The organism is uncultured Leifsonia sp. (assembly GCF_945957465.1).
GTDB lineage: Bacteria > Actinomycetota > Actinomycetes > Actinomycetales > Microbacteriaceae > Leifsonia.
The window spans coordinates 1-52,974 of record NZ_CAMFLC010000027.1; the positions used below are offsets into that span (position 1 = coordinate 1).

Genomic DNA, 52,974 nt, shown 5'->3' on the forward strand with positions numbered 1-52,974 from the left:
ACGACCACGACCACGACCACGACCACGACCACGACCACGACCACGACCATCATCACCACCCGACGGGCTTCCTCGGTTTCCTCTACGGGCTCTTCGTCCCGCACTCGCACGACGCCGCCGACTCGATCGACGATGCCCTGGAGGCGAGCGTGGAGGGTGTCCGGGCGCTGAAGATCAGCCTGTTCGTGCTGCTCGGAACCACCGTGCTGCAAGCCGTCATCGTGGCCTTCAGCGGATCGGTCGCGCTGCTCGCCGACACGGTCCACAACTTCTCCGACGCCCTGACGGCGGTGCCGCTCTGGGTCGCCTTCGTGCTCGGCCGGCGCGCGGCCTCCCGTCGCTACACCTACGGCCTCGGCCGCGCGGAAGACCTGGCCGGTCTGTTCATCATCGCCGTCGTGGCCCTGTCGGCCGTCGTCGCCGCCTGGCAGTCGATCGACCGGTTCTTCCACCCGCACCCGCTGGAGAACCTCGGCTGGGTGGTCGTCGCCGGTCTCATCGGCTTCGCCGGCAACGAGGCGGTCGCGGTCTACCGCATCCGCGTCGGGCGGCGGATCGGCTCCGCTGCACTGGTCGCCGACGGCGTCCATGCCCGCATCGACGGCTTCACCTCGCTCGCGGTGGTGATCGGCGCGCTCGGCGTCATGCTCGGTTTCCCGCTCGCCGACCCGATCGTCGGCCTGCTCATCTCCGCCGCCATCATCGTGCTGCTGTGGGGCACCGTCCGCAGCATCGGACGCCGCCTCCTCGACGGCATCGAGCCGGAACTCGTGGAGCGGCTCGAGCACGCCCTGGAGGGGACTCCCGGGGTGACGGCGGCGCCGCGCGTGCAGCTGCGCTGGGTCGGCCACCGGCTGCACGGCAGCGCGCGGCTGGAGGTCGCCGCGGAATCCCTGGCCGACGCGCAGCGCATCGCGGCGACCGCTCGTGCGCACGCGACCGCGCACGTGCGCAACCTGGACGAGCTGCAGCTCGAACTCGCCCCGGCCGACAGCCGCGCACCACGATGACCGCCGTTCCCGCAGGCGCGGCGGAGCAGCGCCGGCTGATCCGGTTCGGCATCGGCCTGGAGGCGGTCACGCTCGGCTGGAACGTGGCCGGAGTCGTCGTGCTCGCGGTGCTCGCCTACACGAGCGCCTCGGTCGCTCTGCTCGGCTTCGGTCTCGACAGCCTCATCGAGATCGGCGCGAGCACCGTCGTGATCTGGGAGCTGACCGGAACGGGCGAGCAGCGGCAGCGGATCGCCCTGCGCCTGATCGGCGTGGCGTTCGTGCTGCTCGCCGGCTACCTGCTCGTGCAGGCGGCCGTCGTGCTGCTCGCCGGCCATCGCGCCACGCCGACGCCCGGCGGCGCGGGCTGGACCGCAGCGACGGCGGTCGTGATGTTCGCGCTGGCGTTCGGGAAGGCGCGCACGGGTCGCCGCCTCGGCAACCCGGTGTTGATCACCGAAGGGCGTGTGACGCTCGTCGACGGCATCCTGGCCACCGCGGTGCTCGCCGGCATCGTCCTCGACGGCCTGCTGGGCTGGTGGTGGGCGGATCCGCTCGCCGGGCTGGTGATCGTGGGATACGCCGTGCGCGAGGCCGCTCAGATCTTCCGAGGCGGCCTCCCGCTCGCGTGATCCGAGCGAGGCCGCACGACATCGGCGGCGAGGCCACGGCCTCGCCGCCCGGGGGACCAAAGACCTGGGCCCCCGGCCGGCACCCCGCTTAGCATCGGGCCAGCGCAGCGGGTCGGCGTGCGTCGACCCTCGAGCCGCCGGAGGAGTTGAGTGGGATGCAGGCGAAAGCGGGAGACTTCCTGGTCATCGCGTCGAATCAACTGGAGAAGCCGCCACGGGTCGGCTACATCCAAGAAGTCCACGGGGCGGACGGCGCGCCTCCCTATGTGGTCCGTTGGGAGGAGGACGGCCGCACCACGATCGTCTTCCCGGGGTCGGATGCCCACATCGAGCAGCGCGGCCGTGACACGGCCGACGCACGGTAGCCGGAGGCGGCCGCCGTGTTCGCCGATCGTTCGGAGGCCGGCCGCCTCCTCGCCGAACGGCTCATCCCGCTCGCGCACGAACATCCTGTGGTGCTGGGGCTTCCGCGGGGAGGCGTGCCGGTCGCCTTCGAGGTCGCCTCGGCTCTGCACGCTCCCCTCGACGTCCTCGTCGTCCGCAAACTGGGCGTGCCGTACCAGCCCGAACTGGCACTGGGCGCCATCGGCGAGAACCGGGTGCGGGTCCTGGACGACGACGTGCTCCTGATGACCGGCGTGACGCCGCAGGAGCTCCGCGACGTCGAGAAGCGCGAGCGAGCGGAACTCGAACGACGGGTCGCCCGCTTCCGCGGCGATCGCCGAAGCGTGCCGCTTACCGGCCGCACCGCACTCATCGTCGACGACGGGATCGCCACGGGGTCGACCGCACGGGCGGCGTGCCAGGTCGCCCGCGCCCTCGGCGCGACGCGTGTGGTGCTCGCCGCGCCGGTCGGGCCGCCCGACGCCGAGAAGCGGCTGCATCCCGAGGCCGACGAGGTGATCTGCCTGACGAAACCGGCCGACTACTACGCCGTCGGACAGGTGTACCGCGACTTCACGCAGACCAGCGACGACGAGGTCGAGAGGCTGCTCGCCCGCGCGGCGGCTCTCGCCGGAACCCCGGCGGACGACTCGCACCCGGCTGACGACTCGCACCCGGCGGACCCGGAGGTCTTCGTCGAGGCCGGTCCCGTCACTCTGGCCGGATCGCTCACCCTCCCGGACGACCCGACCGGAATCGTCCTGTTCGCCCATGGCAGCGGCAGCTCTCGGCACAGCCCGCGCAACCGCTCTGTGGCGTCGGTCCTCAACGACCGGGGGATCGCCACCCTCCTGCTCGACCTCCTCACCACCGAGGAGGAGCACGACCGGAGGCTCGTCTTCGACATCCACCTCCTCGCCGAGCGGCTCGGCGACGCGACGGCGTGGGTGCGGGAGTACGAGAGCACTGCGGGCCTGCCGGTGTGCTATTTCGGTGCCAGCACCGGAGCAGCTGCCGCCCTGACCGCTGCGGCAGCACCCGGCGCCGATATCGCGGCGATCGTGTCGCGAGGAGGGCGCCCGGACCTGGCCGGCGCGAGCCTGCCGTCGGTGACCGCACCCACACTGCTGATCGTGGGAGGAGCCGACGAAGAGGTACTGGAGCTCAACCGGCTGGCCCGATCACGCATGCGCGCCGTCACCCGTCTCGACATCGTGCCGGGTGCCACGCACCTGTTCGAAGAACCCGGGGCGTTGGAGACCGTCGCGAGACTCGCGGGCGCGTGGTTCAGCGATCACCTGCCCCCGCACGGCGAGAGCACTGCGTTCGGCGGTTAGCCGTTGCCGAGGTGCACCACGAGCCGGTTGTGCACCTGCGTCACGTTCGGCGACGACCATGCGGTCAGCTCGGCCTCGTGCTTCTCGATCCAGGAGCGCACCGTGCCGGTGAGCGTCAGCTCGTTCCCCTCGGCGGTGACGACGATGTTGCGCGCGTCGAGGGCGGCGTTACGGATGATCGCCTCGCGGACGCGGTGCTCGACGTCCTGAGCGTCGGGACGCCCGCTGAGCTGGATGCGGTTGTCCACGGCGTGCACGCCGTCGATCCTGCGCACGGCCTTCGCGGCAGCGGCACGCTGGTAGTTCCAGTCGACCAGGCCGCTCAGGGTGACCAGGTGCCCCTGCACCTCGAGGTGGATGCGCTCTGCCGGGATCCCCGACGTCCAGCGGAGCACATCGTTCACCGCCTTGGCCAGTTCGAGACCCTCGGGCTCGCCCAGGATGGAGCGCAGGTGCAGCTCGTCGTTGACCGCGACCACGCCGACCACCCGCTGGGCGGCCATGACGGCGACGGCGCGCTGGCTCAACGATGTGACCTCGCCGCTCAGCGTGACGACTCCTCCGTCGACCGCCACCCCGATGTGTGCCGGGTCGTCCAGCCCGGCCTGCCAGCCGAGCTCGGACTGGACGTCGTGACGGACCTTGAGGTCCGCCTCGGATTGGGTGACTGTTCTCGTGTTCATGCTGCAAGGCTGCCGCCCGGGACCCGGTCGTCACGAGGGGCGAAAGTCCCGCCGTTCGAACGCGAGCGAGAGGGCCGCGATCCGGCCGGAGCGGCGAGCGGAATCGGACGGCCGCCGCCGGGTACCGCCGGACATCCGCGGCACGGGAGCCCCTACACCCCGTGCCGCGGACCGGTCGCCGATGCGTGAACGATCGCCCCGCCTCGACCGCGGGTGCGAGTCGCACCGACGACTCCGGTCGCGTCGTCGCAGCCCCCCATTCGGAATGCGACGGCCGTTCGACCGGACGTGTCTCCGGCTTCTTCCATGATGGACGAGAGCGTCGGGAGGCGGTCGGGCCTTAAGTCCCTCCGAGCGCGACCCTCAGCCGAGGTCCGGCGTTCCCGCGGCATCCCGCTCCTGCACCTCGACCGGGAGCCCTGAGTCGTAGACGAAGACCAGTCGCGCGGGAACCTCCCCGGCCAGCACGCTCGCCACTGCGTCGTTCACATCGCGGATGTCGCGGCGGGCGGCCACCACGCGCGTGCGTCCCGCTGCGTGCAGCGCGAACACCTCGACGAGGTCCTGCCGGGTGCCGACGATGGACCCGATGATCGAGATCCCCTTGAGCACCGTGTCGAACACCGGCACCGTCAGGGTGCCGTCGGCGGGCAGCGAGACCAGCACGAGCCGGCCGCCGCGGTTCAGCGAACGGAACGCCTGGTCGAAGACCGTGTCCGCGACGGCCAGGACGATCGCGACGTCGGCGCCGCCCAGGTAGTGAATGGCGGTGGCGGGGTCGACCTCGCGCGCGTCGATCGCGTGATCCGCGCCGAGCTCGACCGCGAGATCCAGTTTGTCCTGGTCGACGTCGACCGCGACCACCTGTGCGCCCACGAGCCGCGCGTACTGCACGGCCAGGTGCCCGAGGCCGCCGATGCCGAAGATCGCGACCCGCTCCCCCGGGACGACGTGCGCGGCCTTCACCGCGGCATACGTGGTCACGCCCGCGCAGGTGAGCGGCGCGGCGTCGAGGGGAGAAACCTCGTCCGGAACCGGGACCGCGAACCGGGCATCGGCCAGCGCGTACTCGGCATAGCCTCCGTCGACGGAATAGCCGGTGTTGTACTGCTGCTCGCAGAGGTTCTCCCGACCGTCGACGCAGTAGCGGCATTCGCCGCACGCGTGCCCGAGCCACGGCATCGCCACCCGCTGGCCGAGCGTGCGGGAGGTCACACCGTCGCCGAGGCGCTCCACGATCCCGACACCCTCGTGCCCGGGGACGAACGGAAGTGTCGGCTTGACGGGCCAGTCGCCGTCGATGGCGTGGATGTCGGTGTGGCAGAGCCCGCACGCCTCCAGCCGCACGAGGATCTGCCCGGGCCCGGGAGACGGAATGGGACGTTCCTCGACGGTGAGGGGCTGGTGGAACTCGGTGACGACGGCTGCGCGCATGGCGGCTCCTTTCGATGTGGCGCCAGTCTCGTCCGCGGCCATGCGCCCGGGATGGGCCGAAGGTCCCCCGGCAGGTCCTCCGGCGGGTCCTCCGGGCAGGTTCTCCGGGGCACGGGTCTTTCGGCCCTGCGCCCGTCGGCGGCGGAGGAGGACGCTCGGACGGAGAGATCGGAGGAGTCATGAAACGCTGGATCCGCATCGTCCTGACCGTGCTCACCGCGCTGGTCGGAATCACCGCGATCGCCGGCGGCGTCGCTCTGATCATCGGCGCGGCGACCTCGTCGTCCGTCGGAGGCGCCGTCCCCGACCGCTCCTACCTGGGCGGGAGCCCGTTCACCTCGTTCATCGTCCCCGGCCTCGTGCTGGCCGTGATCGTCGGCGGAACGCACCTGCTCGCCTCCCTGCTCGTGGGGCGCGGGTCGCCGTCCGGGGCGTTCGCGACGGCGGTCGCCGGCTTCGGCCTGCTGATCTGGATCTTCGTGCAGATGATGTTCATCCCGTTCAGCGTGCTGCAGGCTATCTACTTCGCGGCGGGGCTGGCGGAGCTGGGATTCGTGCTGCTCGGGCTGGGGCTGCTCCGGCGCGACCGCGCGGTGACGACGTGACCGGGACCCTGCGGTTCCTGGGGGCGACGGACACGGTCACGGGCTCCCGCTATCTCATCGAGTCCCACGGCCGCCGGGTGCTCGTCGACTGCGGGATGTTCCAGGGGTACAAGGTCCTCCGCGAGCGGAACTGGAGGCCGTTCCCGGTCGAGCCGTCGAGCATCGACGCCGTCGTGGTCAGCCACGCCCACCTCGACCACACCGGATATCTGCCCGCGCTCGTCCGCGACGGGTTCCGCGGCCGCATCCATTCGACCCGCGGGACAGCCGAACTGAGCCGGCTGATCCTGGCGGACAGCGGACGGCTTCTGGAGGAGCAGGCCGCGTTCGCCTACCGGCACCACACCTCCCGGCACTCGCCGCCCCGACCGCTGTACACGGAACAGGACGCCCTCGACGCGCTGGAGCACTTCGATCCGCATCCCTTCGACGAGGAGGTCGACGTCGCCGGGCTGGCGAGCCGCTTCGTCCCCGCCGGTCACATCCTCGGCGCCGCACAGGTGCACCTCGACGTCGAGGGCACGCGGCTCCACTTCACCGGTGACCTGGGACGCCCGGACGACTCGCTGATGAAGCCGCCCCGCGCACTGGAGGCGACGGACGTCCTGGTGTGCGAGTCGACCTACGGCGACCGCGTGCACCCCGGCACGGACCCGGAGTGGCTGCTCGGCGAGATCGTGCGCGATGTCTGCAGCCACGGCGGCGTGGTGATCATGCCCGCGTTCGCGGTCGGCCGTGCCGAGACGCTGCTGCTGCACCTCAGCAGACTGCGGGCGCGGCACTCCATCCCGGACGTTCCCGTGTTCCTGAACAGCCCGATGGCCGTGAATGCGGCGGAGATCTATGCGCGCTACCCGGAGGAGCACCGCATCCCGGCGGCCGAGTTCGAGGCGATGTACCGGCTTGCGACCCTGGTCCGCACAGTCGACGACTCGAAGCTGCTCAACCTGCGCGGAGGCCCCGCGATCATCATCTCCGCGAGCGGCATGCTCGAGGGCGGCCGGGTGCTGCACCACATCGCCGCCTACGGGAACGACCCGCACAATGCGATCGTGCTCACCGGCTTCCAGGCCGGGGGCACGCGCGGCGACGCCCTCCGCCGCGGCGAGCGCAGCCTGCGGATCTACGGCCGCGATGTCCCGATCCGGGCGCAGGTGCATTCGCTCGACATGCTCTCGGCGCACGCCGACGCCGGTCAGATCCTGGATTGGCTGCGCACCGCGTCCGCGCCTCCGCGCGCCGTCTACGTGACACACGGTGAGCCGCACGCGGCCGACGCGCTCCGCACGCGCATCGACCGCACGCTCGGCTGGGAAGCGCACGTGGCCGAGTTCGGCGAGACAGTGGAGCTCTCGCCGACGACCGGGCCCGCGGCGGAGGTCAGGCCGCCCGCGACGCCCGCGGCGACCGCGTCGTGAACCGCGCGGCCCGGCGCGCCACCCGGTGCGGGTACGCCCGCTGGCGCACTGTCGGGGCCCGCGGCGCGCTGAGGCGCGCGTAATACCAGACCTTCGCGAGCTCCACCAGCACCAGGTAGACCAGCACGAGCCCGACGAGGGCCAGGAAGAACAGCGCGGGCAGGGGCGTGAACCCGAGGACCGCGGACACCGGGGAGTAGGGCAGCCAGGCGCCGACCGCGACGACGGCGAGCACCGAGACCGTCAACGGAACAGAGGCGCGGCTGCGCAGGAACGGCACACGGTGGGTGCGGATGGCGAACACGATGAGCGTCTGCGTCGCGATCGACTCGATGAACCAGCCCGACCGGAACTCGGGAGGCGCCGCCTGGAACGCGAACAGCATGAGTCCGAACGTCGCGAAGTCGAAGAGCGAGCTGATCGGGCCGAACAGGAGCATGAAGCGGCGGATGGCGCCGATGTCCCAGTGCGACGGCGCCGTCAGCTGCTCGGCGTCCACGTGGTCGGTCGGGATGGCCAGCTGGCTGGAGTCGTAGAGCAGGTTGTTGAGCAGGATCTGCCCGGGCAGCATCGGCAGGAACGGGAGGATCACCGAGGCGATCGAGGCGCTGAACATGTTGCCGAAGTTGCTCGACGTCCCCATCAGCACGTACTTGATGGTGTTCGCGAAGATGCGGCGACCCTCGGTCACGCCGTCGGCGAGCACGTCGAGGTCCTTGTCGAGCAGCAGGACGTCGGCGGCATCCTTCGCGACGTCCACCGCCGAGTCGACCGAGATGCCGATGTCGGCTCGGTGCAGTGCGAGCGCGTCGTTGACGCCGTCGCCGAGGAAGCCGACGGCACGCCCCTTCTGACGGAGCGCCAGGATGATGCGGGCCTTCTGCTCGGGCGAGACGCGGGCGAAGATCGTGGACGCCCGCGCGGCCTCGGCGAGCTCGGCGTCGCCCAGCGCGTCGACACGGTCGCCGGTGAGCGTCCCGAGGGTCGCCATCCCCAGTTGTGCGCAGACGCGCTCGGCCACGACGGAGCTGTCTCCTGTCGCGATCTTGACCTCGACGCCGAGCTCGGCGAGGCGCTGCAGCGAGGCTCGCGCGTCCGGTTTGACCCCGTCGATGAACGCCAGGAACCCGCGCAGCGTCAGACCGGCCTCGTCGTCGGGGCGCAGCGCGGTCAGGCCGCCGGCGGTCCGTGTCGCGATCGCGATGACGCGCGAGCCCGCCGCATACAGACCTTCGAGCGCGGCAGCGGCCGCCGGGTCGGCGACCGTGCAGAGCGGCAGCACCGACTCCGGCGCGCCCTTCACCACCACGATCGCGGGCGACCCGGTCGCCGCCACGAGGGCGGCGGCCCGCCGTCGCTCGTGGTCGAAGGGCAGGACGTCCAGCCGGCGATACGCCGAGAGCGGCGCGGAGGCCGCCTCGTCGCTCTCCCAGAGCGCGGCGTCGAGCGCGTTCAGGCCGACCGTCTGCGGCGCGGACGGGTCGGTGTCGGTGGCGAGGAGGCCGAGCAGCAGCACCTCGTCCGCTCCGACGCCGTCCAGCGGCACCGGCCGGTCGAACACGATACGGCCGGTGGTGAGCGTCCCCGTCTTGTCGGTCACCAGGAGGTCGAGGTCGCCGAGGTCTTCGATGCACACCATCCGCTTCACCAGCACCCGCCGTTTCGCGAGCGCGCGCGACCCGGCCGCGAGACTGGTGCTGACCACGGCGGGCAGCAGCTGCGGCGTGATGCCCACCGCGATGGCGAGCGAGAACAGCAGGGACTCGATCAGCGGCCTGCCGAGCAGCAGCGCGGCCACGAAGATCAGCGTCGTCAGGATGAGCGCGACCAGCAGGAGGAATGTCGAGAACTGCCCGAGCCCGCGCTGGAACTCGGTCTGCGGCTCCTGCGCGCCCAGCCCGACCGCGATCCTCCCGAACTCGGTCCGCCCTCCGGTTGCGACCACGACGCCGGTTCCGCCGCCGGCGTGCACGACCGTGCCCATGAGCGCGCACGATGCGAGATCGCCGACGCCCGCGCCTTCGGCCACGGCGCCCACGGCCTTGGCGGTGGCCCGCGCCTCACCGGTCACGATGCTCTCGTCGCATTCCAGCCCGGTGACCTCCACCAGCCGGAGGTCGGCCGGGACGACCGAGCCGACGGCGAGGACGACCAGATCGCCCGGGACGAGCTCCGTCACGTCGACGCTCCGCCGAGTCCCTCCGCGAACGACCACGGTCGTGTGCCGCAGCCGGTCGTGCAGGGCGTCCGCCGCCCGCTCGGCCCGGAACTCGTTGACGAAGCCGAGGCCCACGCTGATCACCAGGATCACGGCGATGATCGACGCCTCCGCCGCCTGGCCCACGAACGCCGAGATGATCGCCGTCGCGAACAGCAGGATCAGGATGGGACTGCGCACCTGGCGTCCGAGCACCCGCCAGGGGCGCGCGCGATGACCGCGCACGGCGTTCGGGCCGAAACGGGCGAGCCGGGCCGCGGCCTCCGCGTCGGTCAAGCCGCTCGCGGTGGTCCCTGCGGCCGCGAGCACGTCCGGCACGTCCTGGCAGGCGGCTGCCCGCACCGGGCTCGGCGTGGCGGCCGGAGCCGCGGTGCCGAGCGCGCCGCTCATCCGACCTCGCGGTGGGCGCGGGCGATCACGACCGGCACCCGGACGTTGAAGAGCACGTCATGGCTGACCGACCCGAGCATGATCCGTTTGGCGCTGCGTCGATTGTGCGTTCCCACGACGAGCATTCTGTGGCCTTCCGCGGCCGCGACCAAGCCCCTCGATGGGGAGGCCTCGACGACGTCGGCCCGGACGTCGATCGTCGGCCGCAGCTCGCGTGCCGCCTCCGCGGCCGCGTCCACGATGCGCTGCCGACGGTCGCCGAGCGACCGCTCCGGAACCAGCCCGGCCAGCAGAGGGTTGGCCTCGTAGCCGACGCAGACGATCCGCAGGGGCTCGTCGAGCGCAGCCGCCTCCTCGGCGGCGAGCGAGACCGCCGGCTCGGAGGAGAGCTGGCCGTCCACTCCGACGACGACACCGATGCCCGACCGGTCCCAGCCGTGCGGAACGACCGCCACCGAGCACGCCGCCGTCGCCGCGACGCGTGTGGCGAGCGATCCCGCGAACGCCCGCTCCCGATCGGCGCTCGACCGCGCTCCGACCACCAGCAGGTCGGCGTCGCGCGAAGCCCAGGCGAGCTCGGTGCCGACATGGCCGTAGAGGTAGCGTGTCGAGACGTTCAGCGACGGCCGCGGCGCTGCGTGCGCCTGCGACCCGCTCAGCGCACGAGAGCGCGCCGGCGCCCGTTCCGCGATGCGCAGCGCGGACTCCCGCGTCGCGTCCAGCAGCGACTTCGCGGCCAGCACGAGCAGGTCGCCCGGCTGGTCGGACGCGTCGCCCCAGCTGCGCTCGATCACGAACACCAGTTCCAGCCGTGCTCCATCGCGCACGGCGCGCTCGGTCGCCCACGTCAGTGCGGCCCGGTGCTCCGGCTTGCCGTCCACTCCGACCATGATGGTGTCCGTCATCGTGTCCTCCCGAGGTCTCGTCGGCTCCAGCCTCCCCGTCGCAGCGGCGGCGGCGCAGTGCCGAAAGTCCCACGTGACTTTCGGCCCTGGCCCGGCCGAGCCGACCCGCGGGACGCTGGACGGCATGAACGAGTCCGCTCCGGTCGCACACGCGGCCATCGTCTACGAGTCCATGTTCGGCAGCACGCGACAGGTGGCCGAGGCCATCGCCGAGGGTCTGCGCGAGTCCACGACGGTCACCGTCGTGCGCGTCAAGGACGCGCCGGAGACGTTCCCCGACGTCGACCTCCTGCTGGTCGGTGCCCCGACCCACGCGCACGGGATGAGCCGGCCCGCCACGCGCGTGGAGGCCGGGAAGTGGAGCGACGACCCGGACCGCTCGCTGGTGCTCGAACCGGACGCCGAAGGCATCGGCGTGCGCGAGTGGCTGGACACCTGCGGCGAGCCGCCTGCGCGTTTCGCGGCCTTCGACACGCGGGCCGACATGACCGAGCTCTTCACCGGCTCCGCCGCCTCGGCCATCGACAAGCGCCTGCACCGGCTCGGCTCGCGCCGGCTCGCGCACAAGCACAGCTTCCTCGTCGACAAGGACAGCGTCCTGGTGCCCGGACAACTCGACGAGGCGCGCGCGTGGGGGCGGGAGCTCAGCGCGGCGCTGCGGTCGGTCGCGATGGTGTGACGCCCCTCCCGGACGGCCTCGTTCGACGGCTCCCCGCCGCTCAGACCGACGCCGACCAGACCCCCGCCGCTCAGACCGACCCGTGGATCACCAGCACCGGGCAGTCCGCGTGCTCGACGACCGAGCGGGAGACCGAGCCGAGGAGGAGCCCGGTGAAGCCTCCGAGGCCGCGGCTGCCGACGATCAGCATCTCGGCGTCCTCGGCCTCGGCGATGAGCTGGCGCGCGGCCGATCCCGAACGGATGACCGTCGAGTACCAGTCGGGCCGCTTGGTGCCGAACACATCGCTCGCGGCGTCGTCCGCGATCGTGCGGGCATCGCGCTCCGGGTCCCAGCCGCCCATCACGTAGCCGGGCCACGACGGCGGGTACTCCCACACGGTGACGCCGACGAGGCTGCAGCCGAGCCGTTCGGCCATCCGGGCGCCGCGCCGCAGAGCGGACAGCGACTCGGCCGAGCCGTCGACGCCGACGACGATGCGCCCCCCGGGGTGGATGCGGTCCTCGGTCTCGGCGATCGGGGTGTCGGTCATCTCGTTCTCCTTCCGGGAGTCGGTCTCACCAGCGGTCCGGCTCCGGCTCGCGCCGGAACCGGCGGCCGGTCATCCGGTCGATCTCGATCCGGACGTAGCGGTACTTGAGGGTGGGGATCCAGGGTTGGAGCGGCAACGTGTCGGCCTCGTCGATCTCGGCCTGGTGCTCCAGCTGCCTGGCATGCCCGTGGACGATGACGCTCCACGCCTCGTCGTCGGTCCAGCCGTCGGTCTCGAACGCCACGGTGTCGTGCACGGTCAGCTCGAGCAGCTTGGTCCCCGGTGCCGTGCGGATCAGGATGCTCGACCCGTCCGAATAGAAGTTCACCGGGTAGATGTCGGGCTCGCCGCCCACCGCTGTCGCGAGCCTGCCGAGGCTGGCGCCCTTGAGGACTTCGCGGCACTCGTCACGGTCCAGTTCGCGGACCGGGTCATCCGAAGACATGGCTCTCTCCTTCCGTCTCCGGCTGCTCCGCGCCGGCCTCTCCGACCGACGGGGCGTGTACCACGATCGTCGGCGAGGACAGGTTGAGCAGCACGTCGTAGGCGACAGCGCCGAGGCTGCCGAGTTGCGCCCTCTCGCGCCGCGAGTCGCCGATCACCAGCAGCTCTGCGGTGCGGGCGAGCTCGTTGAGCGCCGCGCCGGCGGGACGGCGCACCACCCGGCTGCGGATCACGATGCCCGGCTGCCGGGCACGCGCGCGGGTCACCGCCGATGTCAGCACTCCCCTGGCCTCGTCGTCGCGCCGCAACTGCCAGTCGCGGCGCTCGTCCGCGGCCTCCGCATCGAAGGGGAGGTGCGCCTCGGACGAGCGCACCGTCGTCAGCTCGCAGTGGTGATCGCAGGCGAGGTCGGCGGCCAGGTCGACCGCGGCCGCCCCCGCCGGGGTGTCGTCGACACCGACGATCACGCCCCGCCTCATCCGCGAGGCGGCCTCGGGAATGATCGCGACAGGGCCGGTGGCCAGGTTCGCGAGCTGGAGGCTGCGCGAGCCGAACGCCCGCCCGTAGTGGAATCCGGTCTTGTGGGTGCCGACGACGATCATCGTGCCGGGAACGCTGAAGGAGGCCAGCTCTGCCATGGGGCTTCCCATCCGCAACTCGCCCGTGATCTCCACGTCGCCGCCGAGCGAGCGGGCGTAGGCGAGATCGTCCGCCAGGCGTCGCTGGGCGTCATCGTCGACCTCGTCGATGAGCTGCGAGCCGACCGCCCCCCACTCGTCGTCGGCCACGTGGACGAGCGTCACCCGGGCGCCTCGCCCGCGCGCACCCGCGACCGCCCACCGGATGGCCGCGCGGGCCGGGACCGATCCGTCCACCCCGACGACGTATCTGCGGATCTCCATGACCTGTACCTCCGCTTGCAGTTTCACGGAACGGCCCGCGCCACGAAGGGTCCTTAGTCCCGTGGGACCTTCGGCCCGCCGCGCACGGGCGCCGGCCGCTTGACTCGGTCGCGGAACGACGGGGACCCGTGGGGAACGACAGGAACCCGTGGACGGTCGAGGAGGATGGCATGAGAGCGTGGCGGACGACCGGGGCGGTCGGGGGCCTCGAACAGGCGGAGGCTCCGGTTCCGGAGCCGGGACCCGACGAGGTGCTCGTGCGGGTGGAAGTGTGCGGGATCTGCCGCACCGACCTCCACGTGATCGATCACGAGATCCCCGTGCACCGGCCGTCGGTGACACCGGGTCACCAGGTGATCGGGACGATCAGCGACGTCGGCGCCACCGTCACCTCCTTCGTGCCGGGCGACCGGGTCGGGGTGGCCTGGCTGCGACGCACCTGCGGTCAGTGCCGGTTCTGCCGGAGCGGCGCCGAGAACCTCTGCCCGGACTCCGAGTACACCGGCTGGGACGCCGACGGCGGGTTCGCGGACTATCTGGTGGCGCCCGCCGCCTATGTCTACCCGATCGCGGCGGACGCCGACGCGCTGGAGACGGCTCCGCTGCTGTGCGCCGGGATCATCGGGTTCCGCGCCCTGATGCGGGCGCAGCTCCCACCGGGCGGCACCCTCGGAATCTACGGGTTCGGGTCGAGCGCGCACGTGACCGCACAGCTCGCCCTGGCCGGCGGCGCCCGCGTGTTCGCGATGACCCGGGGGGTGCGCAACCGCGCTCTCGCCCAGGAGCTCGGCCTCGATTTCGTCGGCGAAGAGGAGGAGACGCCTCCCGAACCGCTGGACGCCGCCATCGTCTTCGCCCCGGCCGGCGGCCTGGTGCCCGTGGCGCTGGAGGCGACCGCCAGCGGAGGGACCGTCGTCCTCGCCGGCATCGAGATGTCCGACCTCCCTCCGTTGAACTACACCGACTCGCTGTTCCGGGAGCGCGACCTGCGAACCGTGACGGCGAACACCCGCGAGGACGGCGAACGCTTCCTCGCGCTGGCCCGCAACCTCCGGTTGCGCCCGACCGTGACGGCTGTGCCGTTCGACGGGCTGGCCGACGCCATCGACGATCTGCGACGCGGGAGGGCCAGCGGTTCGCTGGTGCTCCGGGTCGCCTCTTAGAAGGGAACGGGCGATGCCCGCACGCACAGTGGTCTGCTGGAACGGCTCCGCGGCCTCCGAGGTCGCGCTGGCCTGGGCGCTCCGCCGCTCCCGCGACACCCGCACGACGATCGAGCTCTTCGACGTGGTCGACTCCGCGCTCTTCCTCGGGGACGACAACGCCCGCGACCGGGCGACCGAGCAGGAGGAGGACCGTCTCGACTCCCGGGTCGAGGAGCTGGCGGTGTCCCATCCCGGCGCCGTGAGCGGCACGGAACTGCTCGTCGGCGACCCGCTCGACCTCCTGGCGAAGCAGACGCGCGGCGACACCCTGGTGGTCGTCGGCACGCGGCACCGCGTCGGGCCGCGGTTCCGGTACGGCTGGTCGCTCGGTGCGCAGCTGGCGACCGCGGCGGCCGGTCCGGTGGCCGTCATCCCGGTCGAGGAACCGGAGGCGGCACAGGCCCGCTCGGGTGTGGTGGCCGGCGTGGACGGCTCCGACATCGGCCGGCTCGCCCTCGCCTACGCGGCAGCGGAGGCCGAGGCGCTCGGGCAGCCGTTGACGGTCGTCCACTGCTGGGTCGCGCCGTTGTCGGAACAGCCGCTCGTGGTCCCCGACGACGCGTTCATCACGTCGCAGGAGACCGAACGCCGGGAGTTGCTCGACGACCAGGTGCGTACGGTGCGCGAAGCGCATCCCGGACTCGCCGTCACCTCCGTGCTCCTGCGCCAGAATCCGATCTCCGGCCTGCGGGTGGAGTCGGAGCACGCCGCCATGCTGGTCGTCGGCAGCAGGAGGCTGACCGGGTGGAAGCGCGCCTGGCTGGGTTCGGTCTCGCACGGGCTGCTCCTCGACCTGGCGGCGCCGACGATCGTGGTGGGAGATGAGACGGTGGTGCCGGTGCCGCCGGCGGGGGTTAAACTCAGCGCGTGAGGGCGGGCGCCCGCCGACGCCGGCCCGGTCGTAGTCGTCGCCGAGAGGAGGCCCGCGATTCCGGGCGATGAGCCGATCACGTTCCCCGACGCGCCTCGGGCGGAGCTCGACCGCGCCCTCGGCGAGCTCGTCGAGCAGGCCAGGAAGGTCCTCGACACCCAGGGGCGGCTCCGCGCCCTGGTGAGGGCCAACCGTGCGGTCGTCTCGCACCTGGAGCTGCCTGTCGTGCTGCGGACGATCGTCGAGGCCGCCGTCGAACTGGTGGGCGCCCGGTACGGAGCGCTCGGGGTGATCGCCGAGGGCGGCGGGCTGGAGCAGTTCATCCACGTCGGGATGGGTGACGAGGCCGTAGCCCGGATCGGTCACCTCCCGGAAGGCCACGGACTCCTCGGCGCTCTCATCGACGACCCGCGGCCGATCCGGCTCGACTCGATCGCGGACGACCCGCGCTCCTCCGGCTTCCCCGACGGCCACCCGCCGATGACCGCCTTCCTCGGCGTCCCGATCGCCGTTCGCGACACCGTGTTCGGCAACCTCTATCTCACCGATCCGGTGGCGGGCGGGTTCACGGAGGACGACGAACAGCTCGTGAAGGCCCTCGCCGCCAACGCAGGCTTCGCCATCGACAACGCCAGACTGTTCGCCGAGACCGTCGCCCGCCAGGCGTGGAGCGCCTCCGCCGCCGAGATGACGACGACCATCCTGGGAAGCGACTCGGCGGGCGCGCACGAGGAGTTCGCCGATCGGGCCGCGACGCTTCTCGGCGCGCGCGCGGTGTTCGTGCTCGAACCCCGCGGCCGCGACAACGCCTACCGCGTGCTCGCGTCCAGCGACGAGGCCCCGCATCCGGCAGAACTCGTGATCGACAACGAACGCGTCCACAGCGCCGTCGAGGGATCCCAGCCCACCCGCCTCGACGAGCTGAGCGGGCTCGGCGCGGCCGGCGGGGGCGAGGCGGGTCCGGCGCTCGTCGTGCCGTTCGACGGACGGGCGGGCGACCCACAGGTCCTGGTCGTCGTCCGCCGGAGCGATGCCCGTCCGTTCTCGGCTTTCGAGCTCGAACGCGCGGTGTTCTTCGCCCGGCAGGCGGCCATCGCGATGGAGCTCGCCGACGCACGCGCCGACCGGGAACGGGTGGCGCTGCTGGAGGACCGGGCGCGCATCGCCCGCGACCTCCACGACCACGTCATCCAGCAGCTGTTCGGAGCCGGGCTCGAACTGCAGAGCATCGAGTCCGAGCTGCCGCCCGGCCGGGCGGCCGAGCGGATCGACGCCACGGTGAAGTCGCTCGACGACACCATCGCGCAGATCCGCACGGCCATCTTCGCGCTCTCACGCCAGCGCGGCGGCGGCGAGAGCCTCCGCCACCGTCTGCTCGATATCGTGCAAGAGGTCGGCGACGCGCTCCCGCACCCGGCCACCGTGTCGTTCTCCGGCCCGGTGGACGTCGTCTGCGACGCCGAACTGGCCGACGACATCGCCGCGTTCGTACGGGAGGGGCTCACCAACGTCGTCCGCCATGCCGGCGCCGACACGGCGACGGTGGAGGTCGTGGCCACAGCGGACCAGATCACCGTCGACCTCGCCGACGACGGCACCGGCATGGGCGAGACCCGACGCCGAAGCGGCCTCCGCAATCTGTCCGAACGCGCGGAGAGCAGAGCGGGCGTGCTCGAGCTGGAGTCGACGCCGCAGGGCACCCGTCTGCACCTGCGCCTGCCCGTGCCGACCGAAGGGGTGCGATGACCACGACACCGATCCGCGTCTTCCTGGCGGACGACCACGAGATCGTCCGCCGCGGCATCGCCGCCCTCATCGACGCACAGGATGACATGGAGGTGGTGGGAGAGGCGGAGACCGCCGCACAGGCGCGGGCGCGCATCCTCGCCGTGCGACCGGACGTCGCCGTGCTCGACGTGCGGCTCCCGGACGGCAGCGGCATCGACGTCTGCCGCGCCGTCAAGCAAGCCGAGGCCGGCATCCGCTGCCTGATGCTGACCGCCTACGACGACGAGGACGCGCTGCGGAGCGCCATCATCGCCGGGGCGGACGGCTACGTGGTCAAAGACATCCGGGCCAGCACGCTGCTGGAGGACATCCGGTCGGCGTTCCGCGGCAAGCGCCTGATCGATCCCCGCATCGCCGGCCGGGTCGCGGCCACGCTGCGCGAACCGGCGGACGACCCGCGATTCGCCTCGCTGGGACTCCGGGAGCGGCAAGTGCTCGCGCTGATCGCCGACGGCCGGACCAACCGCCAGATCGCCGAACGCCTCGGCCTCGCCGAGAAGACGGTCAAGAACTACGTGAGCTCGCTGCTCGCCAAGCTCGGCCTCGTACGGAGGACGCAGGCCGCGGTGCTCCACCTCGAGCACCGCGGCCACGCCTGAGCCGGGCTTCGGGTTCCCGCTCAGTTCCCCCGTTCTCCCCGTCCCCCGGCTCTTATCGTGTTCGGGCTCAGATCACCGACCAGCCCGCATCGCTCGGGAGGACGACGCCGTTGACATTGGACGAGTCGTCGCTGAGCAGCCAGGTGATGGCCGCAGCGAGCTCCTCAGCGGTGGCCGGCTGAGGCACATTGGTCTGCATGTACGGCGCCATCCGCTCGCCCGCGAAGGCGGAGCGGAACTCCGCCTGGATGTTCGTCATCGTCGCGCCCGGCGCCACCGCGTTGCAGCGGATGCCCTTCGCTCCGTAGAAGAACGCCGTGCTGCGGGTCAGCCCGTTCACCGCGTGCTTGGAGGCCGTATAGGCCGCACCGGCGGCCGAACCCCGGAGAGCCGCCTCGGACGAGACGTTGACGATCGTCCCCGAGCCGCGCTCCAGCATGCCGGGCAGAACGGCCCGGGTGAGCCGCATGACCGCCGTCAGGTTCACGTTCAGCACGCGGTCCCAGACGGCGTCCTCGACCTCCGCCGGCGGCAGGAAGTCGTCCATGATCCCCGCGATGTTCGCGAGCGAGGTCACCCGTCCGTCGGCGATCAGCATCAGCTCGGCGACGATGTCCTCGTCGCTCACGTCGCCGGCGAAGGTCACCAGGCGGTCGGACCCGAACTCGTCCGTCAGCGCCGTCAGGCGCGGCTCGCTGATATCGGTCGCGATGACCGTGGCGCCCTCGGCGAGCAGCCGGACGGCGGTGGCCCGGCCGATCCCGGAGCCTGCGCCCGTCACGATGACGCGGGCGTCCGAGAAGCGGCCCTCGACGATGTGCGTCGACATGGTGCGCGGCCGCCCGTCAGGCTTTCGATCCCGCGGTGATCGGGATCTTCGTCGGTGCGGGCAGCGGCGCGAACGGCACATCGACCTTCAACACGCCCTTGTCGAACGTGGCGGCGATCTTCGCCTGGTCGCTCTGCTGCGGCAGCAGGATGCGACGGTAGAAGCTCTGACTGGACTCGCGAACGACGTACTTCTTGTCCTTGTCCTCCTCCTTCTCGTGCTTCTCCGCCTGGATCACGAGCGCTCCCTCGTCGACGTTCACGGTGACGTCGCTCTCGTCGAAGTCGGGAAGGTGGACTTCGACGACCAGTTCCTTGTCGTCCTTCGTGTAGATGTCGGTCGTCGGCAGCTTGGTGCGGCGTGTGCCGAACATGCCGTCCTCGAAGAAGTCCCGCTCCATCCGGCTGAGCTCGGCGAACGGGTCGAAACGGACCAGATTGCGTGCCATGACGGTGTCCTCTCTCATCGATGTCTGTGAATGACGTCGCTACGCTACGTCGGTGCGCCCGCGGGCCGGAGGGCCGAAAGTCCCGCGCGCCCACGGGACCTTGGACTCATCCGGCGCCGGGACGTTCGGCGGACCCTGGAGGGCATGAGCATCAGCAACGCACCCGAGTCGCACGCGCCGGCATCCACGCCCGCCGCCCGGACCTTCAGCGATCTGGCGGTCCGCCGGGCCGTCGAATCCGAGCTCGCCTGGACTCCCGACATCACCGCACCCGGCATCGGGGTCGCCGTCGACGGCGGCGTCGTCACCCTCACCGGAGAGGTCGCCACCCTCCACGAGCGCATCGCGGCGGTGGACGCCGCGCAGCGCGTCGCCGGAGTGCGCACGGTCGCCGACGAGCTGCGGCTGCCCGACACGGCGGCCGAGCCGCACGGCCGCCGTCTGGCGGCGGCCGTCGACGGCATCCTCGCCTGGACAGCCGGTGTGCCGCACGAAGGCATCCGTGCCGACGTCGAAGGCAACCACGTGATCCTGACGGGCGAAGTGGAGTGGGACGCGGAGCGCGCGGCGGCCAAGCGTGCGGTCGAGCGCGTCGCGGGCGTCCACTCGGTCGAGAACCGCATCGAGCTCACCCGCAGGCCGCACGCGGACGACGTCGCAGAGGAAATCCGGAACGCCCTCGTCCGCAACGCGATCCTCGACGCCCGACGGATCGTCGTGACGGTCGACGGCGACGAGGTCACCCTGACCGGTGCCGTCAGCTCGTGGACCGAGCACCAGCAGACCATGCGGACCGCCTGGTCGTCGCCGCACGTGCGGCAGGTGCACGACCGGCTGCGGGTGGAGCCGAAGGAGATCTGAGCGCGCCGGGCCGGGCGCGCTGCGGGCTCAGAGCCGCGAACTCAGAGCCGCGAACTCAGATCAGGCACTCCGGGGCGACCACGATCGTCGGCACCCGGATCGCCAGGATCAGCGCGTGGCTCACCGAGCCGAGCATCAGCCGGTCGAGGCCGCGGGCCTGCTCGGTGCCGACCACCAGGAGGGCCGCATCGTCGAGGCTCGACAGGATCGCGTTCCTCGGGTCGTCGCGCACCAGCCGGGCGGTGACGGTCAGATCCGGGTTCGCGTCGCGCACCGTGCGTGCGACCGACTGGAGGATCGCGTCGTGCTCGGCTTGGAGGTCGACGCTGAAGCGACCGTCCGGCTGCTGCACCTCGGGCAGCCCCACGAGCGGCTCCAGCCACGCGTGCACGATCCTCAGCTCACCACCCAGCCGCCTGGCCTCCCGCGCAGCGAAACGCGCCGCCTTCATCGACACCTCGGACCCGTCGACCCCGACCACCACCGCGGTGCTCCCCTCCTCGGGAACCCCCGGGATGATGGCAACGGCGCCGCGCGCGACCGCGGCGAGCTGGGCGCCCAGCGACCAGTCGTACCGCACGTGCGGCCAATGCCGCGGACCGGTCCCGACGACGACCAGGGTGTCGGCGCGCGAGAAACCGCGCAACTCGTCCCGCCGGTCGCCGGCCATGACGTGCGTGCTGATCCGCAGGCCGTCGTTGGCCTCGGAGACGCGCTGCGCCTCGGCATCCGCCGCGACGTGACGCCGCGCGACGAGCTCACTGGTGACCACCTGGCCGGGTGCGAGCGCGGCAGGGTCTTCCACGTCGACGAGCACGATGCCGTCGTGCTCCGCCTTCGCCCGCTGCACCGCCCACTCCAATGCGACGCCCGACTCGAGCGAGCCGTCCCATCCGACGATCGTCCTGTCGCTCATGAGCGGGACTCCTTCGTGGACTTCTGGTCCTTCTCCGGGCGCACCACGAGCACCGGGCAGTCTGCTTGAGTCGTGCAGTACAGGCTCACCGAGCCGAGGAACGGCGACGCCAGTTCGCTGAGCCCACGGCTGCCCACGACCAGGACGTCCGCGCCGTGCGAGGCGTCGACCAGCACCTTGCCCGCGTGACCGGGTTCGGCGTGCACGGTCACCCACTCGGGCTGGACGTTCCCGAACTCCTCCCGCACGAGGTCGTCGAGGATCCCGGCGGCGACCACTTTGGGCGCCCGGGCCGGGTTCGGGAAGTACGCGTCATACATGGACGTGGACGGCTGCCAGGCCATCACGACGTCGAGCCGCGCATCCAGAGCGCGGGCCAGCCGCACCGCCTGATGGAACGCCCTCTTGGACTGCTCCGAACCATCCACCCCGCACACCACCGGCGGAGCCGTCATTCGCGACCTCTGCATGTTCCGGCCTCCCTCGGCCGACTCTGGCCCGCGCCCGCCAGGCGACACAGGGCACAAAGTCCCGCCGGGCGAGCGGGACCTTCTGCCCTACAGCTCTGCCTGTTCGAGCGCTTGTCTGGCCGGGACACGAGGAGGAGCCATGTTCACCGATCGCAGCCAAGCCGGGCATTCGCTCGCGGATCGTCTGCGCGATCTTCGGGATTCCGACGCCGTCGTCCTCGGCCTTCCACGCGGCGGGGTGCCCGTCGCCGCGGTGGTCGCAGAGGAGCTCGCGCTGCCGCTCGACGTCATCGTGGTGCGCAAACTCGGCATCCCCGGACAGCCGGAGGTCGCGATGGGCGCCATCGGCGAAGGCGGTGCGGAGGTGTTGAACCCGTCGATCGTCGCTCGCGGCTGGATCTCCGAGGAGGAGGTGGAGGCGGTCGAGGCGAAGGAGCGCGCCGTGCTCGCCCAACGGCTCGAGCTGCTGCGCGAAGGCCGCGACCCCGTCGACCTGCGCGGGCGGCTGGCGATCGTCGTCGATGACGGGATCGCGACGGGGGCGACCGCGAAGGTCGCCTGCGTGGTTGCCCGACGGCTCGGGGCGAGGGAGGTGGTCGTCGCCGCGCCCGTGATCTCGCCCAACGCACTGAACGAGTTGGAGGACGCCGACCGGGTCGCCTGCGTGCTGCTGCCTTCGAGGTTCGAGGCGGTCGGTCAGTACTATCGCGACTTCGGCCAGACCGACGACGAGGAGGTCGTCCGGCTCCTGCACGAGGCGTCCCTGCGGCCGCGTCGCCCGCGGTTTCCCGAGCCCGACCCGGCCGATCCGCCGGCGATCGCCGAAGTCCAGGCGATGGCGGCACCGCTGCTGACGGAAGCGGACCTCGAGACCGTCGCCGAGCAGGCGAACCGCGCCCGGTTCATCTGCATCGGCGAGGCGTCGCACGGCACCCACGAGTTCTACACCTGGCGGGCCGCACTCACCAAGCGGCTGATCGCGCGAGGAGACGTCCGCTGGATCGGCGTCGAGGGCGATTGGCCCGACTGCTTCCGCATCGACCAGTGGGTCCGCGGTCGCACCGAGCAGTGGGAGGACGCCCGGCAACTGCTTTCCGGGTTCGAACGGTGGCCGCGCTGGATGTGGGCGAACACCGAGGTGGCCGACTTTCTGGAGTGGCTGCACTCCTGGAACCTCGGCCAGGAGCCGAGCAGACGCGTCGGGTTCTACGGCTTGGACGTCTACTCGCTGTGGGAGTCGCTGGAGGCGGTCATCGACTGGCTCGCGGCGAACGCACCGGACGCCGTCCCGACGGCACTGCGGGCGTGGCGCTGCTTCGAGCCGTACGGGGAGGATCCGCAGGACTACGCCTGGGCCACCCGGCTGGTGCCGGCCAGTTGCGAGCCCGATGTGATCGCGCTCCTCACGAGCGTGCGCGAGCATGCCGGCCACGCTGCTGCCGGCTTCGACGACGACGAGTCGCGGCTCGACGTGCTGCAGAACGCGCTGACCGCGGCGGACGCCGAGCACTACTACCGGGTCATGCTGCAGGGCGACCGCGAGTCGTGGAACATCCGCGACACGCACATGGCCGACACCGCAGACCGGCTCGCGGAGCGCGCCGGCCCGGACAGCCGGGGCGTCGTCTGGGCGCACAACACGCACGTCGGCGACGCGCGCGGCACCACGATGGGCAACGAGGGCATGGTCAACATCGGCGAACTGCTACGGGAGCGGCACGGCTTGGACGATGTCTTCCTCGTCGGGTTCGCCTCCCGGGGAGGAACGGTGATCGCCGGCGCATCGTGGGGCGCGACGGAGAAGGTGTACCCGCTGCCGAAGGCGAAGGCGGGCAGCCACGAAGATCTGCTCGGGAGGGCGCTCCCCGCCCCCGCCGTGCTGCGGTTCGCGGCAGCGGAAGGCACCGAATGGCTCACCCGCCAGCGCGGGCACCGCGCCGTCGGCGTCGTCTACGATCCGCGTCGAGAGACCGGCAACTATGTGCCGACGGTCATGGGGCGCCGCTACGACGCGCTGCTCTGGATCCCGGAGACGACCGCGCTCACCCCGCTGGCCCACGAGCCCCACCCGGAGTCGCCGGAACTCGAGACGGAGCCGTCGGGGTTCTGAGCCGAGGATCGGTAAGCGGTGTCCCGGACTGCTGGGGCGGTGCCCCCTCTCTCGCGGCGAATGACAGAAGTGGCCGTTACGATCGCTGCATGCCCCGGTTCGACGCGCCCTCTCGTTGCAGCAGCGGGTCGTCCGTCGGGTTCCGCTGGTTCGGCGTGCCGAGCGCGAACCGAGGCGAGGACCTGCAGGTCGCTACGGAGGCGTTCATGGCTGCGCTGAAGCCCCAGGGGCGCGTCTGGAACCCATTCGCAGAGCGGATGGCACGCTCGGAGTTCCGGGATCGGGTTCGAGCCGCGGCTCGGGGGGAACTCGAACCGGTGGATGAGGTCAAGCCGGTCGATGTACGCAATCCGCCGCCGCTGTACGAAATCCGATGGCAGGACATCCCTGTCACTGATCGAGATGGCGACCGCATCGTCCACGGCACGGCTCTGGTGCGGATGTACCACTCCGAACCGACCGCGGTGCCGGATCACTTCGTCGGACACCACATCCACGAGAAGCTGATCGATGTCGAAGACGTGAACCGTAAGCAGAATGCCGAGATCCGAGTCGCGCTGTCGTTCTACCGCCTGGGTGAGTCCACCGGTTGGGGGATCGACATCGACACCGGCGGTGTATAGTTTTTACTCTATGAACGAGGACGAGGTCGCGCGAATCGACGCGCTCGCGGAGGATCTGGTGGCCGAGCACCGCATTCTCATGCAGACCCTCGTCGCTCATCGCAAGGCGCATGAGCTGACACAGGAGACGGTCGCAGAGCGCATGGGCGTAAGCCAACCGACCGTGGCAGCGTTCGAACGCTACGACGCCAACCCGACTCTCTCGACGATCCGTCGGTACGCGCTGGCTGTCGGCGCCGGTATCCGCCATCACGTCGACGACCGCTGCAGTGACCCCGAGACCGAGCTCCGGATGATCGCGGCCGGCTCCGACTTCCAATGGCAGCACAAGCCGGTGCTGGGGTGGTCTCAGAGCGCGGTCCTGGAGACCAAGCTTGTCTGAAGATTCAACCGAGCCCGCCACGGTTGTCCGGTTGGTTCACGACGTGCAATTGCTGGGCATCCAGCAAACCGAGCTGGCTGCCAGACGCGGCAGCGGTGACGCGATCGAAAACGCTCAGGCGGAGCCTGTGTACGGGCTCAACGTGAAGGGCGGCGACGGCAGCAACACCTTCCGAGTCGGCCTGCGGACCGAGATCCAGCTAGGCGACGGATCGATCGTGTCAGAGATCGAAGCAGAATACGCCCTCAGCACGATCCCCTATGCCAGCATCGAGGAGCAGACGAAGATCGACTTCGCCAACGAAGTCGCCATCATGGCAATACTGCCGTTCACACGGCAGGCGATCGCCGACATCACCGCACGAGTATTCGGCGCAGCGCTCCTCATGCCGATCATTCAGCGCGGGCAGCTCGTCTTCGGCCTTCCCGACTCACGGGAGGCGGAAGGCTAGCAGCGGCTCCGGCGTGTGGCCCATTCACCCACTCCTGTGCTGATCGCAGTCACTGCACGGGCTGCGTCTGCGGCTCCACGGCAGCCGCCTCCGCCGTCGCCACATGCCCGACGGTTCGCAGGAAGCTGTCCGGGTTGAGGGAGATCGAGTCGATGCCGTGGCGCACGAGGAACTCGGCGAAGTCGGGGTGGTCGCTCGGCCCCTGCCCGCAGATGCCGATCTTGATGCCCGCATCGTGGGCCGTGCGGATGGCCTCCGCGATCATCCACTCGACCGCGGGGTCGCGCTCGTCGAACAGCTCGGCGAGCCGCGCGGAGTCGCGGTCGACACCGAGGACGAGCTGCGTGAGGTCGTTGGAGCCGATCGAGAACCCGTCGAACCGCGTCGCGAACTCGGCCGCGCGGATCACGTTCGAGGGGATCTCGCACATCATGTAGACCTGGAGGCCGTTCTCGCCGCGCACGAGACCGTTCCCGGCCATCTCGTCGAGCACCCGGTCCGCCTCGCCGGGGGTGCGGCAGAACGGCACCATGACGATGATGTTGCCGAAACCGATCTGCTCGCGCGCCCGCTTCAGCGCGCGGCACTCCAGCGCGAACGCCTCCCGGTAGGCGGGGTCGTAGTACCTCGACGCGCCCCGGAACCCGAGCATCGGGTTCTCCTCCGGGCTCTCGAACGCTTCGCCTCCGATGAGGTGCGCGTACTCGTTCGCCTTGAAATCGCTCAGCCGCACGATCACGTCGTGCGGATGGTACGGCGCCGCCAGCTTGGCGAGCCCCCGCGCCAGGGTCTCGACGAAGAACTCCTGCGGGTCGTCGAAGCCGGCCGTCAGCGTGCGGATGCGCCGCCTGGTGCGCTCGTCGGTCACCCGCTCAGGATGCACGAGGGCCATCGGGTGCACGCTGATCAGGTTGTTGACGATGAACTCCATGCGCGCCAGGCCGACACCCGCCGCCGGCAGCCGCCACCAGCGGAAGGCCGCCTCCGGGCTGGCGACGTTGACCATCACCCGTGTGCGGGTGGCCGGGATCCGGCGCAGATCGATCTCCGTGCTCTCCTGACTCAGGATGCCGTCGTAGACGTGGCCCACGTCCCCCTCGGCGCAGGAGAGGGTGACCGGCTGGCCGTCGACGAGCGTCTCGGTCGCGTTCCCCGTGCCCACGACGGCCGGGATGCCCAGCTCGCGGCTCACGATGGCGGCATGGCTGGTCGACCCTCCGTGATCGGTGATGATCCCGGAGGCGCGGGTCATGATCGACACCCAGTCGGGATCGGTCATCTCGGCCACGAGCACCGCGCCGTCTTCGAAATCGGCGATCTGCGCCGGATCGCGGATGACGCAGGCGGTGCCCGACGCGATCGAGTCGCCGATGGCAGCGCCGGACAGCAGCAGCTCGCCCTTCTCGGTCAGGTGATGCTCGGTGAAGGCGGTGCCGCTCTTGACCGCCTGCACGGTCTCGGGCCGTGCCTGGACGAGGAACAGCCGGCCGTCGGCTCCGTCACGCGCCCACTCCATGTCCATCGGCCGCCCGTAGTGCTTCTCGACGAGCACCGCCCACCGCGCCAGTTCGAGGATCTCCTCGTCGTTCAGCACGACCGCTCGGCGCTTGCGCGCCGGTGTCTCCACGATCCTGGTCCGTTCGGTGCCGCCCTGGCTGTAGACCATCGTGCGCGCTTTCGCGCCGACGGTCCGTTCGATGATCGGGGCGGCCCCGGGCTGGTCGAGCAGCGGTTTGAAGACGAGGTAGCGGTCGGGGTCGACGGCGCCCTGCACCACCAGTTCGCCGAGCCCCCACGCCGCACTGATGACCACCACCCGCGGAAAACCGGTGTCGGTGTCGATGGAGAACATGACGCCGGATCCGCCCAGGTCGGAGCGGACCATGCGCTGCACGCCGATCGACAGGGCGACGTCGAGATGGTCGAACCCCTTGACCTCCCGGTAGCTGATGGCGCGATCGGTGAAGAGTGACGCGTAGCACCGCCGGCACGCCGCCAGCAGCTCGCGCTCCCCGACGACGTTGAGGAACGTCTCCTGCGCACCGGCGAAGCTCGCCTCGGGCAGGTCTTCCGCGGTCGCGCTGCTGCGGACGGCGACGGCGAGGCCCGGCGTGCCGGAGCGCCCCGCGAGCTCGCGGTAGCGCTCGGCGATCGCGTCGGCGATCTCGGGCGGGAACTCCCCGGCCAAGAAGAGCTCGCGCAGCGCCTCACCCGTCTCCCGCAGCGTCGCGGACCCTTCGCGGTAGCGACGGAGCCGCTCGCGCATCGCCTGCTCGATGCCGTTCGCGGCCACGAAGGCGCGATAGGCCGCTGCGGTGGTGGCGAAGCCGGCGGGAACACGGATGCCCTCAGCGGCGAGCCCGCGGATCATCTCCCCGAGCGACGCGTTCTTGCCGCCCACGCGCGCGACGTCGTGCATCCCGACGTCCTCGAACCACACCACGTACTCGTCCATCGCGCCGCCCCTTTCGATGTCGGCCGTCGGCTGCGCACCGGCCGACGCCCACGCTACGTTCGCGCCGCCGCGGCGCTACAGGGACTTTCGGCCCGCATCCGCCGCGAGGCCGGCCTCCAGCCGCTCGACGTCCGCGCGGCGGCAGAGCTCGGAGGCCGGGGTCAGAACGGCGGCGGTCCCGGCGGCGACCGCGGTGCGGAACGCCTCCTCCACCGTGCGCCCCTGCGCGATCCGCAGCACGAACCCGGCGAGGAAGCTGTCTCCCGCCCCGACGCTGCTGACCGCCTCCACCGCGGGAGCGGACAGCCGGTAGGTCGCGGTGGCGGAGACGAGCAGCGCGCCCTCCGAGCCGAGCGTCAGGGCGACGAACTCGGCGGCACCGGCACCGATCAGGGAGGCCGCGGCGTCCACGCGGCTCTGCTCGTCGTCGAGGGTCGCTCCGACATGGGCCTCCAGTTCCCGGCGGCTCGGCGCGACCAGGAAGGTCCCCTCTGCGAGCGCAGCCGCCAGGGCCGGCCCGGTGGAGTCGACCACGCAGCGGGCGCCGCCGTCGCGCGCCACCCGGACCACGCGCGCATAGAAGTCGTGGGGCACCCCCGGTGGGAGACTGCCGCTGGCGACGACGATGCCGCCGGGCGCGACGGTCTGCTCCACGAAGTCGAGGCAGGAGCGCCACTCGCCCTCACTCAGCTCCGGGCCTTCCAGCACGAACCGGAACTGCGCGCCTCCCGCGCCGTCGTCGACGGTGAAGCTTTCGCGCGTGCTCCCCTGGATCGGGACGACGACGCCCGGCACGCGCTCGGCCTCCACCAGACGACGGTAGGCCTCCCCGATCGGGCCGCCTGCCGTGTACAGCGCGAGAGTCCTGCCACCGAGACGGCGCACCACGCGGGACACGTTGACCCCGCCGCCGCCCGGCGCGAGGCGGCTGGTGCTGCAGCGCAGCTTGTGCTCGGCGACGACCTGCGGGGTCGACGTGCTGATGTCGAGGGCGGGGTTGACGGTCACGGTCAGGATCGGGGCGACCCGCTCATCGGCTGCATGGTTCACGGGAGCAGGATAGGCCGGCCGATATGCCGCACCGCAGGTCCTTAGACCCTCCCCTTCCGCTCATCCCGCGGCTTGGCTGGCCGCATGACAGTGCTCAGCGGCTCCGTGCGCAGGCCGATCATCCGCAAGGATCTGATGGCGGCGCGCGTGACCCCGAATCTCATCGACTACGAGGCCGCCTGCGCCACCTTCACCTGGGAGGCGGCGCGCGGCACGCTCTCGGGGCTCCCGGGCGGCGGGCTGAACATCGCGTACGAGGCAGTCGACCGGCACGCGTCGGGGCCCGCCGCTTCGAAGGACGCGCTCCGATTCGTGCGGGCGGACGGGACGGTGGACCACGTGACGTTCGCCGAGCTCGCCGAACGGACCGACCGGTTCGCGAGCGTGCTCCGGATGCTGGGCGTCGGCCGGGGCGACCGGGTCTTCTCGCTGCTGGGGCGTCGGCCCGAGCTCTACGTGGCCGTGCTGGGGACTCTCAAGAACGCCGGCGTGTTCTGCCCGCTGTTCTCGGCGTTCGGTCCGGAGCCGGTGCGCCAGCGGATGCAGCTGGGCGGTGCGCGCGTGCTGGTCACCACCCGCGCGTTCTACGCCAGGAAGGTCGCGCCGATCCGCGCCGAGCTCCCCACGCTGGAGCACGTGCTGCTGGTCGACGTCGGCGACTCCGAGGCTCCGGAAGGAACCCTCGACCTGGTGGCGCTGCTGCGGGACGCACCGCCCGCCGCCCCCATCGCCCGGACCGACGACGACGACATGGCGCTCCTGCACTTCACGAGCGGCACGACCGGGCTGCCGAAGGGCGCCGTGCACGTTCACGAGGCCGTCGTCGCCCACGCGGCGACCGGGCGGTTCGCGCTCGACCTCCATCCCGACGACGTCTACTGGTGCACCGCCGACCCGGGCTGGGTGACCGGGATGTCGTACGGTGTGATCGCGCCGCTTGTCCACGGCGTGACCTCCATCGTCGACGAGGACGAGCTGGACGCCGACCGCTGGTACGCCATCCTCGAGCGCGAGAAGGTGTCGGTCTGGTACACCGCTCCGACGGCGCTCCGGATGCTCATGAAGGCCGGGACCGACCGCGCGGCCCGGCACGATCTGTCGGCGCTCCGGTTCGTCGCGAGCGTCGGCGAGCCCCTGAACCCCGAGGTCGTCGTCTGGGGGGTCGAGGCGTTCGGGATGCCGATCCACGACAATTGGTGGCAGACGGAGACCGGCGGCATCATGATCGCGAACTTCGCCGCGATGGATGTGCGGCCCGGGTCGATGGGCCGCCCGCTCCCCGGGGTGACGGCGGCGCTCGTGCGCCGGGACGAGAGCGGCGCCGCGATCACCGAGAACGGCCGCGCGGTGCTGGTGACCGAGCCGGACACCGTCGGAGAGCTCGCGCTCCTGCCCGGCTGGCCGTCGATGTTCCGGGGCTATCTCGGTCAGCCCGAGCGCTACGAACGCTGCTTCGTCGGCGGCTGGTACCTCACCGGTGACCTCGCCACGCGCGATTCCGACGGCTACTACTGGTTCGTCGGCCGCGGCGACGACGTGATCAAATCGTCCGGGCATCTGATCGGCCCGTTCGAGGTCGAGAGCGCGCTGATGGAGCACCCCGCCGTCGCGGAGGCCGGCGTGATCGGCGTTCCCGATCCGGTCGCCGGCGAGGTCGTGAAGGCGTTCGTGGAGCTCCGGCCGGGCTGGCGGGCGTCCGACCGGTTGCGGCTCGAGCTGATCGGCTTCGCACGCAAGCGGCTCGGCCCGGCGGTGGCCCCGCGCGAGCTCGACTTCATCGACGCACTGCCGCGCACGCGCAGCGGCAAGATCCTGCGCCGCCTGCTGAAGGCCCGGGAGCTGGGGCTCCCGGAGGGCGACACCTCGACGGTGGAGGTGCCCCGGTGAAGACGACACGGACCGGCAGCGCCCCGGCCGCAGCGCCGGCGGGCACAGCGGCGGGCGCGGCGGCGGGCACCGAGGCCGACTCCGGAGCCCGCCTGCTGAAGTCGATGCTGCGCGTACGCCGGCTGGAGGAGAAGTGCGTGGAACTCTACAGCGCCGCCAAGATCCGCGGCTTCATGCACGTCTACATCGGCGAAGAGGCCGTCGCCGCCGGAGTGCTGGCGACGATCGGTCCGGAGGACGCCGTGGTGGCGACCTACCGCGAACACGGGCACGCGCTGCTCACGGGCGTGCCCGCCCGCGCGATCCTGGCCGAGATGTACGGGTTCGTCGAGGGCTGCTGCCGCGGCCGCGGCGGCTCGATGCATCTGTTCGACGCCCGGCACCGGTTCTTCGGCGGCAACGCCATCGTCGCCGGCGGTCTCCCGCTCGCCGTCGGCCTGGCGCTCGCAGACCGGATGGCAGGGCGCGATCACGTCACCGTCTGCTTCTTCGGCGAGGGCGCCGTCGCGGAGGGCGAGTTCCACGAGGCGCTCAACCTGGCCGCCCTCTGGCAGCTGCCCGTGCTGTTCTGCTGCGAGAACAACCTGTACGCGATGGGCACCGCGCTGGACCGCTCGGAGTCGCAGACCGACATCGCGCTCAAGGCCGCGGCCTACGAAGTCCCGGCGTGGGCCGTCGACGGGATGGACGCCCTCGCCGTCGAGGAGGCCGCGCGCCGGGCGGTCGACGCGGTCCGCGCCGGAGGCGGACCGCACTTCCTCGAGCTGCGCACCTATCGCTTCAGGGCGCACTCCATGTACGACCCCGAGCTCTACCGCGACAAGGCGGAGGTCGCCGCCTGGATGCAGCACGACCCGATCGACGCCCTGCGCGCCAGGCTGACCGCCTCCGGAACGTTCTCCGACGACGACTGGGCCGCCCTGCAGACGGAGGTGGACGCCGAGATCGACGATGCGGTCGCGTTCGCCGAGGCCGGGACGCCCGAGCCGGTCGCCGACCTCACCCGGTTCGTGTACAGCGAGGCTCCGCGATGAAGACGACGTATCGGGAGGCCATGCGCGCAGCGATCCGCGAATCGATGCAGCGCGACGACCGGGTGTTCCTCATGGGCGAGGATGTCGGACGGTACGGCGGCTGCTTCGCGGTCAGCCTCGGTCTCCTCGACGAGTTCGGTCCCGACCGCATCCGCGACACCCCGCTGTCGGAGTCGGGCTTCGTCGGCGCCGGGATCGGGGCGGCGCTCGGCGGCCTCCGGCCGATCGTCGAGATCATGACCGTCAACTTCAGCCTGCTCGCACTCGACCAGATCGTGAACAACGCGGCCAGCCTGCTGCACATGTCGGGCGGCCAGTTCAACGTCCCGATCGTCTTCCGGATGACGACGGGCGCCGGCCGGCAGCTTGCGGCGCAGCACTCCCACAGTCTCGAGGGCTGGTATGCGCACATCCCGGGTCTGCGCATCCTCACCCCGGCCACCCTGGAGGACGCCAGGGGCATGCTGTGGACCGCGCTGCAGGACCCCGACCCGGTACTGATCTTCGAGCACGGGTCGCTGTATCCGCACAGTGGCGAGCTGGCGGACGACGCCGGCGCGGTCGACATCCGCAGCGCCGTCGTCCGGCGCGCCGGATCGGACGTCTCCCTGATCACTTACGGGGGCACTCTTCCCCTGGTCCTCGAGGCGGCGGAGGTCCTCGCCGGCGACGGCATCGAGGCCGAGGTGATCGACCTCCGATCGCTGCGGCCGCTCGACGACGCGACCATCGTCGGCAGCGTGACGAAGACCCACCGCGCGGTCGTGATCGACGAAGGCTGGCGCAGCGGCAGCATCTCGGCCGAGCTGAGCGCCCGCATCACCGAACACGCCTTCTACGACCTCGATGCGCCCGTGGCGCGGGTCTGCAGCGCGGAGGTCCCCACCCCCTACGCGCACGACCTGGAGCAGGCGGCCCTGCCGTCGGTCGAGCGCGTCGTCGCCGCCGCACGCGAGGCGGTGGGACGTGGGTGACTTCGTGATGCCCGCCCTGGGTGCCGACATGGAGCAGGGCACGCTGGTCGAGTGGCTGGTGAAGCCGGGCGACCTGGTGCACCGCGGACAGCTGGTGGCCGCCGTGGACACCGACAAGTCGGTCATCGACGTCGAGACCTTCGAGGACGGCGTGGTCGCCGAACTGTTCGCGCAGGTCGGCGATGTCGTTCCCGTCGGGGCCCCGCTCGCGCGGATCACGCCGACACCCGGGCATGAGCCGGCGCCGGCGAGCCCGCCCGTCCGGCGGCTTGCCGAGCGGCTCGGCGTCGACACCGGAGCGCTCCACGGTACCGGGCACGGCGGGTCGGTGACCCACAAGGACGTCGAGCGTGCGGCGAAGACGGCCCCCGCCCGTCCGGGCGCAGCCGGACACGGACGCTCCTCGCCGCGCGCCCGCAAGCTCGCCGCCGAGCGCGGCATGGACCTGTCGACGATCGCGGGCTCCGGACCGGACGGCGCCGTCGTCGAGCGGGATCTCGCCGGTCCTCCTACTTCCGCTGCGGCAGCCGCCCCGCCGCCCGCCACGGCACCGGCTCCCGCTCCCGCTCCCGCTCCGGCGACTGAGCCCGCACCTGCTCCCGCGAGCGCCACGCCGAAACGCACCGCCGGCCTCCGCCGCGCGATCGGGGCGCTGATGGCCCGCTCCAAGAAGACCATCCCGCACTACTACCTGAGCACCACGATCGACCTGAGCGCGGCGACGGCCTGGATGGAGGCGACCAACGCGGGACGCACGGTCTCGGATCGGCTGGTCACCGCGGTCCTCCTGCTCAAGGCGACGGCACTCGCCGTCCACGATGTCCCCGAGATGAACGGCTATTTCACCGACGGCGGGTTCCGCCACGGCACCGGTGTGCAGCTGGGCACCGTGGTGGCCCTCCGCGGTGGCGGGATCGTCGCCCCCGCGATCCTGGACGCCGACACGCTCGGGCTCGACGACCTGATGCTCCGACTGCGCGATCTGGTCGCCCGCGCCAGGGCGGGACGCCTGCAGCGAGCCGAGATGGCCGACGCGACCATCACCGTCACGAACCTGGGCGACCTGGGCGTCGACAGTGTCTTCGGCGTGATCTACCCGCCGCAGGTCGCGCTCGTCGGCTTCGGCCGCGTGACCGAGCAGCCCTGGGCGCACGACGGCATGGTCGGCGCACGGCCGGCGGTGATCGCGACGCTGTCCGCCGACCACCGGGTGAGCGACGGGATGCGCGGAGCCCGGTTCCTGAGTCGCATCGACGAACTCCTGCAGAGACCGGAGGAGCTATGAACACCAACGATGCCCGCGCAGCCGTCACGGCGGCCTTCGCGGAGGTCGCGCCCGACATCCTGCCGGACGAGCTCGTCGAGAGCGCGCGCCTCCGGCAGGATCTCGAGATCGACTCCCTCGACTTCCTGCGCCTCGTCGAACTCATCGCCGAATCCACCGGGGTGGACACGCCCGAGGAGGACTATCGCCGTCTCGACACGGTGGGCGGCTTCGTCGACTACGTCGCCTCCCACGCCCGATGAGCGTCTCGGGTCCGGAGCCGCGCCGACGCCGGGCGTGGATCGTCTGGGTGCTGTCGGCGCTCCTGCTGATCGGCCTGGGGCTGGTGCTCTTCCTCCCGGGCACGTTCGGCCCCTCGACGACGAATCTGACGTACTCGGCCTTCCTGACGGACGTCGAGGGACACAAGGTGTCCACCGCCGTCATCGACGCGGACGGGACCGTGACCGGCGACCTGACCTCCGGCGCTCCATACACCACGGTCATCCCGTTGCCGCTGGCCGGGCAGCCGGCGATCGCATCGCTGCGCTCCGCCGATGTCGCGGTCACCTTCGTGGCCGCCGCGCAGGGCTCGATCTGGTCGACCCTGGGCACCTGGCTGCTGATCGTCGGCCCCATCGTGCTGGTGTGGTGGTTCATGGCGCGCATGGCGCGCCGGGCGGGCGCCTCCGGAGGGATCTTCGGTGTGACGAAATCGTCCGCGAAGCTCTTCGAGCCGTCGACCAGGACCACGACGTTCGCCGACGTCGCCGGATACGACGGCGTCAAGGCGGAGGTCTCCGAGATCGTCGACTTCCTGCGCAATCCGGACCGCTACCGCCGGCTGGGCGCCGCCGCCCCGCGCGGAGTGCTGCTGGTCGGGCCTCCCGGAACCGGCAAGACCCTGCTCGCCCGGGCGGTCGCCGGTGAGGCGCAGGTGAACTTCTTCTCCGTCGACGGGTCGAGTTTCGTCGAGATGTTCGTGGGCGTCGGAGCCTCCCGGGTGCGGGACCTGTTCCAGACCGTGCGCGCCAGCGCACCGGCCATCCTGTTCATCGACGAGATCGACGCGATCGGGCAAAGGCGATCGAGCGCGACATCGTACGCGTCGAACGACGAACGCGAGCAGACGCTCAATCAGCTGCTCGCCGAAATGGACGGCTTCGAGACCTCCTCCGGCGTGGTCGTGCTGGCGGCGACCAACCGGCCCGACGTGCTCGACACCGCCCTGCTGCGGCCCGGCCGGTTCGACCGGCACATCACCGTCCCGCTCCCGAACGCGGCCGAGCGGACGGCGATCCTGGCGGTACACTGCCGCGACAAGCCCCTCGACCCGGCGCTCGAGCTCGAGACGATCGCACGGGGAACGCCCGGGTTCTCCGGAGCCGACCTGGCCAACCTCGCCAACGAGGCGGCGATCGAGGCGGTCCGCGCAGGCCGCGAACGCATCGTCGCGTCCGACTTCGGGTCGGCCCGCGACCGCCTCATCCTCGGCCGCCGCGAGAGCTCCGGCGTCCTGCTCGTGGAGGAGAAGCGCCAGGTGGCCGTGCACGAGTGCGGCCACGCGGTGGTCGCCGCGTTGAGCGAGCACGCCGACCCGGTCGACAAGGTCACCATCCTGCCCGCCGGGGACACGCTCGGGGCCACCGAGCAGCTGCCGTTGGCCGAGCACCGCCTCCAGGGCGAGAGTGCCCTCCTCGACCGTCTCACGGTGGCGCTGGGCGGCCGTGCGGCCGAACTGATCGTCTACGGGGAGGGGTCGACGGGCGCCGCCTCCGACCTCGCCGCCGCCACCGCACTGGCGACCCGCATCGTGCGCGATTTCGGCCTGTCCCCCGCCCTCGGGCCGGTCGGCTACCCGACCGGGGAAGATGCCGGCGAGAGCGGCGCGACGCTCAACCGGCCGTACTCGGAGGAGACCCAGCGCGCCGTCGACACCGAGGTCGCCCGGCTCGTGCGCCAGGCGGAGGCCAGAGCCACCGACCTGCTCTCGCACCACCGCACGGCCCTCGACGCTCTGGTCGTCCGCTTGTTCGACGCCGAGACACTCGACGGCGCCGTCGTGTACGGCGAACTGGGCAGGCCGGTCCCGGAACGGGTCCCCCAGTTGGGCGCCCAGGTCACTCCGCCCGCGTCCGCGCACGAGCCCGGCGACCTCGGTGCCGGCGACGCCGGGCGACCCAGCGCGCCAGCTCGTCGGCGCCCCACACGATGACGGGGCACGGCACGAGCAGCAGCAGCACCCACCACGGCAGCGGAGCCGTGCCGAAGACCGCCTGCAGCGGCGGGAGGTAGCACAGGGCCGCGGCGAACAGCAGCTCCGCGCCGATGGCGGCGAGCAGCGGACGGTTGCTGAACACTCCGAGCGCCCGCAACGACGCCCGCTCCGTTCGCGCCGCGAACGCCGTGCCGACCTGGCACGCCACGATCGCCGCGAACGTGGCGGTCGTCGCCTGCAGGTACACCTCGTGAAGGGGGTCGCCGGGGCCGACGGCCGCGCCCGGATGCCACCCGCCGCTCACGAGCACGGCGAAGAAGACCGCCAGTGCGAGCACCGCCGAGATGCTCCCCATCAGCGCCCAGGCGCGGAACAGCAGGTGGCGCGTGATGAGCTGCTCCGAACGCGGCCGCGGGCGGCGCGACATCAGATCGGGCTCCGCGCGCTCCCGGCCCAGAGCGAGAGCCGGGAGGATCTCGGTGCCGAGGTCGATCGCGAGGATCTGCAGCACGGTGAGCGGCAGGGGGATGGCGCCGCCGGACAGGGCGAACAGGGCGAACGGGACGACCTCCGGGACCGCGTGCACGAAGATGTAGAGCACGAACTTGCGCAGGTTGTCGTACGCGCGCCTGCCCTCGCGCACCGCGGTGACGATGGTCGCGAAGTCGTCGTCGGTGAGGATCATGGTGGCGGCCTCCCGCGCCACGTCCGTGCCCGAGCGTCCCATCGCGACGCCGATGTCGGCCCGGTGCAGGGCGGGCGCGTCGTTCACGCCGTCCCCGGTCATGGCCACGACGTGGCCCTCATGCTGGAGCGCCTCGGCGATCCGGAGCTTGCCCTCCGGCGTGCTCCGGGAGAACACGATCTCGCCGGGCCGCGCGAGGAGGTCGTCCAGCTCCGGCTCCGAGAGGGCGTCGGCTTCCGGGCCGGAGACCACCTGTGCGGCCTCGATCCCGACCTCCCGGGCGATCTCGCTCGCCGTCCGCCCGTTGTCGCCGGTGATGACGTGGATGGTGATCCCGGCGCTGTGGCACGCGGCCACCGCCTCCGCCACCTCGGGACGTGGGGGGTCGAGGAGGGCGACGAGTCCGAGCAGGCACAGCTCGGACTCCGCCGCCCCGGCGTCGGGCGGCACCTCGGTCACGCCCCGTGCCGCGAGAGCGAGCACCCGCAGTCCGCGCCGGGCGAAGTCGTCGACGGCGGCGAGCGCCGCCGCCCGCGTGGAGTCGGTCAAGGGCTCGGCCCCGCGTGCGCCGTTGATCGAGTCGCACAGCGGGATCACTCCCTCGGGCGCCCCCTTGACGCCGACGACCAGGCCGCCGGCACGACGGCTCACGACACTCATCCGCTTGCGCTCGGGGTCGAACGGGAACGTGGCGACGCGTGGTGCCGCGTCGATCCCCGCCTCCGACGCCGCGTCGCGGAGGGCGGACTCCATCGGGTCGGCGGCGCGTTCGAGCTGGTTGCAGTCCGCCATCACCTCGGCCAAAGGGGTGAGAGCCCCGCCGTGCTCGGACGGGTCGTGGTCGCCATCCGCCGTCCACAGCCGGTTCACCCGCATGGCGTTCTGCGTCAGAGTGCCGGTCTTGTCGGTGCAGATCACCGTCGTCGACCCGAGCGTCTCGACCGCCGACAGCTGCTTGACCAGAGCGCCTCTGCGCGCCAGCACCCGCACGCCGACCGCGAGCGCCAAGGTGATCGTGGGGAGAAGCCCTTCCGGCACATTGGCGACCAGGAGCCCGATCGCGAACACGGCGGCCTCCGGCAGGCTCAGCCCGGCGACGAGCCCGAGCGGGAGGAACAGCGCACCGACACCGACCGCCACCGCCGCGATCAGCCACGTGGAGCGGCGCACCTGGCGCTCCAGCGGGCTCGCGACCGGCGCCCCGCGGCGCGAGAGCGCTGCGATCCTCCCGAGCTCGGTCGCCGAGCCGGTCGCGAAGACCACCGCCCGGCCGTCGCCCGACGTGCACCCGGCTCCGGAGAAGACGGCATCCGGTGCGTCGATGAGCCGGTCGGCCGTGTCGACGCCGCCCGCCGACCGCACGACCGGAACCGACTCGCCGGTCAGGGCCGACAGGTCGAGCTCGACGCTGCCGTCGATCAGGCGCGCGTCGGCGCAGACGCGGTCGCCCTCCGAGATCAACAGCACGTCGCCGGTCACCAGATCCGTCGCTGCGATCGTCGTGATCGCGCCGTCGCGCAGCACCCTGGCCTGCAACGGCAGGTACTGCGCCAGGGCCTCGACGGCCTTCTCGGCCTGACGCTCCTGGAGGAACGCGACGGCGGCGTTGATCGCGATGACGACCAGGATCGCCCAGCTGAGCACGGGAGTCCCGCTGACGTACGCCAGCGCAGCGGCCACCCACAGCAGCAGGGCGAGCGGATGCGTGAACTGCCGCAGCAGCTGCTGCGGCCAGGCGGCGCGGCGAGCGCTCGGCAGCGCGTTCGGCCCCTGCACGGCCAGCCGGCGGGCCGCCTCCCTCGCGCCCAGACCCTCGGCGCTGGTACGCAGGTTCCGCAGCAGCAGCTCGACCGGTTCGCGCGTCGGCCTCTCCTCCTGCTGCACCGAGCCCGGCTCCTGCACAGAACGCTCCTCCCGCCGCCGCTTCGGACCATCCAGCCAGGCGGTCGCGTGCGGGCACAGGGGCTTAAGGCCTCCCCGGACGCGGGGGACCTTCGACTCCCCCGCCGGATCGGGGCCCGGGTTATCGTGCCCGGGTCGAAGGAGGCTGAATGGAACCGATGCTCCAGCAGCCCGTCTCGGCGGCCGTCCTCGACATGGACGGCGTGCTCACCGACACCCGCGACCTGCACCAGCGGGCCTGGACCCTGCTGTTCGATGCAGAACTCGGCCGGATCGCGCCGGACCCTGCGCCGTTCACTCCGGCCGACTACGAGCGGTTCGTCGACGGCCGGAGCCGCCAGGAGGGCATCCGCACCCTGCTCGCGGCTCGCGGGGTGGCGGCCGGAGCGATCACGCCCGCTCTCGTGGCACGTCTCGCCGAGCGCAAGCAGCGGCTGTTCGAGGAACAGCTGCGCACGCACGGCGTCACCCTCCTGCCGGGCGCGCTCGAATTCATCGCGGCTCTTCGAACAGCGGGGGTGGGCACGGCCATCGCGACGGCGAGCAAGAACGCGCGGGCGCTGCTGGCGGGCACCGGTGCCGCGCCGCTGCTCGACGCGACGGTCGACGGTGTGGACGCGGAGGAGCTCGAGCTGCCCTCCAAGCCGCATCCCGCCCTGTTCCGGGAGGCGTGCCGGCGACTGGACCGCACTCCCGCCCGGGCGCTCCTCGTCGAAGACTCCGAGGCGGGCGTGGAGGCGGCATCGGCCGGCGGATTCGCCCTCGTCGTCGGCATCGCCGGCGATCCGGTCAGAGCGGCCGCGCTGCGGCGGGCGGGCGCCGACGCGGTCGTGGCCGGCCTCGACGAGCTCGGGGTGACGCAGGCAGGCGTGATCGTCCGCGCCGGCGCGCCGGACGAGTGGGTCCTCGGGTTCGACGGGTACGACCCTGCGGCCGAGACCACACGCGAGACGCTCTGCACCGTCGCCAACGGATACTGGGGCACCCGCGGGTCGGCCGAGGAGGCCACGACCGGCGCGCACCATCGTCCGGGCACCTACCTGGCGACCGTGTTCGACGCCGTCGACGACGGCGCGGCTCCCGCGGAGGAGATCGTCGATGCGCCCGACTGGCTGCCGTTGCTGCTGCGCCCCGAAGCGGGCGACTGGTTCCACGCGGATCGTGCCGAGCTCCTCGACTTCCACCAGGAGATCGACCTGCGCCAGGGCGTCATGCGCCGCACGCTCACCTACCGGGATGCGAGCGGCCGCGAGACCGCGATCCGCTACCGCCGGTTCCTCTCGCATGCCGACCCTCGGCTCGGGGCGGTGCAGGCCACGATCGTCGCGCGCAACTGGTCCGGCTCACTGACGATCCGCAGCGGCATCGACACGGCGGTCCGCAACATCTCCCGCGACACGCCCTCCGTCGGGTCCGGTCGCGGGAGGAGGCACCTCGTCGTCCGGCCCGCCCGCCCGCTGACGGCCGACAGCCTCCTCGTGGAGGCGGCGACCCGCGCATCGGGAGTCCGGATCGCGCTGGCGCAGCGCACGCGCGTCTACCGCGGCGACGAACCGGTGGCCGCCCGTCCCGCGTTCGCGGTCCAGCGCGGCTTCGCCTTCCACGAGTCGACGGTCGAGGTCGGCGAGGGCGAGCCCATCGTGGTCGAGAAGGTGATCGGGGTCAGCACCTCGCGCGACCGCGCCACGGCCTCGCCCGCGTCCGCCGCCGCGGCGACCGCCGCGCGGTCTCCGCGCTTCGCGGACCTGCTATCCGACCACGCCCGGGAGTGGGAGCGTCTCTGGTCGGCGTTCGCCGTCCAGGTCGTCCCCGCCGGCGACCACAGCCGGGCGGTGAACGTCAACGCGTTCCACGTACTCCAGACGCTCACCCGCGCGGACCAGGACCTCGACGCGGGGGTGCCCGCGCGCGGACTCCACGGCGAGGCCTACGGCGGCCACGTCTTCTGGGACGAGCTCTTCGTGTACCCTCTGCTGACCCTGCGCAGCCCGGCGCTCAGCCGTTCGCTGCTCGGCTACCGGCATCGCCGCCTCGGGCAGGCCTTCCGCGCAGCGGCCGACGCGGGCCACCAGGGCGCGATGTTCCCCTGGCAGAGCGGCACCACCGGGGAGGACGTCACGCCCGGGCGCCTGTTCAACCCGATCACCGGTCTCTGGATGCCGGACAACTCGCACCTGCAGAGACACGTCGGCCTGGCCATCGCCTACAGCGCGTGGCAGTTCTATCAGACCACCGGCGACATCGACTACCTGGCCGACGAGGGCGCCGACCTCATCGTGGGCGTCGCCCGGTTCTTCGCCTCGCTCGCCGTGTGGGACGCGGACCTCGGCCGGTATTCGATCCGCGGCGTGATGGGACCGGACGAGTTCCACGACGGACCGCCGGACGAGCCCGGCGCCGGGCTGACCGACAACGTGTACACGAACGTGATGACGGCCTGGACGCTCCTGCGCGCCGCCGACACGGTTCGGCTGCTGACGGCGCGCCCGGATCCAGCCGCCGCCGAGGCACTCGGCGTCACGCCCGAGGAGCTGGGCCGCTGGGCGCACATCGCGTCGCGCCTGCGGATCGTCTTCAACGCCGACGGAACCCTGTCGCAGTTCGACGGGTACGACGACCTCGCGCCCATCGACCTCGAGCACTACCGCGGCCGCTACCCGACCTCCGGCCGGCTCGACCTCGTGCTGGCCGCCGAAGGCGACTCCACGAACCGCTACCAGGTGTCGAAACAGCCCGATTGCCTGATGCTGCTCTACCTGCTCTCGGCGGAGGAGCTGCGCGACCTGCTGGAACGGCTGGGCTACACCCTCGACGCCGCTACCATCGTGCGAACCGTCGAGCGCTACTCCCGGTCGTCGACCTACGGATCGACGCTCTCGAACGTGGTGCACTCCTGGCTGGAGGCCCGCCGCGACCGCAGCCGCTCCTGGCAGTTCCTGGAACGCGCCCTGCAGAGCGACCTCGCCGACATCCAGGGCGGCACGACGAGGAACGGCATCCACCTGGCGGCGATGGCCGGCTCGGTCGACCTGCTCGTGCGGTGCTACACCGGCCTGGAGACGCGCGCGGACGCGCTGTGGTTACACCCGCTGCTGCCCGCGGAGCTCGACTCGCTGCGGTTCATCATCGTCTACCGCTCGCACCGGCTGACGGTGTCGATCACCCGGCGCTCCCTCCATCTCGACTCCGCGGCCGGCGAAGCGAGCCCGGTTCGCGTGATGGTCGAAGGGCAGCCGGTGCTGCTGCACACGGGCGAGTCACGGACCTTCGCGCTGTGATCGGGCGATTCCTGCGGTGTCACGCGTCGAGGGAGGTGAGCCACCAGCGGCCGCCGTCGCCGTTGAGGACCTCGAAGACATGCCGCTCTCCGGCGACGGAACTGGCGTCGATCCGCCAGCCGGTGACGAGTGCCGGGAACGGCGTCTCGTCGGGCGTGAACACCACCCTGCCGCGGGGAACGGGTGGCGAGTCGGGGTAGTATCGCACTCCGCTCCAGTCCAGACGCACCGGCACGCCCTCTTCGAGCACGAGGGTCACCGGGTCGCGGCGCTCCGTGTCCGTGTCGACGGCCGTGGACCCTCCGCCGTCGCCCGGTCGGTTCCGGGCCCTCATCGGCGTACCTCCGCTGCGGAACGGTCGGCGGGTTCGGTGTAGAGGCGTTCGATCATCGCTCGGGACAGCGAACCGAGCCGTGCCGGGCCGGCGATCCGTTCGTCGTCTCGCCAGATCCCCCGGTCGGAGAGGACGACGACCGTCGCCTCGTGCGACACCGCCGCCCAGTCGGAATGCGACTCGACGAGCCGGACGCTGTGCTCGCCGTACCAGCGGGCGAGCGCCCTGAGGAGATAGCGCTCCGATGCCGACACCGGATGGAGCTGCACGAGCGCGACCGGTCGTCCGGCCGAGAGCGCGCCGACACAGAACCGGCGCAGCTCGCCGTTCGACACGTGCGGCCCGGCGACGAGCAGGACCGTCCGCGATCCGTGCCGGCCCTCGCCGGCGTGCTCGGTGTCCGGCGCCTTCTGCTGCCGCGGTTCGTTCCACCTGGTCATGACCCCAGGATCGGGCGGACGACCACGACGTTCGAGAGTCCAAAGTCCCGTCGGCGACGCCCGCCGCCTTCGAAAGCGTGCAGGTAGACCGCCGGGGGGTACCCAACGGGCCAGCGCGGTTCTACCCTGGGTGCAACTCGATCGCCGCGCGCTCCGGCAGGCGAGTCCCCTGACGTGACCCCTGACGTGACCCCTCTCCCGCGCGACGGCGAGAACCGGGGAAGAAGATCACATGTTCGAAAGGGTCAGGGAGTTCGAGCGGGGCGGCGCGAGATACACGCTCTACCGCGGTGGTTCGTTCACGCTCTTCCGCGAGGAGGACGACGGCGCGACGGGAATCGGCACCATCGACCAGGCCGGCGACGCGTTCGCGGTCTCGTGCTGGTGGCACCCCGAGGTGAAGCCCGTCGTCGCCTCGCTGGAAGAGGCCCTGGACGTGCTGTTGGAACGGAGCGGTTAGCTGCGGATCTCGCTGCCGGCGTGCCAGGCACCCCGCGCCCCGTCCCCCGAGCAGGGGACCAAGGACCCTATCGCCGCTGCGGCCGGCCGACCCATGTTGATCGTGTATTTCAGCACGGCCGGCCGCGACCGGCCGGCCGTAGATCAGGGGGTTCCGCCATGAACATTCGCTCGCGTGCTTTCCGGGCCGCTGCCGCGCTGGCCGTGGCCGGGTTCCTCGGCCTTGCTCTGGGAGGCGCTGCCGCCTCCCCGCCCGGCCAGACGTCGAGCGGAGGCGGCCCGCACTTCTACAGCGGTGTCGCCGTCGACATCACGGACACGGTCGACGGGGACGTCTACGCCGCAGGGCAGACCGTCACGATCAGCGGCGATGTCACCGGCGACGTGATCGCCGCCGCGCAGACGATCTCCATCAGCGGCCGTGTCGACGGGAACGTCCGTCTGGCCGCCCAGGACGTCAGCATCACCGGCGACGTCGCACGCAGCGGCACGATCTTCGCCTCGAACCTCGTCGTCGCCGGTCAGGCATCGGTGGGCAACGACATCGTCGCCGCGGGGAGCACCATCTCCGTCGCCGGGTCCGTCGGCCGGGACCTGGTGGTCAGTGCGGCCGACCTCAGCATCGACGGGACGGTCGGCGGCGACGTGACCTACTCCAGCAGCAACACCGCGCACATCGCCGACGGCGCTGTCGCGGGCACGGTCCAGCACATCCAACCGCAGCAGGAACAGTCGCCCCGGGTGGAGATCTCGCCCTGGGCCGCCGTCCTGGGCTGGTTCCTCGGCGTTCTCTATGCGCTTGTCGCCCTGAGCCTCCTCACCGTCGCCGCCGGACTGCTCGTGCCGCGCACGCTGAACCGCATCACCGACCGTCTGCTGCCGTCACCGTGGCGCGCGCTGCTGGTCGGGTTCCTCGCGGCCATCGTCGTACCGATCGGGTTGCTGATCCTCCTCGTGACGATCGTCGGAGCGCCCCTCGCGCTCGCCGGGCTGCTGATCTTCACGGTCCTGACGCTCGCGACGTTCCTGGTCGGCGCGCACTACCTCGGACGGGTTATCATCCGAGGCTCCATCCACCCGGTGCTGCAGTCGTTCGTCGGCGGGCTGATCCTGATCGTGGCGCTCCAGATCCCGCTGCTCAACATTCTGGTGTGGCTTGCGATGGTGTTCTTCGGTCTCGGGGCGGAGCTGCTCGAGATCCACCGGCAGAGCCCCTGGAGCACGAAGCCCCGCGCCGAGGCGGTCGCACCCGCACCCGAGGCCCAGCCCGCGGTGGCCGCACCACCGCAGCAGTCCTGAGAGAAGAGGCGCCGGAATGTTCATTCTCACGGTCGCCATGGTGGTCATCACCACGTCCGTCGCGATCGCGATCGTCATCCTCGGGCTGCGATCGCCGAAGCTGAGCTCGTACGAGTCGCCGCCCCGGGATGGCGTCGCGGCCCGCGTCGCCGTGCCCGCCGCCCCCGACCGGGGCGAGCAGGCGGCTGGCGATCAGCCCGTGTGACGCGACGCGCCGAAAGGGCTCACCAGTCGCCGTCATCCGGTGCGTTCGGCACGACGAAGGCGTACTCCTTCGGTGTGACCAGCACCGGGCAGGGCAGGTTCAGCAGCACATCGTGGCTGACCGAGCCGAGCAGCGAGGCCATGAAGCGGCCCCTGCCACGTGTCCCCACCACGATGGCCACCGCGCCGGTGCCGTGCTCCACGAGCGCCGCCGCGGGGTTGAGCCGCACGACGACCGGCACGATGGGAGCCGTCCTCGCGATCGGGATGTCCGCTATCGCCTCGGGGATGACCGCCTGCTCGCGCTCCAGGAAGGCCGGATCGGCGTTCTCGCCCGAGTCCAGCGCCCGCTGCAGCGCCTCCGGCACGTCCCACGCGTGCACGGCCTCGACCTGCGCTCCCCGCCAGCTCGCCTCGGTCACCGCCAGCGCCAGCGCGGACCGCGCGAAGCCGGAACGGTCCACGCCGACGACGACGACGTTGCGTTCGGGCGGCGGAGAATCCGGGATCACGGCCACCGTGCACTCGGACTTCGCTGCGAGCTTCAACGGGAGGGTTCCGATCCTCGTGCCCGGTCGATCGGGGCGCTTGTCGGTGCCCACCACGAGCAGTGCCGCAGTACCGGATTCCCGCAGCAGCGCGCCGGCGGGCGGGCCGTCGACCCAGCGGGACTCCACCACGACATCCGGCGCCATCGCGCGCACGTGCCCGGCCGCCTGACGCAGCTCCACTTCGACGGTGGTCTCGAGGTCGAACCGGGGGCCGAACACGGCGCCGCCCAGACGGGTGTCGATCGCGTGGACGATCTCCAGGGTGCCGCCGCGTTCCGCGACCCGTGCGGTCGCCCAGTCCAGTGCCCGCCACGCGGACGGCGAGCCGTCGAAACCCACCACCGTTCGCCCGTCGGTCACGACGTTCACCACTCCCCCTCTGCGCGCCCGGTCAGGGTGTGCAGGTCCACCCGGAAGACGACGGCTGCCGTCGACGGCCGGCCGAGCGTCGCCTGCGCCTCGGGGAGGCGAGGGATGTCGAGGGTCCGCATCATGCCCAGCTCGGCGCCCTGGTGGGCGTCGGCGTTCGTGGGGACGAGGGGCCGGAAACGGTCGACCAGGAGCTCCATCGCCCGCTGCGCGTCCGCTCCGACGAGCTGCTCGAAGTGCCCCCACGCGATCACGCTCCGCCACCGGTCGATGTGGTCGAGTTCGTCCACCTCGAAGCACACCTCGGAGTGCGACCGCAGCGCCTGCACCTTGCGGCCCTGGGCGCTGTGGCAGTACACGGCGCCGTCGCGGTAGGCGTACGAGATCGGCACCACATAGGGCCGGTCCTCGTCGATCAATCCCAGACGGCCGACCAGTGCGGTCGTCAGAAGGTCGTCGATCTCGTCGCGGTTCATCTCGGTGGGCATGCGGGGCTCCTCCCGGTCGTCGGCTCGCCTCCGAGCCTGCCGCTCCCCCGGAGACGCCGGTAAGGACTTTCGACCCTTGCCGAACGCGGGGCGCCGGCGGTCGAATGGGCGCATGAGAAACGACATCGGAACGTCCCCGACGGGGATGCACGGCGTGCCCGCATCCGGTCGCGTGCTGGTGGTCGCGGTCGTCGCCTGGAGCCTCGCCTGGAAAGGGGCGTCGATGTGGCGCGCGGCGCGCAACGGCAGCAAGCCGTGGTTCGTCACCCTGCTGCTGACCAACACCCTCGGCGCCCTCGACGCTATCTACCTCTTCGGCGTCGATCGTCGGCACCGCAGGGAGGAGCTCGACGAAGTCACCATCCTGGAGATGACCGGCGAGCCCGAGCAGGAAGGTCACCGGCAGGAGACGTGAGGCACTCGCGCTGACGTGTCGCTCGAGTCCGGGAGGGGGCCTCCTCGTGCCGTCGATGTCCGGGCTCCTCCGGGGTCGCGTCCTCGCGGGGTTGACGCTTCGCTCGCTGCCGCGGGAGCTCCTGGCCGGCGTGACGCTGCTCGCCATCTCGGTGCCGGTGAACATCGGCTATGCGCAGATCGCGGGTCTCCCGCCGACCGCAGGTCTCTACGCGCTGGTCGTCCCTGCCGTCGTCTACGCGCTCATCGTCTCGTCCCGTCAGCTGGTGGCGTCGCCCGATGCGGCAGCGTCCGCCCTGGTCGCGTCATCGCTCGGTGGCCTCGCCGTGGCCGGTTCGGCCGGGTACCTTGCGCTCGCGTGCGCCCAGGCCGTCATCGGCGGTCTGGTCTTCGTGCTCTGCGCGGTCTTCAACCTCGGCTTCCTGGCCGACTTCCTCTCCAAACCGATCCTGATCGGCTTCGTGAGCGGCCTTGCCCTCGACATCCTCGTGAGCGAGATCGCGACGATGCTGGGCATCACGATCACCGGCAGTGCCGGCTTCATCACACGGGTCTCGGAACTCCTGGGCGGCCTGGGTGATGCGAACGGCTGGGCGATCGTGATCTCGGCCGCGTCGCTGACCGTGCTGATCGTCGGCCGTCGGCTCGCCCCGCTCGTTCCGTGGGCGTTGATCGTGCTCATCGGCGCCACGACGGCGGCGCTCCTCACCGGAGTCGAACGACGCGGAGTCTCGACCCTCGGTCCGGTGGCCTCGGGCGCCCCGACGTTCAGCTGGCCGCTGATCGACTGGTCGCAATGGCTCGCGCTGGTGCCGTCGGCACTGTCCCTGACCATGGTCGCCATGAGCGAGGGCCTCCTGGTTTCGCGCGCCTTCGGCGAGCGCCGCGGCTACCGGGTGAACGTGAACAGGGACCTGCTGGCGTTCGGGGCGGCCAACGTCGCCTCGGGCCTCACCGGCGGCTTCACGATCGGTTCGTCGACGTCGCGCACCGCGGTGATGGATCACGCGGGCTCGCGCAGTCAGCTGCCCGCGGTCGTGACCGCCGCGGGCACCCTGCTGCTCGTCGTCTTCGGCACGGCGCTGCTCGAACACATCCCGTCGCCGGCGATCGGTGCGATCGTCGCCGTCGCCGTGCTGCCGTTGCTCGACGCGCGTGAGTTCGTCTCGCTCTGGCGACTGTCGCGGTTCGAGTTCGCGATCGCGGTCGCGTGCTTCTTGGCCGCCCTGCTCATCGGACCCGTCGCCGGAATCGTCATCGCTGTCGTGCTCGCCCTCGTCAACCTGGCCCGCCGGGCGGCGAACCCGGCCATCGACGTGCTGAGCACCACGGACTCTCCCGACCACTCGCTGCTGCCGGTCGAGGGCGAGGTCACTCAGACCGCACCGGGGCTGATCGTGCTCCGGTTCGCGGCGCCGCTGTTCTTCGCCAACGCCGGGGTGTTCGAGGAGGCGGTCAAGGCCGCGGTCACGGAAGCCGGCCCCGATCGCCTGAAACATCTCGTCCTCGACCTCGAGGCCGTCACCGACATCGACATCACGGCCGCTGAGCGCTTCCATGCCGTTCAGGACTGGTTGAGCGAGCACGACATCCTGCTGCCGTACTCGCGCGTGCGACCGGATCTCGAGCTGAGATTGGAGCACTTCGGCCTGATCGGCGACCGCGACCTCTACGGAACCAACCAGTCGGCGATCGACGCACTGGGCGGCTGAGCGAGGTCACGACCTCGCGAGCGCGCCCCCGACGGCTGGAGCGCGTTCACCATCCGCCTCGCAGGGAGAAATCTTCCCGCACCGTGTTGACAGTCCCGACGACTGTCTGTACTGTTTGGTACACACCAAACCGACCGGTACAGTCCGTACCGGTCAGTACAACTCAGCTCGTGAAGGAGCCTGTCATGTCTCGTCCCCCGCTTCCCCCGTTCACCGCGGAGACCGCCGCCATCAAGGCCCGGGCCGCCGAGGATGCATGGAACACCCGCGACCCGGAGCGCATCTCCCTCGCCTACAGTGAGAACAGCTGGTGGCGGAACCGCTCGACGTTCGTCCAGGGCCGACCTGCGATCGTCGAGTTCCTCGCCGGCAAGTGGGAGCGCGAGCTCGACTACCGCCTCATCAAGGAGGTGTGGGCCTACACCGGCAACGTCATCGCTGTGCGTTTCGCGTACGAGTACCATGACCTCAACGGCCAGTGGTTCCGTGCCTACGGCAATGAGAACTGGGAGTTCGACGAGGAGGGCCTGATGACCCACCGCCACGCGAGCATCAACGATGTCGCGATCGATGAGTCCGAGCGCAAATTCTTCTGGGACAACTCGGGCCCCCGCCCGGCCGACCACCCCGGCCTGAGCGAACTCGGGCTGTAATGGCCAGAACCGTCCTCGACCGCTCGGACGTCGTCCTCGCTCTCGCAGGAGTCTTCCGCAAGCGAGGCTTCGACGGCGGGTCCCTGTCAGTAATCCAGCAAGAGACCGGTGTCGGCCGCGGCAGCCTGTACCACTTCTTCCCGAACGGGAAGACGGACATGGCCGCCGCCGTCCTCGAGCAGGTCAGCGACTGGTTCGAGGAACGCATCTACACCCCGCTGCGCACCGCCGAGAACGCCACCCAGGCGATCGAGGCGATGTCGCAGGAAGTAGGGGAGTACTTCATCTCCCGTGAGCGCGTGTGCCTGTTCGCCGCGATCACGATGGGTGAAGAGCAGGAAGCGTTCGCCGGCCCGGCCCGGAAATACTTCACGGACTGGGTCGACGCCCTCGCGGACGCGCTCCGCACCGGCGGACTCTCGCCCGAGGACGCTGCCGATCGCGCGCTCGACGCGGTCGCGACGATCCAGGGTGCACTGATCCTGGCTCGTGCCTACGACGACGACGCAACCCTCCTCGGGATCGTCGACCGCACCAAGCGGAACCTGCTCGCCTCCGTCCGCTGAGCCCGGGCCCTTCCAAGACCTCCAGCCTCAGCGCTGGTCCCGTCCGCTCCACCCCCTCGCTGCCACCGTCCCATCCGCACAGCTCGTCGCGGCAACCCCGCCGCGACCTCACCGCCGCCGACCTCGTTCGGCGACCCCGAAAAGGAGTAAGCCATGCCGTTCGTCACCACCGAAGACGGAACCGAGATCTTCTACAAGGACTTCGGACCCCGCGACGCCCAGCCCATCATGTTCCACCACGGATGGCCGCTGTCCTCCGACGACTGGGACAACCAGATCCTCTACTTCCTCGCCAAGGGCTACCGCGTCGTCGCCAGCGACCGCCGCGGACACGGACGGTCCTCCGACATCGGAACCGGCCACGACATGGACCACTACGCCGGCGACGTCGACGCCGTCGTGCAGCAGCTCGACCTCCGTAACGTCATCCACGTCGGCCACTCAACCGGCGGCGGGCAGGTCGCCCGCTACGTGGCGAAGTACGGTCAGCCCCAGGGCCGCGTCGCCAAGGCGGTCCTCGTCGCCGCCGTGCCGCCGCTCATGGTGCAGACCCCCGGGCACCCCGCCGGCGTGCCCATCACGGTCTTCAACGGCTTCCGCGACGCCCTCGCCGCGAACCGCGCGGAGTTCTACGAGGCCGTCGCCTCCGGGCCGTTCTACGGCTTCAACCGCGACGACGTCGCCCTCTCGCAGCCGGTCGTCGACAACTGGGTGCGGCAGGGCCTGACGGGCAGCGCTCTCGCCCACTACGAGGGCATCAAGGCCTTCTCCGAGACCGACCAGACCGACGACCTCAGGGCCATCACCGTTCCCGTGCTCGTCCTCCAGGGCGACGACGACCAGGTCGTGCCTTACCAGGAAGCCGCCCTCAAACAGGCCGAGCTCCTGAATGACGCGACCGTGAAGATCTACCCCGGCCTGTCCCACGGCATGCTCACCGTGAACGCCGGCACCGTCAACCCCGACATCCTCACCTTCATCCAGCAGCCCTGACCCCGTCGGCGCTGACGTCCTGGGCCACCGCCCTTCTCAGGCCGATGGCCCAGGACGTCTTTGTTTTCCGAGTGCACGGGCACCCTGCGGTGCTTTGATGGCCACGGGAACACCGGATGATCGGAGGCACATGCGATACGGGCGGATTCCGATAACGGCGCTCGGGATCGTCGCTGCCTCTCTGGCGCTGACCGGCTGCGGCGATGACGGCACCTGGGACACGCCTCGCACACCGACGATCAGCCTCACTGTGGCAGCCGGCTGCCCGACCACTGTGACGCGTCCCAGGGACGTTGCGAATACCGATCCTGGCGACTCGACCCTCCTGCCTGCAGGCTCCATGCCGGACGCCGCCCTGATCTGTGCCTACAGCGGGCCACTCAACCCGTCAGACGAACACCTGGCGAAGACGCTCAACGCCGACGAAGCACAACGCATCGCCGACGCCCTTCTGCACGTCTCCCTCGCGCGACCCAGGGGCACAGTCAGTTGCCCGGACGACTCGGGCGCCTTCGCCATCTTCGCCTTCTCCTACCCTCACCATCCCGACGTCAGTCTGTGGTGGAACACGACAGGATGCCAATCGATCGACAACGGAAGGATCGGGGCATCTCAGATCGCCTCCCCGAGTTTCAGCGATTTCCAGAACACGTTCGAGGCCGTCGCGGGCCTACCGGACGGGCCTCGTCTGCCTCGGGCCCCCTGACGCGATGCGGCGCGATGCGGCCCGGGAACTGCTTTCCGCGTCGACCTCCCTGGCGCACGGTGAGCGGTTCGTGTCAGGGGCGGTGTTCGTCCGCCCACTCGGTCGATGTGCTCTGCTTCTCCAGGGGCGTCCGCAATCCGCTCAGTTGCTGCGGCTACTCGCCGCAGGTACGCCAGCAAGCTGATCCCGGCGAGGACCACCACAACAATGCCGATGAGGAGTACCCAGTCCATCACGCAAACCTAGTCGCATCTGCTGCGTCCGTTAGGGGATCCTCTACCGAGACGTTGGGCCCGCGGTGGACTGGCTCTGCTCACTCGGGCGGCAAGAATTCGGACTGGGTCGGGCTGGAGCGGAGTTAGACGACGGGTTACCCAAGCGCGACGACAGCGCTGGCATAGACTCCCGATGTGCCCTCTATTCCGCGGATGGCGGCTACGATCGAGCGCCGACTTCTCGTCAATTACCGACTCGACCCGCGGGTCGCGCAGGAGATGCTGCCGCGTGGCCTCCGCCCGCAGTTGGTCAGCGGAAATGCCCTCGCCGGTGTTTGCCTGATCCGGCTGGGAGGCTTCAGGCCGCAATGGTTTCCCCCAAAGATCGGCCACCGCAGCGAAAGCGCGGCTCACCGAATTGCCGTGGAGTGGGATGGTCCCGGCGGTATCCGCACCGGGGTATATATCCCTCGTCGACATAGCGCATCCCGGCTCGCGCAGCTCGCAGGTGGACGGGTCTTCCCTGGCGTCCATGAACATGCCGTTGTCACGTCTGTGGAGTCCTCCACTCATCTGAACGTGAAGGTCGAGGCGGCCGATATCTCTGTCGATGTGGATGTAGACGTAGTTCCGCCTGAGCGCTTCCAAAGCGGGATGTTCACCGATCTGACGGCCGCGTCCGAGTTCTTCCGCAAGGACGCGGTCGGTTGGTCACCAACCCGCGATGGGAGACTTGAAGCGTTGCGGCTCGACACCGATGCGTGGCGGGTCGAACCGGGTGTGGCGACACGAGTCGAGTCCAGTTTCTTCGACGCACTTCCAGTGGAAGCCGCTGAGCTCGACCACGTACTCATCATGCGCGGGGTGCCCGTTGTCTGGAGCAGCCCCGTCGAGGTCGACCCTGACCAGCACGCCACGATGCGCACCACGAAGTGAGATGTTGGGCTGCCAGCCAGTCACCGTGGACGAGCGGGTAACCACTCCGATCGGATCCATCAGCGGACCGGTGAGTAGCGGGGCTTGAACCCGCTACCTCCCGTGCGAACGCCTCCGCAAGCGGATCGGTCTTCGTGCCTTGGATGATCAGTCTGTGATTTTATCCGCGATGATCGCTGCGATATCGGTGACCGGAAGACTAGTGCTGTCGAGTACCAACTCGTCCGCGAACTCGACGCGTTCGAGGATGTCCGCCAGCTCCGGATGCCGCCTTTCATGCCACTCGAGTTCGCTCCTGTTCTCGCTGTGTCGCAACCGCAGCCGTGCAATCGCCGCATCAGCGTCCAGAACCAGTCGCAGCATTGGTGGTTGCTTGGATTCAATCGCTCTCGAGCAGCGGTCGAACTGCTCAGCAGTCTCGACCACGCCGGCAACCACAATTACCTGCGCTCCGCGAGCCCGAAACTGCGTCGAAACGGCTCTGAGGTTCGCCAAGGTCAGTTCGAACTGGAACGGGTCATCTCGCGGAGCCGGCCACGCGCGACGGAGCCAGTCGATATCGATCACGGCGCCGGGAATGCCGCGCTTCTCGAGCTCTTCGCCGACATGGTCGGCGGTCGTGGTTTTGCCTGCGCCGACGCTTCCGTTAATCCAGACGGCGTCATAGGCAGGGCGAGTCATAGGCGAAACCATACCGCCACACCTGCGGCGCATTCGTCTGGACGCCCGTGTCCCGCGTCAAGTAGTTGGCAGGGTTTCTTCGATTTCGAAGTTGGGGATGGT

The 52,974-nt window shown here is 71.0% G+C and carries 52 protein-coding genes; 33 read left to right on the top strand and 19 right to left on the bottom strand.

Annotation, left to right across the window (positions count from 1 at the left end; genetic code table 11):
• The 4 genes from Q0Q23_RS12620 to Q0Q23_RS12635 form a co-directional block, all read left to right on the top strand.
• Window positions 1–1,010: cation diffusion facilitator family transporter (locus tag Q0Q23_RS12620; RefSeq protein ID WP_295124190.1), on the top strand; the 1,010-nt coding region annotated here is incomplete at its 5' end.
• Complete coding sequence (locus Q0Q23_RS12625) at window positions 1,007–1,621, top strand: cation transporter (protein ID WP_295124193.1); 615 nt, start codon at window positions 1,007–1,009, stop codon at window positions 1,619–1,621. The genes Q0Q23_RS12620 and Q0Q23_RS12625, both read left to right, overlap by 4 nt.
• A 155-nt stretch (window positions 1,622–1,776) precedes the next feature.
• Entirely contained in the window at window positions 1,777–1,986 is a 210-nt protein-coding gene (locus Q0Q23_RS12630) for a DUF1918 domain-containing protein (RefSeq protein WP_295124196.1), read from the top strand.
• Between the two features lie 15 nt (window positions 1,987–2,001).
• Window positions 2,002–3,342 (top strand): phosphoribosyltransferase, encoded by a 1,341-nt coding sequence (locus Q0Q23_RS12635; RefSeq protein ID WP_295124199.1) that lies wholly within the window; start codon window positions 2,002–2,004, stop codon window positions 3,340–3,342.
• Here the strand turns inward: Q0Q23_RS12635 and Q0Q23_RS12640 are convergent.
• Complete coding sequence (locus Q0Q23_RS12640; protein WP_295124202.1) at window positions 3,339–4,025, bottom strand: BON domain-containing protein; 687 nt, start codon at window positions 4,023–4,025, stop codon at window positions 3,339–3,341. The two genes, Q0Q23_RS12635 and Q0Q23_RS12640, sit on opposite strands and share 4 nt — an antisense overlap.
• A gap of 363 nt (window positions 4,026–4,388) precedes the next feature.
• The gene (locus Q0Q23_RS12645) at window positions 4,389–5,459 is read right to left on the bottom strand and encodes an alcohol dehydrogenase catalytic domain-containing protein (RefSeq protein ID WP_295124205.1); all 1,071 of its coding nucleotides are present in this window, start codon (window positions 5,457–5,459) and stop codon (window positions 4,389–4,391) included.
• Between the two features lie 179 nt (window positions 5,460–5,638).
• On the opposite strand from Q0Q23_RS12645, the gene Q0Q23_RS12650 reads away from it, so the two are divergent.
• Both Q0Q23_RS12650 and Q0Q23_RS12655 read left to right on the top strand, forming a co-directional pair.
• A complete protein-coding gene (locus tag Q0Q23_RS12650; protein ID WP_295124208.1) occupies window positions 5,639–6,064 on the top strand; it encodes a hypothetical protein in 426 nt (141 codons plus the stop codon).
• Window positions 6,061–7,482 carry an MBL fold metallo-hydrolase RNA specificity domain-containing protein gene (locus Q0Q23_RS12655; RefSeq protein ID WP_295124211.1) on the top strand — a complete coding sequence of 474 codons (1,422 nt, stop codon included), beginning with the start codon at window positions 6,061–6,063 and terminating at the stop codon, window positions 7,480–7,482. Before Q0Q23_RS12650 ends, Q0Q23_RS12655 begins: the two co-directional genes overlap by 4 nt.
• Here Q0Q23_RS12655 and mgtA read toward each other — a convergent pair.
• Together mgtA and Q0Q23_RS12665 are read right to left on the bottom strand one after the other, a co-directional pair.
• A complete protein-coding gene (gene mgtA, locus Q0Q23_RS12660; protein ID WP_295124214.1) occupies window positions 7,445–10,090 on the bottom strand; it encodes a magnesium-translocating P-type ATPase in 2,646 nt (881 codons plus the stop codon). The two genes, Q0Q23_RS12655 and mgtA, sit on opposite strands and share 38 nt — an antisense overlap.
• Window positions 10,087–10,995 carry a universal stress protein gene (locus Q0Q23_RS12665; protein ID WP_295124217.1) on the bottom strand — a complete coding sequence of 303 codons (909 nt, stop codon included), beginning with the start codon at window positions 10,993–10,995 and terminating at the stop codon, window positions 10,087–10,089. The genes mgtA and Q0Q23_RS12665 overlap by 4 nt, the downstream gene beginning before the upstream one ends.
• Here Q0Q23_RS12665 and Q0Q23_RS12670 point away from each other — a divergent pair.
• Window positions 10,979–11,674 (top strand): flavodoxin family protein, encoded by a 696-nt coding sequence (locus Q0Q23_RS12670; protein WP_295124220.1) that lies wholly within the window; start codon window positions 10,979–10,981, stop codon window positions 11,672–11,674. The genes Q0Q23_RS12665 and Q0Q23_RS12670 overlap by 17 nt on opposite strands.
• Window positions 11,675–11,744: 70 nt before the next feature.
• Here Q0Q23_RS12670 and Q0Q23_RS12675 read toward each other — a convergent pair whose 3' ends face one another.
• Genes Q0Q23_RS12675 through Q0Q23_RS12685 form a run of 3 tightly spaced genes read right to left on the bottom strand, consistent with a single transcriptional unit; the run spans window position 11,745 to window position 13,552 of the window.
• A complete protein-coding gene (locus Q0Q23_RS12675; protein WP_295124224.1) occupies window positions 11,745–12,206 on the bottom strand; it encodes a universal stress protein in 462 nt (153 codons plus the stop codon).
• Window positions 12,207–12,231: 25 nt separating this feature from the next.
• Complete coding sequence (locus Q0Q23_RS12680) at window positions 12,232–12,651, bottom strand: pyridoxamine 5'-phosphate oxidase family protein (RefSeq protein WP_295124227.1); 420 nt, start codon at window positions 12,649–12,651, stop codon at window positions 12,232–12,234.
• Window positions 12,638–13,552: a universal stress protein gene (locus Q0Q23_RS12685; RefSeq protein WP_295124230.1), complete on the bottom strand. Its 915-nt coding sequence runs from the start codon at window positions 13,550–13,552 to the stop codon at window positions 12,638–12,640. The genes Q0Q23_RS12680 and Q0Q23_RS12685 overlap by 14 nt, the downstream gene beginning before the upstream one ends.
• Before the next feature lie 170 nt (window positions 13,553–13,722).
• Here Q0Q23_RS12685 and Q0Q23_RS12690 point away from each other — a divergent pair, with 170 nt between their 5' ends.
• The 4 genes from Q0Q23_RS12690 (at window position 13,723) to Q0Q23_RS12705 (ending at window position 18,015) form a co-directional block, all read left to right on the top strand.
• The gene (locus Q0Q23_RS12690) at window positions 13,723–14,715 is read left to right on the top strand and encodes a zinc-binding alcohol dehydrogenase family protein (RefSeq protein WP_295124233.1); all 993 of its coding nucleotides are present in this window, start codon (window positions 13,723–13,725) and stop codon (window positions 14,713–14,715) included.
• Between the two features lie 13 nt (window positions 14,716–14,728).
• Window positions 14,729–15,628: a universal stress protein gene (locus tag Q0Q23_RS12695; RefSeq protein ID WP_295124236.1), complete on the top strand. Its 900-nt coding sequence runs from the start codon at window positions 14,729–14,731 to the stop codon at window positions 15,626–15,628.
• Window positions 15,629–15,808: 180 nt separating this feature from the next.
• Entirely contained in the window at window positions 15,809–17,374 is a 1,566-nt protein-coding gene (locus tag Q0Q23_RS12700; protein ID WP_295124239.1) for a GAF domain-containing sensor histidine kinase, read from the top strand.
• Window positions 17,371–18,015 (top strand): response regulator transcription factor, encoded by a 645-nt coding sequence (locus tag Q0Q23_RS12705; protein WP_295124242.1) that lies wholly within the window; start codon window positions 17,371–17,373, stop codon window positions 18,013–18,015. Before Q0Q23_RS12700 ends, Q0Q23_RS12705 begins: the two co-directional genes overlap by 4 nt.
• A gap of 67 nt (window positions 18,016–18,082) precedes the next feature.
• Here the strand turns inward: Q0Q23_RS12705 and Q0Q23_RS12710 are convergent, their stop codons facing one another.
• Window positions 18,083–18,844 (bottom strand): SDR family NAD(P)-dependent oxidoreductase, encoded by a 762-nt coding sequence (locus Q0Q23_RS12710; protein WP_295124245.1) that lies wholly within the window; start codon window positions 18,842–18,844, stop codon window positions 18,083–18,085.
• 16 nt (window positions 18,845–18,860) lie between these two features.
• Window positions 18,861–19,292, bottom strand: a complete 432-nt coding sequence (locus Q0Q23_RS12715; RefSeq protein WP_295124248.1) for an Hsp20/alpha crystallin family protein — start codon at window positions 19,290–19,292, stop codon at window positions 18,861–18,863.
• A gap of 144 nt (window positions 19,293–19,436) precedes the next feature.
• On the opposite strand from Q0Q23_RS12715, the gene Q0Q23_RS12720 reads away from it, so the two are divergent.
• On the top strand, window positions 19,437–20,153 hold the full coding sequence (locus Q0Q23_RS12720; RefSeq protein WP_295124251.1) for a BON domain-containing protein: 717 nt from the start codon (window positions 19,437–19,439) through the stop codon (window positions 20,151–20,153).
• Window positions 20,154–20,208: 55 nt separating this feature from the next.
• Here the strand turns inward: Q0Q23_RS12720 and Q0Q23_RS12725 are convergent, their stop codons facing one another.
• Window positions 20,209–21,069 (bottom strand): universal stress protein, encoded by an 861-nt coding sequence (locus tag Q0Q23_RS12725; protein WP_295124253.1) that lies wholly within the window; start codon window positions 21,067–21,069, stop codon window positions 20,209–20,211.
• A complete protein-coding gene (locus Q0Q23_RS12730) occupies window positions 21,066–21,524 on the bottom strand; it encodes a universal stress protein (RefSeq protein ID WP_295124256.1) in 459 nt (152 codons plus the stop codon). The genes Q0Q23_RS12725 and Q0Q23_RS12730 overlap by 4 nt, the downstream gene beginning before the upstream one ends.
• A 154-nt stretch (window positions 21,525–21,678) precedes the next feature.
• On the opposite strand from Q0Q23_RS12730, the gene Q0Q23_RS12735 reads away from it, so the two are divergent.
• From Q0Q23_RS12735 to Q0Q23_RS12750, 4 genes are all read left to right on the top strand, one after another.
• Complete coding sequence (locus Q0Q23_RS12735; RefSeq protein WP_295124259.1) at window positions 21,679–23,649, top strand: erythromycin esterase family protein; 1,971 nt, start codon at window positions 21,679–21,681, stop codon at window positions 23,647–23,649.
• A gap of 89 nt (window positions 23,650–23,738) precedes the next feature.
• On the top strand, window positions 23,739–24,272 hold the full coding sequence (locus Q0Q23_RS12740; RefSeq protein WP_295124262.1) for a hypothetical protein: 534 nt from the start codon (window positions 23,739–23,741) through the stop codon (window positions 24,270–24,272).
• Window positions 24,273–24,282: 10 nt separating this feature from the next.
• Entirely contained in the window at window positions 24,283–24,654 is a 372-nt protein-coding gene (locus Q0Q23_RS12745) for a helix-turn-helix transcriptional regulator (protein WP_295124265.1), read from the top strand.
• Window positions 24,647–25,105, top strand: a complete 459-nt coding sequence (locus Q0Q23_RS12750) for a hypothetical protein (protein WP_295124269.1) — start codon at window positions 24,647–24,649, stop codon at window positions 25,103–25,105. The genes Q0Q23_RS12745 and Q0Q23_RS12750 overlap by 8 nt, the downstream gene beginning before the upstream one ends.
• Window positions 25,106–25,154: 49 nt before the next feature.
• Here the strand turns inward: Q0Q23_RS12750 and ppsA are convergent, their stop codons facing one another.
• Window positions 25,155–27,560 carry a phosphoenolpyruvate synthase gene (ppsA, locus tag Q0Q23_RS12755; protein WP_295124272.1) on the bottom strand — a complete coding sequence of 802 codons (2,406 nt, stop codon included), beginning with the start codon at window positions 27,558–27,560 and terminating at the stop codon, window positions 25,155–25,157.
• Window positions 27,561–27,635: 75 nt separating this feature from the next.
• Window positions 27,636–28,610 carry a 1-phosphofructokinase family hexose kinase gene (locus Q0Q23_RS12760; protein WP_295124274.1) on the bottom strand — a complete coding sequence of 325 codons (975 nt, stop codon included), beginning with the start codon at window positions 28,608–28,610 and terminating at the stop codon, window positions 27,636–27,638.
• Between the two features lie 84 nt (window positions 28,611–28,694).
• On the opposite strand from Q0Q23_RS12760, the gene acsA reads away from it, so the two are divergent.
• The 6 genes from acsA to ftsH all read left to right on the top strand — a co-directional run bounded on the left by acsA (window position 28,695) and on the right by ftsH (window position 35,984).
• Window positions 28,695–30,497, top strand: a complete 1,803-nt coding sequence (acsA, locus tag Q0Q23_RS12765) for an acetate--CoA ligase (RefSeq protein WP_295124277.1) — start codon at window positions 28,695–28,697, stop codon at window positions 30,495–30,497.
• Between the two features lie 92 nt (window positions 30,498–30,589).
• Window positions 30,590–31,531: a pyruvate dehydrogenase (acetyl-transferring) E1 component subunit alpha gene (pdhA, locus tag Q0Q23_RS12770; RefSeq protein WP_295124345.1), complete on the top strand. Its 942-nt coding sequence runs from the start codon at window positions 30,590–30,592 to the stop codon at window positions 31,529–31,531.
• The gene (locus Q0Q23_RS12775; RefSeq protein WP_295124280.1) at window positions 31,528–32,505 is read left to right on the top strand and encodes an alpha-ketoacid dehydrogenase subunit beta; all 978 of its coding nucleotides are present in this window, start codon (window positions 31,528–31,530) and stop codon (window positions 32,503–32,505) included. Before pdhA ends, Q0Q23_RS12775 begins: the two co-directional genes overlap by 4 nt.
• The gene (locus Q0Q23_RS12780; protein WP_295124283.1) at window positions 32,498–33,790 is read left to right on the top strand and encodes a dihydrolipoamide acetyltransferase family protein; all 1,293 of its coding nucleotides are present in this window, start codon (window positions 32,498–32,500) and stop codon (window positions 33,788–33,790) included. The genes Q0Q23_RS12775 and Q0Q23_RS12780 overlap by 8 nt, the downstream gene beginning before the upstream one ends.
• Entirely contained in the window at window positions 33,787–34,032 is a 246-nt protein-coding gene (locus tag Q0Q23_RS12785) for an acyl carrier protein (RefSeq protein WP_295124288.1), read from the top strand. The genes Q0Q23_RS12780 and Q0Q23_RS12785 overlap by 4 nt, the downstream gene beginning before the upstream one ends.
• Entirely contained in the window at window positions 34,029–35,984 is a 1,956-nt protein-coding gene (gene ftsH / locus Q0Q23_RS12790) for an ATP-dependent zinc metalloprotease FtsH (RefSeq protein WP_295124292.1), read from the top strand. Before Q0Q23_RS12785 ends, ftsH begins: the two co-directional genes overlap by 4 nt.
• Here ftsH and Q0Q23_RS12795 read toward each other — a convergent pair.
• The gene (locus Q0Q23_RS12795; RefSeq protein WP_295124295.1) at window positions 35,890–38,574 is read right to left on the bottom strand and encodes a cation-transporting P-type ATPase; all 2,685 of its coding nucleotides are present in this window, start codon (window positions 38,572–38,574) and stop codon (window positions 35,890–35,892) included. The genes ftsH and Q0Q23_RS12795 overlap by 95 nt on opposite strands.
• 149 nt (window positions 38,575–38,723) lie before the next feature.
• Here Q0Q23_RS12795 and Q0Q23_RS12800 point away from each other — a divergent pair, with 149 nt between their 5' ends.
• Window positions 38,724–41,852: an HAD-IA family hydrolase gene (locus tag Q0Q23_RS12800; RefSeq protein ID WP_295124298.1), complete on the top strand. Its 3,129-nt coding sequence runs from the start codon at window positions 38,724–38,726 to the stop codon at window positions 41,850–41,852.
• A 19-nt stretch (window positions 41,853–41,871) separates the two neighbouring features.
• On the opposite strand, the gene Q0Q23_RS12805 is transcribed toward Q0Q23_RS12800, so the two are convergent.
• Window positions 41,872–42,186, bottom strand: a complete 315-nt coding sequence (locus tag Q0Q23_RS12805; protein ID WP_295124301.1) for a hypothetical protein — start codon at window positions 42,184–42,186, stop codon at window positions 41,872–41,874.
• Complete coding sequence (locus tag Q0Q23_RS12810; protein ID WP_295124305.1) at window positions 42,183–42,626, bottom strand: hypothetical protein; 444 nt, start codon at window positions 42,624–42,626, stop codon at window positions 42,183–42,185. Before Q0Q23_RS12810 ends, Q0Q23_RS12805 begins: the two co-directional genes overlap by 4 nt.
• Window positions 42,627–42,858: 232 nt before the next feature.
• On the opposite strand from Q0Q23_RS12810, the gene Q0Q23_RS12815 reads away from it, so the two are divergent.
• From Q0Q23_RS12815 to Q0Q23_RS12825, 3 genes are all read left to right on the top strand, one after another.
• Entirely contained in the window at window positions 42,859–43,086 is a 228-nt protein-coding gene (locus Q0Q23_RS12815; RefSeq protein ID WP_295124308.1) for a hypothetical protein, read from the top strand.
• A 158-nt stretch (window positions 43,087–43,244) separates the two neighbouring features.
• Window positions 43,245–44,384 carry a polymer-forming cytoskeletal protein gene (locus tag Q0Q23_RS12820; RefSeq protein WP_295124311.1) on the top strand — a complete coding sequence of 380 codons (1,140 nt, stop codon included), beginning with the start codon at window positions 43,245–43,247 and terminating at the stop codon, window positions 44,382–44,384.
• A gap of 16 nt (window positions 44,385–44,400) precedes the next feature.
• Entirely contained in the window at window positions 44,401–44,589 is a 189-nt protein-coding gene (locus Q0Q23_RS12825) for a hypothetical protein (protein WP_295124315.1), read from the top strand.
• A gap of 19 nt (window positions 44,590–44,608) precedes the next feature.
• On the opposite strand, the gene Q0Q23_RS12830 is transcribed toward Q0Q23_RS12825, so the two are convergent.
• Together Q0Q23_RS12830 and Q0Q23_RS12835 are read right to left on the bottom strand one after the other, a co-directional pair.
• A complete protein-coding gene (locus Q0Q23_RS12830; RefSeq protein ID WP_295124318.1) occupies window positions 44,609–45,508 on the bottom strand; it encodes a universal stress protein in 900 nt (299 codons plus the stop codon).
• Window positions 45,505–45,996 (bottom strand): pyridoxamine 5'-phosphate oxidase family protein, encoded by a 492-nt coding sequence (locus Q0Q23_RS12835; RefSeq protein ID WP_295124322.1) that lies wholly within the window; start codon window positions 45,994–45,996, stop codon window positions 45,505–45,507. The genes Q0Q23_RS12830 and Q0Q23_RS12835 overlap by 4 nt, the downstream gene beginning before the upstream one ends.
• Before the next feature lie 112 nt (window positions 45,997–46,108).
• Between Q0Q23_RS12835 and Q0Q23_RS12840 the strand changes: the two genes are divergently transcribed.
• From Q0Q23_RS12840 to Q0Q23_RS12870, 7 genes are all read left to right on the top strand, one after another.
• Window positions 46,109–46,411 carry a DUF5652 family protein gene (locus Q0Q23_RS12840; RefSeq protein WP_295124325.1) on the top strand — a complete coding sequence of 101 codons (303 nt, stop codon included), beginning with the start codon at window positions 46,109–46,111 and terminating at the stop codon, window positions 46,409–46,411.
• 55 nt (window positions 46,412–46,466) lie between these two features.
• Window positions 46,467–48,122 carry a SulP family inorganic anion transporter gene (locus tag Q0Q23_RS12845; RefSeq protein WP_295124348.1) on the top strand — a complete coding sequence of 552 codons (1,656 nt, stop codon included), beginning with the start codon at window positions 46,467–46,469 and terminating at the stop codon, window positions 48,120–48,122.
• A 185-nt stretch (window positions 48,123–48,307) separates the two neighbouring features.
• On the top strand, window positions 48,308–48,775 hold the full coding sequence (locus Q0Q23_RS12850) for a nuclear transport factor 2 family protein (protein WP_295124327.1): 468 nt from the start codon (window positions 48,308–48,310) through the stop codon (window positions 48,773–48,775).
• Window positions 48,775–49,341: a TetR/AcrR family transcriptional regulator gene (locus Q0Q23_RS12855; RefSeq protein WP_295124330.1), complete on the top strand. Its 567-nt coding sequence runs from the start codon at window positions 48,775–48,777 to the stop codon at window positions 49,339–49,341. Before Q0Q23_RS12850 ends, Q0Q23_RS12855 begins: the two co-directional genes overlap by 1 nt.
• A 153-nt stretch (window positions 49,342–49,494) precedes the next feature.
• Window positions 49,495–50,334: an alpha/beta fold hydrolase gene (locus Q0Q23_RS12860; protein WP_295124333.1), complete on the top strand. Its 840-nt coding sequence runs from the start codon at window positions 49,495–49,497 to the stop codon at window positions 50,332–50,334.
• Window positions 50,335–50,431: 97 nt separating this feature from the next.
• Window positions 50,432–51,040: a hypothetical protein gene (locus Q0Q23_RS12865; protein WP_295124336.1), complete on the top strand. Its 609-nt coding sequence runs from the start codon at window positions 50,432–50,434 to the stop codon at window positions 51,038–51,040.
• A 428-nt stretch (window positions 51,041–51,468) separates the two neighbouring features.
• Window positions 51,469–52,191: a DUF2071 domain-containing protein gene (locus Q0Q23_RS12870; RefSeq protein WP_295124339.1), complete on the top strand. Its 723-nt coding sequence runs from the start codon at window positions 51,469–51,471 to the stop codon at window positions 52,189–52,191.
• Window positions 52,192–52,338: 147 nt separating this feature from the next.
• Here the strand turns inward: Q0Q23_RS12870 and Q0Q23_RS12875 are convergent, their stop codons facing one another.
• Entirely contained in the window at window positions 52,339–52,872 is a 534-nt protein-coding gene (locus Q0Q23_RS12875) for an adenylyl-sulfate kinase (RefSeq protein ID WP_295124342.1), read from the bottom strand.
• Between the last annotated feature and the right edge of the window lie 102 nt (window positions 52,873–52,974).

Bases quoted from the DNA above. Each gene is read 5' to 3' on its own strand.
- Q0Q23_RS12625 (WP_295124193.1), top strand. From the start codon at position 1,007: ATGACCGCCGTTCCCGCAGGCGCGGCGGAGCAGCGCCGGCTGATCCGG.
- Q0Q23_RS12630 (WP_295124196.1), top strand. From the start codon at position 1,777: ATGCAGGCGAAAGCGGGAGACTTCCTGGTCATCGCGTCGAATCAACTG.
- Q0Q23_RS12640 (WP_295124202.1), bottom strand. From the start codon at position 4,025: ATGAACACGAGAACAGTCACCCAATCCGAGGCGGACCTCAAGGTCCGT.
- Q0Q23_RS12645 (WP_295124205.1), bottom strand. From the start codon at position 5,459: ATGCGCGCAGCCGTCGTCACCGAGTTCCACCAGCCCCTCACCGTCGAG.
- Q0Q23_RS12650 (WP_295124208.1), top strand. From the start codon at position 5,639: ATGAAACGCTGGATCCGCATCGTCCTGACCGTGCTCACCGCGCTGGTC.
- mgtA (WP_295124214.1), bottom strand. From the start codon at position 10,090: ATGAGCGGCGCGCTCGGCACCGCGGCTCCGGCCGCCACGCCGAGCCCG.
- Q0Q23_RS12670 (WP_295124220.1), top strand. From the start codon at position 10,979: ATGATGGTGTCCGTCATCGTGTCCTCCCGAGGTCTCGTCGGCTCCAGC.
- Q0Q23_RS12665 (WP_295124217.1), bottom strand. From the start codon at position 10,995: ATGACGGACACCATCATGGTCGGAGTGGACGGCAAGCCGGAGCACCGG.
- Q0Q23_RS12675 (WP_295124224.1), bottom strand. From the start codon at position 12,206: ATGACCGACACCCCGATCGCCGAGACCGAGGACCGCATCCACCCCGGG.
- Q0Q23_RS12680 (WP_295124227.1), bottom strand. From the start codon at position 12,651: ATGTCTTCGGATGACCCGGTCCGCGAACTGGACCGTGACGAGTGCCGC.
- Q0Q23_RS12685 (WP_295124230.1), bottom strand. From the start codon at position 13,552: ATGGAGATCCGCAGATACGTCGTCGGGGTGGACGGATCGGTCCCGGCC.
- Q0Q23_RS12690 (WP_295124233.1), top strand. From the start codon at position 13,723: ATGAGAGCGTGGCGGACGACCGGGGCGGTCGGGGGCCTCGAACAGGCG.
- Q0Q23_RS12695 (WP_295124236.1), top strand. From the start codon at position 14,729: ATGCCCGCACGCACAGTGGTCTGCTGGAACGGCTCCGCGGCCTCCGAG.
- Q0Q23_RS12705 (WP_295124242.1), top strand. From the start codon at position 17,371: ATGACCACGACACCGATCCGCGTCTTCCTGGCGGACGACCACGAGATC.
- Q0Q23_RS12710 (WP_295124245.1), bottom strand. From the start codon at position 18,844: ATGTCGACGCACATCGTCGAGGGCCGCTTCTCGGACGCCCGCGTCATC.
- Q0Q23_RS12715 (WP_295124248.1), bottom strand. From the start codon at position 19,292: ATGGCACGCAATCTGGTCCGTTTCGACCCGTTCGCCGAGCTCAGCCGG.
- Q0Q23_RS12720 (WP_295124251.1), top strand. From the start codon at position 19,437: ATGAGCATCAGCAACGCACCCGAGTCGCACGCGCCGGCATCCACGCCC.
- Q0Q23_RS12725 (WP_295124253.1), bottom strand. From the start codon at position 21,069: ATGAGCGACAGGACGATCGTCGGATGGGACGGCTCGCTCGAGTCGGGC.
- Q0Q23_RS12730 (WP_295124256.1), bottom strand. From the start codon at position 21,524: ATGACGGCTCCGCCGGTGGTGTGCGGGGTGGATGGTTCGGAGCAGTCC.
- Q0Q23_RS12735 (WP_295124259.1), top strand. From the start codon at position 21,679: ATGTTCACCGATCGCAGCCAAGCCGGGCATTCGCTCGCGGATCGTCTG.
- Q0Q23_RS12740 (WP_295124262.1), top strand. From the start codon at position 23,739: ATGCCCCGGTTCGACGCGCCCTCTCGTTGCAGCAGCGGGTCGTCCGTC.
- Q0Q23_RS12745 (WP_295124265.1), top strand. From the start codon at position 24,283: ATGAACGAGGACGAGGTCGCGCGAATCGACGCGCTCGCGGAGGATCTG.
- ppsA (WP_295124272.1), bottom strand. From the start codon at position 27,560: ATGGACGAGTACGTGGTGTGGTTCGAGGACGTCGGGATGCACGACGTC.
- acsA (WP_295124277.1), top strand. From the start codon at position 28,695: ATGACAGTGCTCAGCGGCTCCGTGCGCAGGCCGATCATCCGCAAGGAT.
- Q0Q23_RS12775 (WP_295124280.1), top strand. From the start codon at position 31,528: ATGAAGACGACGTATCGGGAGGCCATGCGCGCAGCGATCCGCGAATCG.
- Q0Q23_RS12785 (WP_295124288.1), top strand. From the start codon at position 33,787: ATGAACACCAACGATGCCCGCGCAGCCGTCACGGCGGCCTTCGCGGAG.
- ftsH (WP_295124292.1), top strand. From the start codon at position 34,029: ATGAGCGTCTCGGGTCCGGAGCCGCGCCGACGCCGGGCGTGGATCGTC.
- Q0Q23_RS12800 (WP_295124298.1), top strand. From the start codon at position 38,724: ATGGAACCGATGCTCCAGCAGCCCGTCTCGGCGGCCGTCCTCGACATG.
- Q0Q23_RS12805 (WP_295124301.1), bottom strand. From the start codon at position 42,186: ATGAGGGCCCGGAACCGACCGGGCGACGGCGGAGGGTCCACGGCCGTC.
- Q0Q23_RS12810 (WP_295124305.1), bottom strand. From the start codon at position 42,626: ATGACCAGGTGGAACGAACCGCGGCAGCAGAAGGCGCCGGACACCGAG.
- Q0Q23_RS12815 (WP_295124308.1), top strand. From the start codon at position 42,859: ATGTTCGAAAGGGTCAGGGAGTTCGAGCGGGGCGGCGCGAGATACACG.
- Q0Q23_RS12820 (WP_295124311.1), top strand. From the start codon at position 43,245: ATGAACATTCGCTCGCGTGCTTTCCGGGCCGCTGCCGCGCTGGCCGTG.
- Q0Q23_RS12825 (WP_295124315.1), top strand. From the start codon at position 44,401: ATGTTCATTCTCACGGTCGCCATGGTGGTCATCACCACGTCCGTCGCG.
- Q0Q23_RS12835 (WP_295124322.1), bottom strand. From the start codon at position 45,996: ATGCCCACCGAGATGAACCGCGACGAGATCGACGACCTTCTGACGACC.
- Q0Q23_RS12840 (WP_295124325.1), top strand. From the start codon at position 46,109: ATGAGAAACGACATCGGAACGTCCCCGACGGGGATGCACGGCGTGCCC.
- Q0Q23_RS12845 (WP_295124348.1), top strand. From the start codon at position 46,467: ATGTCCGGGCTCCTCCGGGGTCGCGTCCTCGCGGGGTTGACGCTTCGC.
- Q0Q23_RS12850 (WP_295124327.1), top strand. From the start codon at position 48,308: ATGTCTCGTCCCCCGCTTCCCCCGTTCACCGCGGAGACCGCCGCCATC.
- Q0Q23_RS12855 (WP_295124330.1), top strand. From the start codon at position 48,775: ATGGCCAGAACCGTCCTCGACCGCTCGGACGTCGTCCTCGCTCTCGCA.
- Q0Q23_RS12860 (WP_295124333.1), top strand. From the start codon at position 49,495: ATGCCGTTCGTCACCACCGAAGACGGAACCGAGATCTTCTACAAGGAC.
- Q0Q23_RS12865 (WP_295124336.1), top strand. From the start codon at position 50,432: ATGGCCACGGGAACACCGGATGATCGGAGGCACATGCGATACGGGCGG.
- Q0Q23_RS12870 (WP_295124339.1), top strand. From the start codon at position 51,469: ATGGCGGCTACGATCGAGCGCCGACTTCTCGTCAATTACCGACTCGAC.
- Q0Q23_RS12875 (WP_295124342.1), bottom strand. From the start codon at position 52,872: ATGACTCGCCCTGCCTATGACGCCGTCTGGATTAACGGAAGCGTCGGC.